The organism is Janthinobacterium sp. FT14W, from assembly GCF_009208755.1.
GTDB lineage: Bacteria > Pseudomonadota > Gammaproteobacteria > Burkholderiales > Burkholderiaceae_D > Janthinobacterium > Janthinobacterium violaceinigrum.
The window spans coordinates 115,344-170,700 of sequence record NZ_WFLL01000003.1; the positions used below are offsets into that span (position 1 = coordinate 115,344).

Consider the following 55,357-nt stretch of genomic DNA (forward strand, 5'->3'; position numbering starts at 1 on the left):
TCGTCATGCGTACCAGGCTGGCCGCATCGTGGGCGCCGGCGCGGCCCCAGTTGAAGGCCGCCTTGTTGAACGCCACCGAGACGTTATTCAAGTCGATGGCCTTCATGATGGCAGCTTCCGACAGCGGCACCTTGCCCTTTTGCCAGGCATAGCCGAGCATGAACATATTCGTCGCGATCGAGTCGCCCATCAGCGCCGTGGCGATCTGGCCCGCGTCGATGAAGTCCACGTGGTCGCTGCCGCAGGCCTTTTCGATTTCCATGCGCGCCGAGGCGCCGGGGAATTGCCAGTCCGGGTTCTTCACGAACGCGGCCGTCGACGAGCTGGTCGAGTTGATCATGGCCCAGCTGCGGCCCTCTCCCATGCGCGACAGGGCGTCGCGGCTGGCCGTGACGATCAGGTCGCAGCCGATCACGAGGTCGGCCGCGCCGGTACCCACGCGCGTCGAGTGGATATCGTCCTGGCGGTCCGCCAGGCGCACGTGCGACATCACGGGGCCGCCCTTCTGCGCCAGGCCGCTCATGTCGAGCACGGAACAGCCCTTGCCTTCCACGTGGGCCGCCATGGCCAGGATCTGGCCCACGGTGACCACGCCCGTGCCGCCGATACCGGTGACGAGAATGCCGAATGGTTCGGCCGTCGATGGGATGACGGGCGTCGGCAAGGCCGGCGCCGCCGGCGCGTCCTTGCCGGCAGCAGCCGCCTTCTTCGGCTTTTTCAGGCCGCCGCCTTCCACCGTCACGAAGCTGGGGCAGAAGCCCGTCGTGCACGAGAAATCCTTGTTGCAGGACGACTGGTTGATCTGGCGCTTGCGCCCCAGTTCCGTTTCCAGCGGTTCCACCGACAGGCAGTTCGACTGCACGGAACAGTCGCCGCAGCCTTCGCAGACGGCTTCGTTGATGACGGCGCGCTTGGCCGGGTCCGGGTATTCATTGCGTTTCCGGCGGCGGCGTTTTTCCGAAGCACAGGTCTGGTCGTAGATCATGGCCGATACGCCGGGCATGTCGCGCAGCTCGCGCTGCACGTCCATCAGTTCCGAACGGTGGCGCACGGTGACGCCTGGGGCCCAGGCGTAATCGTCCGGGTATTTTTCCGGTTCATCGGTGACGACGATGATGGGCCCCACGCCTTCGGCGGCGATCTGGCGCGAAATGATGGCCGGAGATAATGGGCCGTCGAATTCCTGGCCGCCCGTCATGGCCACCGCATCGTTGAACAAAATCTTGTAGGTGATGTTTACCTTGGCCGAAACGGCCGCGCGGATGGCCAGGATGCCCGAGTGGAAATACGTGCCGTCACCGAGGTTGGTAAACACGTGCTTCTCATTCGTGAACGGCGCCTGCCCCACCCAGGTGACGCCTTCGGCGCCCATGTGGGTAAACGTCGACGTTTCGCGGTCCATCCACAGCACCATGTAGTGGCAACCGATGCCGGCCAGCGCGCGCGAGCCTTCCGGCACCTTGGTGGAACTGTTGTGCGGGCAGCCCGAGCAGAAGAATGGCGTGCGGTCCTTTTGCGGGTCGGGTTTCACGCTGATGGCCTTGAGGACGTTTTCCTTCGCTTCCAGGTAGGCGATGCGCTCCTTCACGCGCTGCTCGACGGGATGACCCGCGTAGTAGCGCGAAATGCGGCTGGCAATGGCCCGCGCGATCATGGCCGGGTTCAGTTCATAGGTGGCCGGCAGCAGCCAGTCGCCGTGGCCCGTGCCCTTCTGGTTGCTCCATTCGCCCGTGTCGTCGAACTTGCCGACCACGCGCGGACGCTCGCCATCCTTCAGGTTGTACAGCTCTTCCTTGAGCGCGTATTCGAGAATCTGGCGCTTTTCTTCCACCACCAAAATCTCGTCGAGGCCCTTGGCAAATTCGTGCACGCCGTCCGCTTCCAGCGGCCACGTCATGCCGATCTTGTACAGGCGGATGCCGATGTCGGACGCCGTCTGTTCGTCGATGCCCAGGTCGGCCAGCGCCTGGCGCGTATCGAGGTAGGATTTGCCGGCCGTGATGATGCCGATGCGCGCCTTCGGGCTGTCCCAGATGATTTTATTGAGCTTGTTGGCACGCGCATACGCCAGCGCCGCGTACCATTTGTAGCTGTTCATGCGCACTTCCTGCTCCAGCACCGTGTCGGGCCAGCGGATGTTCAGGCCACCGGCCGGCATCTCGAAGTCGGTCGGCAGGGTGATCTGCACGCGGTCCGGGTCGAAATCGACGGCGGCGCCCGACTCGATGATGTCGGTCACGCATTTCATCGACACCCACAGGCCCGTGTAGCGGCTCATGGCCCAGGCGTGCAAGCCGTAGTCGATGTATTCCTGCACCGACGACGGGTACAGCACGGGGATGCCGCAGGCGTTCAGGATATGGTCGGACTGGTGCGCCGTGGACGAGGATTTGGCCGCGTGGTCGTCGCCGGCCAGCACCAGCACGCCGCCATGCTTGGCGGAACCGGCGTTATTGGCGTGTTTAAAAACGTCGCCGCAGCGGTCGACGCCGGGGCCCTTGCCGTACCACATGCCAAACACGCCGTCGTATTTCGCGTCTTCGAACAGATTCGTTTGCTGCGTGCCCCAGACGGCCGTGGCGGCCAGGTCTTCGTTCAGGCCAGGATGGAATTTGACGTGGTGTTCATCGAGGTATTTCTTGGCCTTGATCGCCGTCATGTCGACGGACGTCACAGGCGAACCGCGGTAACCGGTGATGTAGCCGGCCGTATTCAGGCCCGCCTTCAAATCGCGCTCGCGCTGCAGCATGGGCAGGCGGATCAGCGCCTGCGTGCCCGTCATGAAGGCGCGGCCGCGCTCCAGCGTATATTTGTCGTTCAGGGAAATTTCAGACGCGTGCGCGCCCGGCTCAAGACTCGAGCCCTTGATTGGTGCATTCATTACTTGTCTCCATTATTCTCTGTGCTACGCGTGCAAAGTCGGTTGAACTCACACGTACCGGCTGCGCTTTGTGAGCATGCCGGTGCGGAAAAATGACTTGTTTGTCGTAGACTACCACAGGAAGGCGCGCAGTTCTTTGCTGCGCTGCACTCCCGGGCCGGTGCTCTTTTTACTACTATTTGTTACAAAGCAACATTACGCCGCCTTCGTATCTTTCAGCACGCCGCGCTTGATCTGGTCCAGCTCGATCGATTCGAACAGGGCGCGGAAATTACCTTCGCCGAAGCCCTGGTCGCCCTTGCGCTGGATGATCTCGAAGAAGATCGGGCCGATCACCGTCTGCGTGAAAATCTGCAGCAGCAGTTCGCGTTCGTTTTCCGTGCTGTGGCCATCGATCAGGATGCGCAGGCGACGCAATTCTTCCAGCTGCTCGCCGTGGTTCGGCAGGCGGCGGTTGACCAGCTCATAGTAAGTTTCAATCGTGTCCTGGAAATCGATACCCGTATCGCGCATGCCTTGCACGGACGCATAGATATTCTCCGTACCCAGCGCGATGTGCTGGATGCCTTCGCCATGGTACTGGTCCAGGTATTCGGCGATCTGCGACTTGTCGTCCGACGATTCGTTGATGGGAATGCGGATCTTGCCGCACGGCGAAGTCATGGCCTTCGACTTGAGGCCCGTCAGCTTGCCTTCGATGTCGAAATAGCGCACTTCGCGGAAGTTGAACAGGCTTTCATAGAACGTCGCCCATTCCTTCATGCGGCCACGGTGGACATTGTGCGTCAGGTGGTCGATATACGTCAGGCCATGGCCGACGGGGTTGGCGACGGCGCCGGGAATGGCGACGAAATCGACGTCATAGATGCTGATGTCGCCGATGCCGCCCGGGGCGGCCGCGTCCGGCTTGCCCGCGCCCTTGCCGCGCCAGCGGTCGACGAAGTACAGCAGGGAATCGCCCACGCCCTTGATGGCGGGGATATTCAGCTCCATCGGGCCCGTTTTATTGTCGAAGCCCCAGGCGCCCAGTTCCAGCGCGCGGCGGTACACAAAGGCCGCGTCGTCGACGCGGATGGCGATGGCGCACACGGACGGGCCGTGATGGCGGGCAAAACGCTGCGCGAACGAATCTTGTTCGGCATTGATGATGAAATTGATGTCGCCCTGACGGTACAGGGTCACATCCTTGTGGCGGTGGCGCGCGATGGCCGTGAAGCCCATGTTCTCGAACAGCTTGCCCAATGCTTTTGGGTCTGGTGCTGCATACTCGACGAACTCGAAACCATCGGTACCCATCGGGTTTTCCCAAGGCTGAAATTGCATGATGTCTCCTCCAAGAAGTAGCGCACAGTATAGGCCCGGTCTGTGGGCATTAAATGCCAAAGATCTCCCGAACAATCATGATTTGCGCAATAATATTGCGTGAAAGTCGAACCACCGGAGGAAGCATGAGCAAAATTACGCTGGATAAAACGGATCGCAAGATCCTCGCCGTCCTGCAGGCCGATGGCCGCCTGTCGAATCAGGACGTGGCCGAACAGGTCAGCCTGTCGCCGTCGCCATGCTTGCGCCGTGTCAAACGGCTGGAAGAAGCGGGCGTGATCCGCCAGTACGTGGCCCTGCTGGACCCGGAAAAGATCGGCCTGGGCTTGCTGGCCTACGTCAACGTGCGGCTGGAAAAGCACAGCGACGCCACCGCCCACAGCACGGCGCGCGTATTGGCGCCCAATCTGGTGACGAATACCTCGCCGCGCGCCGACTTCGCCGTGGCCGTGGCGCAATGGCCGGAAGTGGTGGCCTGCTATGCGATGACGGGCGAAATGGATTATCTGTTGCGCGTGCACGTGGAAGACATGGAGCACTTTTCGCGCTTCATGATGGCGACCCTCCTGCGCCACCCGGCCGTGCTGGACGTGAAATCGAGCTTCGCCCTGCAGCGCATCAAGGATACGACGGCCTTGCCGCTGCTGTAATTACTCTGCTGGCGGCGGGGGTGCCGGCGGCGCTGGCTTCTTGCGTCCCGGCAAGCGCTCGAACAGCTTATAGGCGGCGCGCGCATTGGCCTTGAACGTGTAGTCGAACATGGCAAACTGCTCCTGCACGGCTTCCTGCAGCATGCTGCTGGGGTTCGGCGGCAATAGTTTCAGATAAGCATCGGCTTCGCCATAGTCGCGCTGGATTTCCATGCCCGCCTTCTTGGCGATATGCATCATCGTCTTGTTCGACGACAGGCAGTGCATGTACAGGGTATCGACATCGTTGTTACGGCAGTGGATCGCCGCCCGCTCGAACAGTTTCGAGCCCACGCCCATGCCGCGCATGGATTTCGACACGGACACGCCAAACTCGGCCACCTGCTCCTTGTCCGTCACCACGCTTTTCGCCGGCGACTTGTCCTTCGGCGCAAACGCCAGGTGTCCCACGCCCACCAGCTTGAACAGGCTGTTGTAGACGCCGTAGACCATGTCGCGCGAGAAATCCATCTTCTGTACGTACTGGGCCACCAGCTCATCGGGCAAGGCGCTGCCAAAGCGCAGCAGGCGGTCGCTTTTTTCCAGGGTCAGGAAATGCTTCATCATGCGGCGCCGGTCGCGCTCATGCAGTTGCTTGACCAGCACGGTCGGACGCCCGCCGCCGCTACGGCTGAGCCAGCGGCGAAACGGGTTTTGAAATAGCTTGGGTATGGTCACGTCGACTCCTGGAAGCGGTGCTGCGGCACGTCAGGCCGGCATTGTGCAGTGCAGCATTGTAACGTAGTTCCGCCGTTCAAGCCTGGGCCAGGAAGGCCTGCACGGCCGCTACCCGCGCCGCATGGATGACTTCGGGGATGCGCTTGGGCTCCGCGCAGCCTTGCGCCAGCGCGCCCGCATTCACGGCGCGCGCCGCGTCCAGCCCGCCCTGCAGCCGCGCCGCCTGAGGGAAATCGCCGGTGACCAGCCCGTCGCAGGCCACCGCCTGCAGCATCTGCGCAAAGCGCTGCGACTTGCGCAAGCCGTCGCAGCGTTCGCACAGGGCGACGATGGCTTCGGCGCCCAGCGCCAGCGCGCCATTGATATGCTCCCGTTCGCGGGCCGCCATGACGGCCAGCTCGCGGCACTCGTTGGGCACGCGCAGGCGTACGCTCAGTTGCTCAATGGCATCCTTGCTCATGCGCAGCATCAAGGCCGCGAAGCGCACGGGCAGCTCAAGGCCTTGCGCTGCCGCATGATCGATCACCTGCAGCAGGCGCTCGCTCAGCGCAATTTCCCCCATGATGCGCGCCAGGGCGCCGCATTCGTGCAGCACCATCAGCATGCGCGACGGATGGCTTTCCATCAGCCCCTTGGCCACTTCCTGCCACACGCGCTCGGCCACCAGCGCATCGACTTCGCCATCGACCACCATCTGGCGCATCAGCGCCATGGTGGCGGGCGCCACCGTAAAGGCGTCGAAGCGGGCGGCAAAGCGGGCCAGGCGCAGGATGCGCACGGGATCTTCGCCAAAGGCGCCGGAGACGTGGCGAAAGACTTTGTTGCGGATATCCGCAATGCCGCCGAACGGGTCCGTCAGGCTGCCATCCTCGGCCCGGGCGATGGCGTTGATGGTCAGATCGCGCCGCACCAGGTCGTCTTCCAGGGTGACGTCGGGCGCCGTGTGGAAGACAAAGCCCCGGTAGCCGGGCGCCGTCTTGCGCTCCGTGCGGGCCAAGGCGTATTCTTCCTGCGTCTTCGGGTGCAGGAAGACGGGGAAATCCTTGCCCACGGGACGGAAGCCCTGGCGCAGCATGTCTTCGGGCGTGGCGCCCACGACGACGTGGTCGTGGTCTTTCACGGGCAAGCCCAGCAGTTGGTCGCGCACCGCGCCACCGACCGTGTATATCTTCATCGTCAACGTCTCTTCAATCGGGCAATTCCGCGTCGTGCTTGGCAGCGACTTCCGTTTCCGCCAGCGCTTCCGCGATCCAGCGCGCGACGGCCGGGTGCGCCTGCACGCGCTCGCAATACGCGTTCAGGGCCGGCGCCAGGCTCACGCCATACGTGCGGAAACGCATGACGACGGGGGCGAAATAGGCATCGGCGATGGAAAAGTCGCCAAACAGGAACTGGTGGTGGCCAAAGCGCGACAGGCACTCTTCCCAGATTTCGCTGATGCGGCCGATATCGGCCTGGGCGGCGGCCGTGCGGCCCCGGCCCGGCAATTTTGCCTTGATATTCATCGACATATCCGTGCGCAAGCCGGCGAAACCCGAGTGCATTTCCGCGCAGACACAGCGTGCCATGGCGCGCGCGGCCACGTCCTGCGGCCACAGGTGCTTATCGGGAAACTGCTCGGCCAGGTATTCGCAGATGGCCAGGCTGTCCCAGATCGTCATCTCGCCCGCCAGCAGCACGGGCACGCGGCCGCAAGCCGAATATTCGGCGATTTTCGTCGCCGTGTCGCTTTGGTCGAGCAAGACGCGCACTTCATGGAAGGGGATGCCGAACGCCGTCATGGCCACCCACGGGCGCATCGACCACGACGAGTAATTCTTGTTGCCGATGATGAGGGTCAGGCCCGGCTCGCGCGCGGCGGCCAGGGTTTGCGTCAGGCTGGGATCGAGGATGGTCGTTTGCATGGTCGGCGAACTCTAGTTGGATGATGGCAAATCGGCGGAAACAGCGCTGTTTTTCGGTCCCACGGTGCCCAGGCGCGCTTTCAGCGACTGCGGGCTCTTCTCGAACAGGGCCGCGTAATAGGTGGCGTTGGCCATCACGTTTTTCACGTAGCCGCGCGTTTCCGTGTACGGGATCGTTTCGGCGAAGACGGCGCCTTCCAGCGGACGCGTCATGGTGGCGCGCCAGATGCGCAGGCGCCCCGGTCCCGCGTTGTAGGCGGCGCTGGCCAGCACTTGCGAACCGTCGAGGCCGCCGAGCACCATGTTCAGGTAGTTGGTGCCCAGCAAGACGTTGGTGCGCACGTCGCTCAGGGTTTCCGTGACGAAATCGGTAAGGCCGATCTTCTTGGCGACATAACGGGCCGTCGACGGCATCACCTGCATCAGGCCCGAGGCGCCCACATGCGACTGCGCATCCATGATGAAGCGCGATTCCTGGCGGATCAGCCCATAGACCCAGGCCTTGTCCAGGCCCAGCGTCTGCGTGGCCGGATGCATGACGTCGTCGTGCGGCGTCGGATAGCGCTGCGTGTAGTCCACTTCCAGGCGCGTGCGGTCCGAGGTGTTGACCATGCGGTCGAGCACATTGTTCTGGCGTGCAAATTCCGCGGCCGCCAGGTGCTGGCGGTCCGTCATCGAACGCAATTCCCAGTTCCACTCGCGCGTGCCTTCGAAGCGCAAGCGCATATTGAAAAATTTCAAGGCCCGCTGCAAGCCGGGATTGGCGGCCATGACGGCAATTTCCGCCGGCGTGACGGGCTGGCCCGGCGGCGGCAACACCAGATGATTGCCCAGCTCTTCATTGGCCAGCAAGCCGTAGAAATTCGATTGCTCGCTGATCGTGCGGTACAGGGCGTCCGCCTGCGCATTCGGGCGGCCCGGCGTTTCCGCCTGCTGCGCCCGCGCCAGCCAGTACACCCAGGTGGGGTCCGTGCGCAGGGACGCCGGCATGGCCAGGATGGCGGCCTTCACCAGCGGCCAGTTGCCTTCACGCAGGGCAATGCGCGCCTTCCACTGCATCTGCTCCTGGGTCAACGGCGCGCCATTAGTTTTTTGCCAATATTCGAATGCTTCCGGCGCCAGCGCATACGACGCTTGCAGGGCCAGGCTGGCCCAGCCGATGGCCTGTTCCTGCGCCGTCAGCTGCGAACTCGCCTTTTGCAGGGCCACCACGCCCAGTTTCAAGGTGCTTTTCGCCATGCGGCCCACGGCCACCAGGTACATTTCGTGGTCGGCGCGGCTGGCGCCCGGGCCCTTGGCCAGCACCAGCGCCGGCAAGTCGATGGCTTGCGCCATCTTCGCGTCGGAGGCGCCCAGCAGCAGCGCGATGCGGCGCGCGGGACCCGTGGCGTTGGTCTGGCCCGCCAGGCGGATCTGCGCCCACAGGTCGTTCGCGTCGAACTGGCCGTTTTGCGCCAATGCCGCGATCAGGCTGCCGCACGCTTCGCCATAGCCGGGCGGCGACACGAGCAGGTTGCGCGCCTCGGACGCCACGTTCTGGCCCTTGGCGGCGCGCGACATCAGCGCGTAGCACTTGAGCTGGGTGTCGTCGTCGAGGGCGAATTGCGGATATTGCTCATCAAACACGACCCAGTCACGCTTGCGGCCCAGCTCCAGCAGCCAGTCGTTGCGGAAACGGTCGGCGATGGCGCTGCCCTTGTAGCGGTTCAGGTAATCTCGAAATTGCGCCTCGGTCAACTGTTTGATGCGCGGTTTCAGCCGATAATAGTCAACATACGATGGAATCTGGTAATTCGTCAGGCGCCCCGCATAAAAGTCGGCTTTCTCGATGTCATCCTTGCGCGCGGCGTCGCGCAGCAGCAGGAAGGCATCGTCCTCGCTGCGCGTGTCGGGTGCGGCAGGCGTTACGGTGGCGGACACCTGGGCCAGGGCGGCCAGGGGGGACAAGGCCGATGCAACGCACAGCATCGTACCGGCAATCCATTTCAGTGGGGAAATCAATGTACGACTCTCAATCTTAACTTGATGGTGATATGAATAGCGACCCTAGAATAACATGCGATCCGGCCACACGGCCACCCATTGCGCCACAGGAAAAAGCCAGCTTGCGCAAAGCCTTGCTGGCGGCCCGCCGCGCCCTGCCCGAGGCCACGCGCGCGCAGTGGGATGCGGCCATCGCGCAGCGCCTGCTGGACTGGTGCGCGCAGGAAAACGTCGGGGAACTGGGCGTCTACTGGCCCCTGCACGGCGAGCCGGACCTGCACGGCGCGTATGCGCAACTGGCCGCGCGCGGCGTGCAACTAAGCTTGCCGGTGGTGCTGGAAAAGCACGCGCCGCTGGCGTTTTCTGCCTGGACGCCGGGCGCAGCGATGGTCAAGGATGGCATGGGCGTGGCCGTGCCCGCCCAGTTGCGCCTGTGCCCGGCGCCCGCCACCCTGCTGGTGCCTTGCCTGGGATTTAATGAGCAACGTTTCCGGCTCGGCTATGGCGGCGGCTATTACGACCGCACCCTGGCCGCCACGCCCCGTCCGCGCACCGTGGGCATCGCCTATGCCTGCCTGGCGGCATCTTTTCCCAAGGGCGAATACGACATCGCCCTCGATCACATCGTGACCGAGGGCGATCTGCTCTGAAAGCACCTAACATAACCTACTGCGCGTCGCGATTTGCGGCCTCCGATGCTCACTGTGCTATAGCACAGCTCCGCTTCTCGGCCACAACTCGCTGCCGCTCGCGACGGTTTTGTTAGGCGCTATAACTGCAAAGAATTACTTGACCAGGCGCTGCCACAGTGCGGTCGTGGGCGCCGCCTGGTTCATGCTATAGAAATGCAAGCCGGGCGCGCCGCCTTCCAGCAGGCGTTCGCACAAGCCCGTCACCACGTCCAGGCCGAAAGCCTTGATGGACGCGCTGTCGTCGCCAAAGCTGGCCAGTTTCAAACGCACCCAGCGTGGAATTTCGGCGCCGCACATGTCCGAAAAGCGCATCAGCTGCGTGTAGTTCGTGATCGGCATGATGCCGGCCACGATGGGCACGTTGATGCCCATCTTCTGCGTCTGCTCGACAAACTGGAAATACGCGTCGGCATTGTAGAAGTACTGGGTGATGGCGGCATCGGCGCCGGCCTGCACCTTGCGCGCGAACGCGTTCAGGTCGTCCTGCGGCGAACGGGCTTGCGGATGCACTTCCGGATAGGCGGCCACTTCGATATGGAAATGGTCGCCCGTCTCGGCGCGGATGAATTCCACCAGCTCGTTGGCATAGCGGAACTCGCCCGAGGCGCCATAGCCGCTCGGCAAGTCGCCGCGCAAGGCGACGATGCGGTTCACGCCAGCCGCCTTGAAGTCGGCCAGCACGGCGCGGATCGATTCGCGCGAACCGCCCACGCAAGACAGATGGGGCGCGGCTTCTTCGCCGGCCGCCAGGATCTCGCGCACGGTGTCGAGCGTGCCCTGCTGCGTGGTGCCGCCCGCGCCAAACGTCACCGAGAAATACTTCGGATGCAATTCGGACAACTTGACCCGCGTGGCGCGCAGCTTTTCCGCCCCTTCCGGGGTTTTCGGCGGGAAAAACTCAATACTGAAGTTATGGTTTGCCATCGTCATTACTCAAAAGTAAGGTCGACAAGGCCCAGGAAATGACGCTGTACAGCAATGCACCACCCACGGCCGACCAGAAACTGGCAACATGGAAACCAGTTATCACCTGCGCCACCAGCCAGAACATGAAACCGTTGATGATCAAAATGAACAGACCCAGCGACAAGAACGTCACGGGCAGGGTCAGCAGGATCAGCAGGGGGCGGATCAGCGCATTGACCAGTCCCAGCACGGCGGCGGCCAGCAGCGCGGTCCAGCCGCTGCTCATCGTCACCGAGTGCATCAGGTAGGGAACGGCAAACAGGGCTGCCGCATTGATAAACCAAATCAGTAGCAAGCGCATTTCTCTAGCCTGTCAAAAGCGATAATCGACCGGCGACGGCCGGACTTTTAAATTACACAAGTGAGCCTTGTTGCCTCGCGAACCGTAGCGAGCGGATGCGCGGCGTGGCCGAGAAGCGCAGCTCTACGAAGGTACAGCGAGCATCGCCGGCCGCGCCCCGCGCCGCGCAGTAGGTTCCCGAGGCAAGCAACCGATTAGTAGCGGTAGTGGTCGGGCTTGTATGGACCTTCCGTGCGCACGCCGATGTAGTCGGCTTGCTCTTGCGTCAGTTCCGTCAGCTGCGCATTCAACTTTTTGAGTTGCAGGCGGGCGACTTTTTCATCGAGGTGTTTCGGCAAGGTGTACACGCCGACCGGGTAGTTGGCCGTGTTGGCGTACAGTTCGATCTGCGCGATCGTCTGGTTGGCAAACGACGAGCTCATCACGTACGACGGGTGGCCCGTGCCGCAACCGAGGTTGACCAGGCGGCCTTCGGCCAGCAGGATGATGCGGCGGCCCGACGGGAAGATGATGTGGTCGACTTGCGGCTTGATGTTTTCCCACTCGTATTGTTTCAACGAAGCGACGTCGATTTCATTGTCGAAGTGACCAATGTTGCAGACGATGGCCTGGTCTTTCATGCGCGTCAGGTGATCGTGCGTCAGGATATGGTAGTTGCCCGTGCAGGTGACAAAGATGTCGCCGTGTTCGCATGCGTAATCCATCGTGACCACGCGGTAGCCTTCCATCGCCGCCTGCAGTGCGCAGATCGGATCGACTTCCGTCACCCACACTTGCGCCGACAGGGCGCGCATGGCTTGCGCCGAACCTTTGCCCACGTCGCCGTAACCGGCGATGACGGCCACTTTACCGGCGATCATCACGTCGGTGGCGCGCTTGATGCCGTCGACCAAGGATTCGCGGCAGCCGTACAGGTTGTCGAATTTCGATTTCGTCACGGAATCGTTCACGTTGATCGCAGGGAAAGCCAGCTTGCCTTCCTTGTGCATCTGGTACAGGCGGTGCACGCCGGTGGTGGTTTCTTCCGTCACGCCCAGGATTTCCGGCAGGCGCTTCGAATACCAGGTCGGGTCGGCCAGCAAGTGCTTCTTGATCGAGTTGAACAGGCAGATTTCTTCTTCCGAACCGGGGTTGGCCAGCACCGACAGGTCGGTTTCCGCGCGCACGCCCAGGTGCAGCAGCAGGGTGGCATCGCCGCCATCGTCGAGGATCATGTTCGAGTAGACAGCCTTGCCGTCCACGTTCGGCCATTCGAAGATGCGGTGCGTGTATTCCCAGTAGTCGTCCAGCGATTCGCCCTTGACGGCGAACACAGGGGTGCCGGCGGCAGCGATGGCGGCGGCGGCGTGGTCTTGCGTGGAGTAAATGTTGCACGATGCCCAACGCACTTGCGCGCCCAGTGCTTCCAGGGTCTGGATCAGCACGGCAGTCTGGATGGTCATGTGGATGGAACCGGTGATGCGCGCGCCTTTCAAAGGCTGCGCTGCCGCGAATTCTTCGCGGATGGCCATCAGGCCAGGCATTTCCGTTTCAGCAATCTTGATTTCTTTGTCGCCCCATGCGGCCAAGGTGATATCGGCGATGGTGTAGTCGTATTGCGATTTGAGTACGGCGTTCATCACGCCCTCCTTTCAGTTGTTGAAAAAGGTACGTGAGCGCGGTTGCAGGATATTCCGAGCCTGGCGAATTTCTTCGTCGCAACGCTCCTCGGACACGGGATTTTAACATTGCCAAGGCCGCCGCGCCAGCCTGTTTGTACGGCATTGCCACGCGACAACACATAAAAAAAGCGCCCGTGGCCAACAGGCCGGGACGCTTTTCTTGCAAATCCGACTAGATTACTTCAGGCCGGCGGCGTCGCGCAGCAGGGCGACCTTGTCCGTGCGTTCCCACGTGAATTCCGGCTCTTCGCGGCCGAAGTGGCCGTAGGCGGCGCTCTTCTGGTAGATCGGACGCAGCAGGTCCAGCATTTGCACGATGCCTTTTGGACGCAGGTCGAAGTGCGCCAGCACCAGCTTGGCGATTTCCGCGTCGGGAATCACGCCCGTGCCTTCCGTGTAGACGGTGATGTTGATCGGCTTGGCCACGCCGATGGCGTAGCTGACCTGCACCTGGCATTGGCGCGCCAGGCCGGCGGCGACGATGTTTTTCGCCACGTAGCGGGCCGCATACGCTGCCGAACGGTCGACTTTCGACGGGTCCTTGCCCGAGAACGCGCCACCGCCGTGCGGGGCTGCGCCACCGTAGGTGTCGACGATGATCTTGCGGCCGGTCAAGCCGCAATCGCCTTGCGGACCGCCGATGACGAAACGGCCCGTCGGGTTGACGAGGAATTTCGTGTCCGTCAGCCATTCGCGCGGCAGGATGGGCTTGATGATTTCTTCGATGACCGCTTCTTCGATCTGCGAGTGCGAGATTTCCGGCGCATGCTGGGTCGACAGCACGACCGTGTGCACGCCGACGGGGCGGCCATCGACGTAGCGCAGGGTCACTTGCGATTTCGCGTCCGGACGCAGCCATGGCAAACGGCCATCCTTGCGCAGCTGCGACTGGCGCTCGACCAGGCGGTGCGCGTAGTGGATGGCGGCGGGCATCAGCTCGGCCGTTTCATCGCAGGCATAACCGAACATCAAGCCCTGATCGCCAGCGCCTTGATCCAAGTCAATCCCCGCACCTTCATCGACGCCTTGCGCGATGTCCGGCGACTGCTTGTCGTAGGCCACCAGCACGGCGCAACCCTTGTAGTCGATGCCGTATTCCGTGTTGTCGTAACCGATGCGTTTGATGGTTTCGCGCGCAACTTGAATATAATCCACATTGGCGTGAGTGGTAATCTCGCCAGCCAGCACCACCAGGCCCGTGTTGCACAGGGTTTCGGCAGCCACGCGGGCGGCTGGATCCTGGGCCAGGATGGCGTCAAGGATGGCGTCGGAAATTTGATCGGCAACCTTGTCGGGATGGCCTTCCGAGACGGATTCGGAAGTGAAGAGATAGTCGTTTGACATTGCAAGCTCCTGTTTACTATGTGAATGTTCTGTCGCAGTAAAGAGGATTTGCCTGCGACGCTTTAGCGAGATTTATATTCCGCATCGCAAGTTGTCTATTAACTCAGCGGTTACTGCATACGTGGTATTTTACGCTTCTTAAAAAATTTTGGCACAGCAACACGCCATTCCTGGAAACCGCTTATTCATGTTAGTCCCAATTTTCCGCTTCTTATCCATCTTTCCCCTGCCCGTCCTGCATGGCCTGGGCGCTGCGCTTGGCTGGGTGATTTACGCCATTTCACCTTCCTACCGGCGCCGCATGCGCGAGAACATGCAGGGTGCGGGGTTTTCGCAACACTTGCACACGGCCGTGGCCGAAGCGGGCAAGAGCGTGCTGGAATTGCCCTTCATCTGGTGCGCGCCGGCCGAGCGCGTGGCGCGCCATGCGACGGTGGAAAACTGGGAGCTGGTGGAAAAAGCCCTGCAGCACGGCCGCGGCATCGTCTTCCTGACGCCGCACCTGGGCTGCTTTGAAATCGTCGCCCAGCAGATCGCGCTGCGCACGCCGCTCACCGTGATGTACCGCCCGCCCAAGCGCGCCGCGCTCAAGCCCTTGATCGAAGGGGCCCGCGCGCGCGAAAACCTGATGCTGGCGCCCGCCAATATGTCGGGCGTGCGCATCTTTGCCAAATGCCTGAAAAAAGGCCAGCCCATCGGCCTGCTGCCCGACCAGGTGCCGCAGGAGGGCGAAGGCGTGTGGGCCGATTTCTTCGGCCGCCCCGCCTACACCATGACCCTGCCGGCCAAGCTGGCGCAGATGGGCGGCGCCGAAGTCATCATCACTTACGCCGAGCGCCTGCCGGGCGGACGCGGCTACGTCGTGCACTTCGTGCCGTTTACCGAGTCGCTCGATAGTACCTCGGCGGAACAGGCGCGCACCATCAATGCGGCCATGGAACAGTTGATCGCGCGCAGCCCCGCGCAATATTTGTGGAGCTACAACCGCTACAAGGTGCCGCGCGGCGCGCCGCCGCCCGCGCCGGCGGCGGCCGAGGCAGCCAAGGAGCAGGCATGAGACTGCTGATCGCCTTCATGTGGCTGCTGCACTGGCTGCCCTTGCCCATCCTGGGCCGCTTCGGCGTGGCCGTCGGCAGCCTGTTGTTCATCGCCATGCCCACGCGGCGCAAGATTGCCCTGACGAATCTGCGCCTGTGCATGCCGCAATTGTCGGAAGCCGAGCGCGTGGCCCTGGCGCGCCAGCATTTCCAGGCGTATTCGCGCAGCGTGTGGGAGCGCAGCATCCTGTGGTGGTCGTCGGAAGAACGGCTGAACCGCCTGATCAAGAAGGTGCCCGCCTTCCCGGGCCAGCAGATCGCGGCCAAGCCCACCATCCTGCTGTGTCCGCACTTCGTCTGCCTCGACGTGGCCGGCGCCGCCACGGCCATGGAAATTTCCGCCTCGTCCATGTATGTGCAGCAAAAGAACGCAGCCTTCGACCAGGCCCTGCGCAACGGCCGTTCGCGCTTCAAGCCGCCCAAGCTGTTTACGCGCCAGGACGGCATCAAGACGATTTTGCGCGCCCTGCGCGACGGCCTGCCCTATTTCATGCTGCCGGACATGGATTTCGGCGAAAAGGATGCGGAATTCGTGCCCTTCTTCGGCGTACCCGCCGCCACCCTGACGGCCACGGCGCGCCTGGCGCTGGCCGCCAAGGCGCAGGTCATCCCCGTCATCGCCACCTTTCTGCCCAATTACCAGGGCTGGAAAGTGACCTATTACCCGGCGTGGGACGATTACCCGGGCGACGACATCACGGCCGCCACGCGCCGCATGAACGAATTCATCGAGGAACGCGTGCGCGAAGCGCCGGCCGAATATTTCTGGACGCATAAGCGCTTCAAGACGCGTCCCGAAGGCGAAGCCTCGTTCTATAACCAGCACAAGTGATACGGCAGACCATGAAAATCCACTTTACCAAAATGCATGGCGCCGGCAATGACTTCATCGTCATCGACGCCATCAACCAGGACATCGATTTCACGCCGGGCCAGTGGCAGCGCCTGGCCGACCGCCGTTTCGGCATCGGCGCCGACCAGATCCTCGTGGTGGAAAAGCCGCGCCTGCCCGGCTGCGACTTCCGCTACCGCATCTACAACAACGATGGGGGCGAAGTGGAGCAATGCGGCAACGGCGCGCGCGCCTTCGTCAAGTTCGTCAGCGAAAAAGGCTTGTCCGACAAGACCAGCATCCGCGTGGAAACCATGGCCGGCATCATCGCGCCCCGCCTGGAGATCGACGGCAGCATCACGGTCGACATGGGCGCGCCCGTGCTGGAACCCGCGCTGGTGCCGTTCGATGCGGCTGGCCTCGCTGGCGTAACGGAAGGCAAGGACACCGTGTGGCCGCTGGACCTGGCGCTGCCGGGACTGACGGCCCCCGTGCTGGTGTCGGTCGTGTCGATGGGCAACCCGCATGCCGTGCAAGTGGTCGACGATGTCGACGCGCAAGACCTGGAACAATCGGGCCCGCTGATCGAACACCACCCGCGCTTCCCCCGCCGGGTCAACGCGGGCTACATGCAGATCGTAGACCGCCAGCACGTGAAACTGCGCGTGTACGAGCGGGGCGCGGGCGAAACCCTGGCGTGCGGCACGGGCGCCTGCGCCGCCGCCGTGGCCGGCATCATGCGGGGCCGGCTCGATTCGCCCGTGCGCATCAGCGCGCGCGGCGGCGAACTGTCGATCGCCTGGCAAGGCCCGGGCCATCCCGTGCTGATGACGGGTCCGGCCGTCACCGTCTTCGAAGGCGCGATCGAGCTATAGGCAGCGCGGCAAGCCGTTCTACATCATGCCGCCAGGAACTGCTGTTCCTGCGCGACATCCAGCTCGGCCAGGTAGCACTTCAGCCGGTACAGGCGCTGCCGGTAATTGCCTTCCGGTCCCGTCACGCCGCAATCGACGCGCTCGAACAGGCGCACCACCTGATCGAGCAGCTGGCGCTCCTGCGCCGTGCGGATCAGCGCCAGGCGCCGCTTGCCGCGCCCATGCGTGGCGCTGATATCGATCAACAGACAATGTCCCTGGTCGGCCGCATGGATATCGAGCAGCAGCGCCTCGGCACGCGACAAATGAAAGCGGCGCGCCAGTTCCAGCCGCGCTGCCAGCAGGGGGTGGCTCTGGACCAGCTGGCGCAAGTGCCCGTCGGCATGCAGCGCGGCGCACTGGCCCCAGTCGCCGGATTCGCCCTGCGGCGCGATCTTCGCCAGCGCCGCCTCTGCTTCGCTGCTGCCCTGCGCCTGCGCCTGCAGCAGCCAATAGGCGGCCCGCACATCGCTGTTGACGCCGTCGCGGCGGTTGCGCCAGGCATGCATGCCGCACTCGAGCTGGGCCGGACCATGTCCCAGGTCGGCCGCGCGCTCCAGGCAGGAATGGGCTTCGACCACATTGCGCTGGGAAAATTCCGGTTTCGTATAAATACGCGACAGCACGAACCAGGCTTCGGCCAGTCCCTGCTCGCCCGCCTGCGTCAGCCAGCGCACGGCCCGCTTGAAATTGGCGGCGCCATGGCGCGTGGCCAGCCGCTGGCCATGGGCATCCATGCGCGCGTAGCCGAGTCCCAGCTCCAGCTGCGCCGTGCGGTCGCCGCCATGCGCGGCCAGCTCGCAGCACTGCCAGCCTTCCGCATCGCCGCCAGGCGCCAATGCCTGCGCGCAGCGCGACAGCAGCAGCACCTGCTGCGCGTCGAGGCTGATCGTGCGCGCAGCGGCCGCCGCCTGCCGCTGCAGCAGCTCGCGCGCCAGCGGCAAGGCTTGCGCCAGGAATCCCCCATGGTCGCCCTGGCTCCAGGCCTGCTCCAGCCCCGCGTACAGCGGCGCATCGCCATCGAAAGCTTGCTCGCCAGCAAGGTTGGCATCCGGCAGCGCGGCGGCGGACGCGCCTCCCTGCATGGACAACAACCATTGCGCATCGGGCAAGCCGGCGCGCACGGCGGCGTCCAGCGCCAGGCGCGCCTTGGCGCGCAAGGTTTCGCAACTGCTGGCGGCATTGCCCAGCACCAGTTGCGCCAGCACCAGCCCGGCCTGCACCAGGCCCGCATCGAACGCCTGCGCGTAATAGGGAATCAGCGCCTTGGCTGCCGGCTGCGCCACTTCGAAAGGCACGTGCGTGCCAATCAGCATGCACGCTTCCTCGCTATCCTCCTGGGCCGCCCGCGCCAGCCAGTGCAAGGCTGTCGGCAAGCTTTGCGGCACCCCCTGGCCGAACAGATACACGCGTCCCAACGCCAGCTGGCACGCCACGTCGCCTGCACGTGCACCCTTGATCAATCCTAATGTTTCGCGATTTGCCATCGATTCTCGATATTGAGTCAATGATTCTAATAATAGTGAGCCGTCTCCAGACCCATCAGTGCAGGCCGTCCCTTAGTGTAACGTCCTTGTGTCATAAATCCGCCAAAGCCGGCTGAAGAACTTGATTCAACGCAACAATGCCCAGGCCCGGACACGCCAAGATGACAGGGTGCAGCGACCATGGCGACGGGAGAATGCTTGCCATCAGTACAAGATCGGCAGAAACCGCGCGTTACAAAAATACAACAGGGCCATGGATTTATGACGCTTTTCACCAATCTTTTCACGCATATTTGACCAATCCCGCACGTCTTGCGCGCCGACGAATTAAGGTTGATTCATCGAAACGCGCCAGTTCGCGTATTTCAATCTGCTCGGATCTCGGACGGAACTCACTTTTAATAGGGAATAAGACATGAAAAAATCACTCGTTGCCCTCGCACTCTTCGGCGCCTTTGCCGCAACCGCACAAGCGCAGTCGTCCGTCCAAATCTACGGCACGATCGATGCAGGCCTGGCCAAAGCGACTGGTTCGACCACCGCCGTCACCAAGCGCGACAACAACAAACTGGGCTTCAAGGGCACGGAAGATCTGGGCAATGGCTTGAAAGCTATTTTCCAACTGGAAATTCGCTATGAATCCGACACCGGCACCGTAGAAAACACCTCGGGCGCCAATTCGCGTCCGCTGTTCCAGGGTCAAAGCCGCGTCGGCCTGCAAGGCGACTTCGGTACCGTACGCCTGGGCCGTGGCCTGACCGCTTTCCAGGAAACGAGCACCAGTTTCGAACCATGGTCGGGCATGCCTACGCCAGCCGGTTTCCAGACCGACCTGACCGTCGCCGGCTACACCAGCGATCCGCTGAGCGCGCCAGGCAACTCGCGTAACCGCTTCTCGAATGCCGTGTTCTACAACTCGCCAGTCATCAGCGGCTTCCAGTTCAACGCCACCGTGGCGGCCAAGGAAGCGAACAACAATGCCGCCGTCGCCGCCACCGTGCGCAACCTGACGACGAATGCCACCGGCAACTTCGCGCTGCCAGCCAACGTGGTGCCAGCATCGAACCCGTACTCGGTGTCGGCAACGTACAACAACGCCCAGTTCGCCGCCATGGCTGCCTACGAGCGTAACGGCGTGCAAGCCAAGCTGTGGTCGGTAGGCGCATCGTTCAATCCAATCTCGGAATTGAAACTGATGGCAACCTACCAGCACCAGGATGACGGCGATTTCAAAATCGTCAATACCGACACCAAGTCGTGGGTGCTGGGCGCCAACTATGACGTCGGCCCAGGCAAGTTCCGCGCAGGCTACGGCCAGAAAACGCCGGACGGCGTAGCCAAGACCAAGCAAGCATCGCTGGGCTACGACTACAATCTGTCGAAGCGTACCTACCTGTACGCAGATATTTCGAACAAGAAATCGGCCAGCGCCACCAACTACAACAACACCACCTCGGTCAACTACATCGGCCTGGGCGTACATCACAACTTCTAATGCCCCGCAGCTCACCCGCCACGGGTGATTGCTGAGCAAGGAATGCAAGGCGGCATGGGCAACCATGCCGCTTTTTTCATGCGCGCGCGGAAAATGCACGGGCGCCCTGCCCTTTGCGCCTATGCCGCCGCACTCTCGGTTAGAATGAAGCGTTCACCTTTCACTGACAGATATTCTCAATGACCGCCACACTCGATTCCAGCACCGTCGCCCAGTACCTGAGCGAGCATCCGACTTTCTTCGAAGAGCACACCGCGCTGCTCGGCGAGGTCAAGCTGAGCAGTCCGCTGACGGGACGCACCATCTCGCTGCAGGAACGGCAGATGGAAGTGATGCGCGACAAGTACAAGGCGCTGGAACTGCGCATGTCCAAGCTGAGCCGCCTGGCCGAGGAAAATGGCGACATCGCCAGCAAGTTCCACGGCTGGAACCAGGCCATGCTGCAAGTACGCAACGACGCAGACATGCCGCGCGTGCTGGTCGACGCCTTGCAAAGCAATTTCGACGTGCCTTATGTCAGCCTGCGCCTGTGGCAAGTGGTGCCGGAACAGGCGAATGGCTGGTTCACGGAAGATGTCACGGCCGACGTGCGCATGTTCGCCAACAGCCTGCAAGCGCCGTACTGCGGCAGCAACCGCGATTTCGAAGCCGTGCACTGGCTGCAGGCCGACAAGATCGAATCGACCGTGATGATCGCCCTGCGCGCGCCCGGCACCACGGGCACGTTCGGCTTGCTGGTGCTCGGCTCACCCGACAGCGAACGTTTCACGTCCAGCATGGGCACCGACTTCCTCGTGCATATCGGCGCCACGGCCAGCGCCGCCCTGGCTGCGCTGCGCGCCGGCGCGCCAGCCTGACAAGCATGGGCGAGACGCGCAGCAAGGCCGAATGGCTGGCCAGCTACCTGGCGCAGCTGGCCACGCAGCGCAAGCTGTCGCCGCACACGCTGGACGCCTACGGACGCGACTTGCGCGCCTTGCTGGAACTGAGCGGCAACACGCCCTGGACGGCCCTGGCGCACAATGAAGTGCGCCGCTACACGGCCAAGCTGCATGCCGGCGGCCTCGACCCGCGCTCGATCGCCCGCAAGCTGTCGTCCTGGCGGGGCTTTTTCAACTGGCTCAGCGGCGAGACCCAGCTCGATGCCAACCCCGTCGACGGCATCCGCGCACCCAAGCGGGCCAAGACCCTGCCCAGAGCCCTGTCGGTGGACGATGCCGTGCGCCTCGTGGCGCCCGCGCAACACCAGCAAGGTGCCGCCGAGCCGGAACAACTGTGCAACCGCGCCATGTTCGAGCTGCTGTATTCGAGCGGCTTGCGCGTCTCCGAACTGACCGGCCTGGACACCCATTACTGCAAGGCCGAGAACGGCCAGGACGCTTCGCTGGGCTGGCTGGACCTGGCCAGCTTTGAAGTCATCGTCACGGGCAAGGGCAGCAAGATGCGCAAGGTGCCCGTCGGCAAGGCGGCCCTCGTGGCCTTGACTGCCTGGCTGGCCGTGCGCCCGCCAGCGGCCGATGGCAGCGCCGCCCTGTTCCTCAGCACGCGCGGCACGCGCATCTCGCCCCGCGTGCTGCAGCTGCGCCTGAAGGCGCATGCGCTGGCCACGGAGATTCCCGCGAATGTGCACCCGCACGTGCTGCGCCACTCGTTCGCGTCGCACGTGCTGCAATCGTCGGGCGACTTGCGTGCCGTGCAGGAAATGCTCGGCCATTCCAGCATCACCTCGACCCAGGTCTACACGGCCCTCGACTTCCAGCATCTGGCGCACGTGTATGACCAGGCGCACCCGCGCGCCAAGCTCAAGTAAGCGCCCCCGGCCCCTTGCCAACCTGATCCATATCAAGCGACTCGGCGCCCATTTGCAAGATTTTGCAAAATTCCGGCATAATCGTCCGCATTCGTCCGCTTGCGCGGGGGCACCACCGATTACAGCATAGGCATCCTTCATGGCACTGATTCCCACCACCATCCTCACCGGCTTCCTGGGCGCAGGCAAAACCACCTTGCTCAACCGCATACTGCAGGAAGACCATGGCATGCGCATCGCCGTGATCGAAAACGAGTTTGGCCAGGAAAACATCGACAACGAGATCCTGGTGCAGGACAGCAACGAGCACATCATCGAGATGAACAACGGCTGCATCTGCTGCACGGTGCGCGGCGACCTGATCGTGGGCTTGACGGAACTGGCGCGCAAGCGCGACGCCGGCTTGCTGGCGTTCGACCGCGTCGTCATCGAAACGACGGGCCTGGCCAATCCCGGCCCCGTGGCGCAAACCTTCTTTGTCGACGAAGAAGTGGGCAGCCACTACATGCTCGACGCCATCCTCACGGTGGTCGATGCGCGCCATGCCATGAAGCAACTCGATGAATACGAAGAAGCCCAGCGGCAAGTGGGCTTTGCCGACAAGCTGCTGCTGTCGAAAACCGACCTCGTCAGTGAAGACGACGTGACCGCGCTGACGCGCCGCCTGAAGCGCATCAACCCGCGCGCACCCATCGCCAGGGTCGATTTCGGCCGCGCCCCGCTGGCCGAAGTGCTCGACATCCGCGGCTTCAACCTGAACGAAAAACTGGAACTGGACCCGGACTTCCTGGCCACGGAAACGGCCCACGTGCACGATCATGACCACGCGCACGAACATGATCATGAGCATGCGCATGCCGGCGAGAACGCACATCATCACGAGCACAGCGACGCCTGCGCCACCGACTGCGGCCATGCCGACCACCACCACGCGCAGCACAGCGACGATATCGCCGCCTTCGTTTTCAAGAGCACGCAACCGTTTGACAGCGCCAAGCTCGACGAGTTCCTCGGCGGCCTGGTGCAAGTGTACGGCCCGCGCATGCTGCGCTACAAGGGCGTGCTGCTGATGCAGGGCGCGGAACGCAAGGTGGTCTTCCAGGGCGTGCACCAGCTGATGGGCAGCGACCTGGGCGCCAAATGGGGCGAGAATGAAGTGCGTGGCAGCAAAATGGTGTTTATTGGCAAAAATCTACCAAAAGACATTTTTATTCGCGGACTCGAACAATGTTTGGTATAAACTAACCGGGTTTTGCAAAGTATCCGTTGCAAAGCAGAAACAAAAGGGAAAGTTAAGCACGCTTTCCCGCTGTCTGACACGCATCTTGCTGGTATAAACCAACAGGTGGCCGCCTCTGATCGGCAAGTCAACAAATCGGGATGGCAATATAAAGCAAAGCGTGCCAAAATCAGCGACGAAAACGGCCCATGTCGTTCGCCTGTCATGAAATGCTGGCAAACTGCCGCTGGCCGCATGCCAGGCATGCAACCGATCCACCCAACACGCCCGTTGACGCGCGCATAGCGCGACTGGCATAGAGCGGTAAAAAGTTATCAACACGGCAAATATAGCCGGCCGGTAGTCCTGGCCGCCGCCGGCAAGCCAAGGTCGCAAGCAGTACATCCGGACAGCAATGCCCAGCGGAACCTGTACAGTTGCTCGGCATCGCCGCATCAACTGATCAATTTGAAAACTCTGTCGTATCGAAGGTAAGCGAAGTTATGACCAAAACTAATAAATCGACCCCGGCCGCCAACCAAGACATCCCTCTCATCAGCGAAGACCAAATTCGCGCCATGAGCGAAGATGACTACATGAATCCGGCACAACTGGCATTCTTCAAGGCACGCCTGCAGCAGCTCGAAAAAGACTTGCTGAAAAACGCCGGCGAAACCACGGAACACTTGCGTGAAACCGTGCTGGTCCCGGACCCTGCCGACCGCGCCACCATCGAGGAAGAACATGCGCTGGAACTGCGCACGCGCGACCGCGAACGCAAATTGCTGAAGAAAGTGCAGCAATCGATCGCCAGCATCGACGCCGGCGACTACGGCTGGTGCGAAGAAACGGGCGAGCCTATCGGCATCCCCCGCCTGATCGCCCGTCCGACCGCCACCCTGTCGCTGGAAGCCCAGCAACGGCGCGAACTGAAGCAAAAACTGTACGGCGACTGATCGCCCTTCCCTCGCGCAGCCGCCCCGGCGACCCCGCGCTGACGAATCAAAAAAGCACACAACCTGCGTTGCGTGCTTTTTTTTCGTCCCGCGCCGACTACACTGAAGCAGGCACGGCAGCGGCAAGTCCCGCTTGCAATTGCCTTTTCCATCCCCACTTTTGAGCCATGGGCGCGCAAGCGCATGACGCTGCACGCATCGGCACGAATCTTTTGAGGTCACTATGGAACAATTTCACGGCACCACCATCCTCTGCGTCCGGCGCGGCAAGCAAGTCGCGCTGGGCGGCGACGGCCAGGTAACGTTGGGCAACATTGTCATGAAGGGCACGGCCCGCAAGGTGCGCAAGTTGTACCAGGGCAAGGTCCTGGTCGGCTTTGCCGGCGGCACCGCCGACGCCTTCACCCTGCTCGACCGTTTTGAAGGCAAGCTGGAAAAACACCAGGGCAACCTGCTGCGCGCCTCCGTCGAACTGGCCAAGGACTGGCGCACGGACCGCGTGCTGCGCCGCCTGGAAGCGATGCTGCTGGTGGCCGACAGCGAGTCGACCCTGGTCATCACGGGCAATGGCGACGTGCTGGAGCCGGAAGACGGCATCGGCGCCATCGGCTCGGGCGGCACCTATGCCCAGTCGGCCGCCAAGGCGCTGCAGGAAAACACGGACCTCTCGCCGGCCGAAGTGGTCAGGAAATCGCTGACCATCGCTGCGGAACTCTGCATCTACACGAATATGTCCCACATCATCGAGACCCTGGACTAAGAGTCCCCGAGAAAACGCCCATGGCTGCGTTGCCTGGCCTGGGCGTACAAAAAGGTACTGCCTGCGGCCAAGCGCCTTGCCCTGAACGTTTTTCGGGCACTCTACGCAAAAGAAAGATAGAAAGCCAACTATGATCATGAACATGACCCCGTCGGAAATCGTCACCGAACTCGACAAGCACGTGGTGGGCCAGGCCAAGGCCAAGCGCGCCGTCGCCATCGCCCTGCGCAACCGCTGGCGCCGCCAGCAGGTGGCCGAGCCCCTGCGCCATGAAATCACGCCCAAGAATATCCTCATGATCGGCCCCACGGGCGTCGGCAAGACGGAAATCGCGCGCCGCCTGGCCAAGCTGGCCGAGGCGCCCTTCATCAAGATCGAAGCGACCAAGTTCACGGAAGTGGGCTATGTGGGGCGCGACGTCGACACCATCATCCGCGACCTGATCGACATCGGCATCAAGCAGACGCGCGCACTGGAAATGAAGAAGGTGCGCGCCCGCGCCGAAGACGCGGCGGAAGACCGCATCATCGACATCCTCGTGCCGCCGGCACGCGACTTCGGCTTCACGCCGAATACGGCGGCGGCCGTGGACAGCGGCAGCGGCGACAGCACGCGCCAGACCTTCCGCAAGCGCTTGCGCCAGGGCGAGCTCGATGACAAGGAAATCGAGATCGAACTGGCCGAAGCGGGCCCGCAGATGGAAATCATGGCGCCGCCGGGCATGGAAGAAATGACGGAGCAGATCAAGTCCATGTTTTCGGGCGTGGGCGGGCAGCGCAAGAAGGCGCGCAAGGTCAAGATCCGCGAAGCCTTGAAACTGCTGGTCGAGGAAGAGGCGGCCAAGCTGGTCAACGAGGACGAGCTGAAACAGAAGGCCATCCAGAACGTCGAGCAGAACGGCATCGTCTTCCTCGATGAAATCGACAAGATCGCCTCGCGCTCGGAATCGGGCGGCGCCGACGTCTCGCGCGCGGGCGTGCAACGCGATCTGCTGCCGCTGGTCGAAGGCACGACCGTCAACACCAAGTACGGCATGATACGCACGGACCACATCCTGTTCATCGCCTCGGGCGCCTTCCACCTGTCGAAACCGTCGGACCTGATCCCGGAACTGCAGGGGCGCTTCCCCATCCGCGTGGAACTGGAATCGCTGTCGATTTCGGACTTCGAGCGCATCCTGACGAGCACCGACGCCTGCCTGACGATGCAGTACGAAGCCTTGCTGGCGACGGAAAACCTGAAGCTGCAATTTGCGCCGGAAGGCATCACGCGCCTGGCGGAAATCGCCTACTCGGTAAACGAGCGCACGGAAAACATCGGCGCGCGCCGCTTGCACACGGTGATGGAAAAACTGCTGGAAGAAGTGTCGTTTACGGCCAGCGAAGGCAGCAACAGCACGGAAAACGTGCTGGTGATCGATGCCGCCTACGTCAACGAACGCCTGGAAGCGCTGTCGGTCAACGAAGACCTGTCGCGCTACGTGCTGTAATCAGGGAGGGGACCGATGGCAAACAAGGCATTGGCGACGCGGCAGAAAATGCAGTTCCGCGTCGAACCCTCGCAAAAACCGCGCAACCCCGTCGCCACGGCCGCCCTGCAGCGCGCCGCCGGGGCGCACGTAAAAACCGTGTCAGGCCAGCGCCAGCAGGAAAAACGGCTGCTGGCGAAATTGCTGTTGAAAGTGGAAACAGATAAATAGGCCGCCCGCGGACACCCCGTTTCCGGGGCGTCCGCCATCAGGCCATCATTGCCGGCCGCCTGCCGTCAGAAACGGTAGGACGCGCCCAGCGAAAACATGTCGACCTTGGTCGTCTGCTTGCTGCTGTACTTGACCGGCACGCGGTCCCAGTCGAGGTGCAGCGACCAGTTCTGGTTCAGCGCGTACGCCGCGCCGATGCCGTAGGTCAGGCCGATCTTGTCCTTCTTGTCCGAACCGCCGCCCAGATAATCGACCTTGCCCTGCGTGTAGGCCGCACCGGCGCGGCCGCTCAGGGTAAAGGCGTCGAACTGGTAGCCGAGCACGCCCTGCATGCCAAGGCCCGTGAACTTGCCGCGGCCGGCGCGCTTGCCGGCGCCCGTGTCGAAGCCGGACTTCACTTCGCCCCCCATATACCCCACCAGCTCAATCGAAGGCAGGGCCACGCCGCCCTGAAACGGCAGCGCGTCGAAACTGTAACCCACGTAGGCCTTGCCGTTGCGCTTGCTGCTTTTGTCGCAGTCGCTTTGTCCCGGCACGCAGTCGAGGCCGGTACTGGCGCGAAAGCCGTAGCTGGCGCCCATGTAGACGGGGCCCGGCGCAGGATCGGCAGCCGAAGCATGCAAGGGAGCGATGGCGGCCAGCGCCAGCAGCGCTGCGGGGAAACGTAATTTGAAGGACATGAATAACCTCTACAAGTGGATGAGTGCCTGGTTGTAGCGCGCCGTGCGAGCCACAAGCGGGAGTGTCATCTCTTTTGCCGGAAAGTACTATCACCTTGTGCAAAGTGCCATTAAGGGCTACATTCGGTACCGTCAACCGCTACCAAACTTGTAAAAAAGGATATCTCGTGAGTTCACCCGAACTGGTTTTACGCGTGCTGCGCACGCAATTGCGCGCCGCCGGCATCACGTACAAGGTATTGGCCGAGCGCATCGCCATGAGCGAATCGAGCGTCAAGCGCATGTTTGGCCAGCACGACATGTCGCTGTCGCGCCTGGCCCTGATCTGCAAGGCCTCGGGCATCGCCATGGAAGACGTGCTGCGCGGCGCGGCCGACATCACGCCGCATGCCGACACGCTCACCCTGGTGCAGGAAAAGTCGCTGGTCGCGCATCCGCGCCTGCTGCTGGTGGCGATCTGCTGCCTGGGCCACTGGAGCCTGGAGCAGGTGGTGGAAACGTATGCGCTGACGCAGGCCGAATGCATCGGCTGCCTGGCCGAGCTGGACCGGCTGGGCTTGATCGAGCTCAAGCCGCTGAACCGCTACAGCCTGCGCGTCTCGAACGCCTTCCACTGGCTGGCCGACGGCCCGGTGCAGCAGTACTTCCGCGAACACGTGGTGGCCGATTATTTCAGCGGGCATTTCGACGGCGCCGGCGAAACCCTGATGTGCATCCCGGCGCGCCTGTCGCTGTCGAGCGCGCAGGAACTGGTGCAGAAAATCCGCCAGTTGGCCGAGGAACTGGCGCGCCTGCACCAGAACGACCGCCGCCTGGCGCCCGCCGAGCGCGACGGCTTTACCCTGCTGCTGGGCTTTCGCTCATGGGAATTTGCCGCCTTCACGGCCCTGCGCCGCAGCACGGCGTCCGCCGCCCCGGCGGCGCCCTACCAGACCGGTCCCAGGAACAGGTAGAAGGTGCTCTCGCCGCCCTTGGACGCGCCCGACGCCACGTACACGGGGCCGAAGCGGGTATCGACGGAGATGAAGGCGCTGCTGGCCTGCGTGAACTTGCTGCTCTTCCAGCGCTCGTTCTGGTCGAAGCCGCCACCCATTTCCAGCGAAAAGCCGGCCCGCACGGCGCCGCCGAGGGTGCTGGGCAGGGAACCGATGCGGCGCGCCATCACCACCCTTGCCAGCGCGATGCTGCGCCCGCTCACGGATTCAAAATCCGTGCCGGACAGGCGCAGGAAGCCGCCCAGGCTGAGCGGTGCCTCGCCCCGCTGCGCACGCGCCCATTCACCATACACATGGCCGGCCCAGTTGCCATAACCGAAAGCCTTCAATGCCGTCAGCGAAGAGCGGCCCAGCGCCGCTTCGCCCGAACCCGTAGTCGAGGCGCGCGTCCAGGTGGCGTCGAGCAGCGTGCCGCGCGTAGGGAAACCGGGCGAATCGAGCGTATCGACGCGGAACTGCACGTACTGCGTCGTGCCCAGCGCGCGCGACTCGGGAAGCGTGGGATCGGCCGGTATCGCCAGCTTGCCCTTGATCTCCGTGCGCGTGACACCGAACTGCAGATCGCCCCAGGTGCCGAACTCGCGTCCCAGTACCAGCGCCGCCGTCTGGCCGTTGTACGTCAGGCGGGCGCTGCGCCGGCCCTTGTCGAACAGGTCCGTCGCCGACGAGGCGTATTGCAGCTGTGGCGCGATATACCACGGATTGCCGGCGCCCAGCGGCTGCCAGAACTGCACACCATAGCCGCGCGCATTGCCGATCTGCGCCGTGCTGCGCAATTCGCCGCCCCAACTGTTCAGGTTCGAACGCACATGCAGCAGCTTCAGGGCGAAGCTGTTGCTGTCCCTGAAATCGCTGGACAGCTCCAGGCCCACGCGCAGGCGGCTGCTGGCCCACGGCGCTTCGACCGCCTTGATGGTGACGGCGCGCTGGTCGCCGGAATCGACCACTTCCGTCTCCACGCGCGCCACGTCGCCGCGGCCATACAGCCTGGCCGCCGCCTTCAGCACATCGTCCTGGCTGACGCTCTGCCCTTCCACCAGGCCCGATTGCGCCTGCAGGATGCGCGGATTGATATCGCCCTCGCTCTCCACGGCCAGGCGCGTGAGGGGCAGGGCCACGTCCAGCAAGGCGGGCGCCGCCAGGCGCAGCTGCTCGCGCGCCGCATACTGTTCCGGCGGCAGGGCCAGCGGCGCCAGGCGAGCGGCCAGCGCCTGCGCCGCCTGTTCGCCGGCGCGCATGGCGCGCGCATAGTTTTCAAAGTCGAGGAAACTGACGCCCGTCAGGTCCGGCGCCACCAGGATATCCTGCGGACGCAATTCCTTGAGCGAACGCTGCACGTTCTGCTCCGTGAGGATCTGCAGCATCTGCTGCGCCACGCCGATGGCGCTGCCCAGCTCTTTTTCCGGCGCCAGCGGCGTGCCCACGTTGACGGCGATGATGATGTCGGCCCCCATGGCGCGCGCCATGTCGACGGGCAGGTTGCGCACCAGGCCCCCATCGACCACCAGCCGGTTGTTGACGCGCACGGGGGCGAACACGCCCGGCACGGCCAGCGACGCGCGCATCGACAGGAACAGCGGCGTGTCGACCAGCTCCACCAGCTCGCCGTTGACCAGGTCGGAGGCCACCGAGCGGAAAGGCAGCGGCAGCTGGCTGGCGGGACGGTCGCGCATGCCGGCCGGCAGCAGCCGGTTCAGCGCCATTTCCAGCGCCGCATTGCTGGCCGCGGCGGGCGGCGTGGAAATGCCGTTGCGGCTGGTGCCGAATTCGATGCGCGACGGCAGCAGCAAGTCTTCCTCGCGGCGGCGGAACGCCAGTTCGTCGCGCGGCGGCCGGTCGGCCACCACGCGCGCCCAGTTGGTCTCGCGCGCCATGTTTTCCAGGTCCGCCACGGAAGCGCCGGCCGCATACGCGCCGCCCACCACGCCGCCCATGCTGGTGCCCACCACCATGTCGATCGGCACGTGCAGCTCCTTGAGCACTTTCAGCACGCCGATATGCGCCAGGCCGCGCGCGCCGCCGCCCGACAGCACCAGGGCGATGCGCGGACGCTGCGGCACGGGTGCGGGAACGGCCAGGGCGGGAGCGGAAGGAACGGAGACAGCGGGGACGTCAGCGGCGGCGCCAGCCTGCGGCAACGCGCACAGCGCCGCCACGCAGCCTGCTGCCAGGACGGCACGGATCGAAAACATGAGGACTCCTGTCGCGATGGCGGCACGGCGCCATCAGCATGATGGTAATGGGGTAACTCCGAAAATCAGCTCAATTCGACGGCGGCGGCAGGCTGCTGGTCACTGGCGGCGCCGGCATCATGGTGGCCGGACGCTGCTGCTCCATCGGCAGCGGCGGCGGCACCAGGTTCGTGGCCGGCGCAGGGGCCGGTGCCGGTACCGGTGCCGGCGTGGCGGACACTTGCGCCGGCAAGGCCAGCGCCTTGTCGTCGGCCACCAGGTCGATGCGCTTGCTCACGCCGCCATCGCGCAGCAGCACGTGGCGCGCATGCACTTCCTGCACCGTCACGCCGGGCACCACCTCGGCACCTTCCGGCAGGGCCACGGACGGCTTGCCATCGGTCGAGATGATGGCCACGCTGCCGCGGCCAGTGCTGGCGGCCACCACGCCCTTGAGCTGGTAGTTGCTGGCCGTGGCCACGCTGACCTGGCCGCCGAACAGCGAGGCGCCCGCCTCCACGCTGGCATCCTGCACCACCGGTATGGCGGGTGGATTGATGGGGCGCTGCGGCGCCTTGAACAGCTGCATGGCCCAGTAGGCCAGTGACACCGACAGCGCCACGACGGCGAGCAGACTTGTAATTTGGGGCAAACGCTTCATGGCTTCCTTGGATTCTTATCTTACGAGCTGATTGATTTCGATAATCGGCATCAGCACGGCCAGCACGATCAGCAGCACCACCACGCCCATCGCCAGGATCAGGGCCGGCTCCAGCAGGCCGGCAATGGTGAGCGTGCGGCGTTCCAGGTCCTGTTCCTGCGCGCTGGCGGCGCGTTCCAGCATGGCCGGCAGCTCGCCCGTGATTTCACCGGCGCGTATCATGTGGATCAGCATGGGCGGAAAATGCTTTTGCGCCGACAGTGCGCGCGCCAGGCTGACGCCCTCGCGCACGGCGCCGCTGGCTTCCTGCACCAGTTCCTGCATCGCCACGTTGGTGAGCGTGTCGCGGCTGGTGTCGAGCGCGCGCAGGATCGGCACGCCGGACCCCGTGGTGATGGCCAGGGTGCTGGCAAAGCGGGCCGTATTCAGGCTGCGCTCGAATTTCCCATACATGGGTGCCGTCAGCAGCCAGGTATGCCAGCGCCGTTTCAGGGCCGGCTGCTGCAGCGCGCGGCGCCAGGCAAACCAGGCGCCGGCCAGGAGCACGGCCACGACGAGGCCATAGTTGCGCACGAAGTCCGACAGCGCCAGCATGATCAGCGTCAGCATGGGCAGCTTTTGCTTGGTATTGGCGAACACGGAAACGATCTGCGGCACCACGTAGGTGAGCAGGAAGATCACGATGGAAAACGCCACCACCGTGACGATGGCCGGATAGGTAAAGGCCAGCTTGACCTTCTGCACCAGCGCATTGCGCCGCTCGATGTAGTCGGCCAGGCGCGACAGCACGCGCGACAAATGGCCGATCTGTTCGCCCGACGCCACCAGGGCCCGGTAAATTTCCGCGAAATCGCGCGGGTGGCGCGCCAGCACGTCGGAAAACGCGGCGCCGCCGATCACTTCGGAGCGGATCGAGGCGATCAGGTCGCGCAGGTAGGGCCGCTCGGCCTGTTCCAGCAGCGCGGAAAACGCCTGCTCCAGCGGCAGGCCCGCTTCCAGCAGGCTAGCCAGCTGGCGCGTAAACAGGGCCAGTTCGGTGCTGGACAGGCGCTCGCCGAAGCCGCGCCGCCTGGTCACGCCAGCGGCGTCGACCTGCGCGGCGATCGGCTCGACGGCCAGCGGCACCAGGCCCTGCACGCGCAGCTCGGCGCGCGCGGAACGGGGACTGTCGGCATTAAGCACCCCCTTGCGGGTGGCGCCTTGCGCGTCGACGGCTTCATAACGGAATGCGGGCATGGTGGCGGGCCTAGTCTTTGGTCACGCGCAGCAATTCTGCCTGCGTGGTGGTGCCGTCGCGCAGCCAGCGTTCGCCGTCCTCGCGCATGCCCGTCATGCCGTCCTGCAGGGCGACGGCGCGCACCTCCGCTTCCGAGGCGCGGTTGTGGATCTGCGCGCGGATCTGCTCCGTCGTGCGCAGCAGCTCGTACACGCCCACGCGGCCCTGGTAGCCCGTCTGGCCGCAATGCTCGCAGCCGACGGCCTGCCAGTACTGGCCATCGAAGGTTTTGCAGGAGCCGCACAATTTGCGCACCAGGCGCTGCGCCAGCACGCCCAGCAGCGACGACGACAGCAGGAAGGGCTCGATGCCCATGTCCAGCAGGCGCGTGACGGCCGCCGAGGCGTCGTTCGTGTGCAGGGTCGCCAGCACCAGGTGGCCCGTCAGCGACGCCTGCACGGCGATCTGCGCCGTTTCCAGGTCGCGGATCTCGCCGATCATGATCACATCGGGATCCTGCCGCAGGATCGCCCGCAGCGCCTTGGCAAAGGTCATGTCGATGCGCGGGTTGACTTGCGTCTGGCCCACGCCGGCCAGGTCGTACTCGATCGGGTCTTCCACCGTCAGGATATTCGTGGTCGTCGCGTTGAGCATCGACAGCGCCGCATACAGGGTGGTGGTCTTGCCCGAGCCGGTAGGCCCCGTGACGAGCACGATGCCGTGCGGCTGCGTGATCAGGCCATCGAACTGCTGCAGCATGGGCGCGCTCATGCCCAGGTGCTGCAGGTCGAGGCGGCCCGCTTCCTTGTCCAGCAAACGCAATACGGCCCGTTCGCCATGCCCGGTGGGCAGGGTCGAGACGCGCACGTCGACGGGCTTGCCGCCCACGCGCAGGGTGATGCGGCCGTCCTGCGGCAAGCGCTTCTCGGCGATGTCAAGCTGCGCCATGATCTTGATGCGCGAAATCAGCGAACCGTGAATGGCCTTCCTTGGGCGCACGACGTCGCGCAGGCTGCCGTCGATGCGGAAGCGCACGACGGACGTCTGCTCGAACGGCTCGATGTGGATATCGGACGCGCCTTCGCGCAGCGCCTGCGTCAGCAGGGCGTTGATCATGCGGATCACGGGCGCATCGTCGGACGACTCGAGCAAGTCCTCGATGGCCGGCACGTCCTGCAGCAGCTTGGTCAAGTCCAGGTCGGCGTCGAATTCATCGGCCATCTGCGACGCGTCGCCGCCGCCGCCCGCGTAGGCGCCGGCAATCGCCGCATCGAGGTCGCCGCGCGGCAGCACCGTCAACTGGATCTGGCCGAAACGGCGCGACACTTCGGCGATGGCCGCCGGCGCCGTCGATGCCGCCACCAGCACCTCGACGGGAGCGCCGTCCTGCGCGCCGGGCCGGGCCAGCAGGCCGAAATCGCGCGCGTAGGCGTAGGGAAGCAGATTGCTCATGGCTGTCCCATCACTTCTGCTGCTGCGGCAATTGCTGCTGGTATTGCTGCAGCAGCGGCTGCGGCGGCGTGGCCGCATTGGCCGGCGCGCCTGGCGGCGGCGTCGGCGCCGGCGGCACGGGACGCGTCACCATGCTGCCGCCCACCGGCTGGCCGTCCTGCAGGGCCGGCAGCACGGGCGTGCCCAGGTCCTTCAGCATCAGGTTGCCCGTGGCCGGCACGGCGGCCGTCTCGGCCGAACGCATGTAGTCGTAGCGGTCGGCCGCCAGGCTGCCGCTCTGCTCCTTGTTGCGCACGATGACGGGGCGCAGGAAGATCATCAGGTTGGTTTTCTTGCGCTCGCGCGTCTGGTACTTGAACAGGTTGCCGATCAGGGGGATATCGCCCAGGCCGCGCACTTTTTCCGCATTGTCGCCCGTGCTGTCCTCGATCAGGCCGCCCAGGACGATGATCTGGCCATCGTCGGCCAGCACATTGTTCTCGATCACGCGGTTGTTGATGGTGATGCCGCTGACGGCCGACGCCGTGGATTTGTCCACGCTCGATGTCTCGTGATAGATGCCCAGCTTGATCGTGCCGCCTTCGGAAATCTGCGGACGCACCTTCAGGGTCAGGCCCACTTCCTTGCGGTCGATGGTCTGGAACGGATTCGTGTTGGTACCGGCCGTGCTCGTGTACTGGCCCGTCAGGATAGGCACGTTCTGGCCCACCTTGATGGTCGCCAGTTCATTGTCCAGGGTGATCAGGTTCGGCGTCGACAGGATGTTGGCGTTGCCGTCCGATTCCAGCGCATGCGCCACGGCGCCCAGGCCCAGCGCGCCGTTGATCTGCTTGAAGATGCCGACCGTCAGGCCGCCCGTCGGCAAGACCTTGCCGCCGCCCGTGGCGATGGCGCCGATGTTGTTGGTGGTGCCCGAGGCGAACGACTGCAGCGCGCCCACGCGGTAGTTGCTGGTGCTGTCGCCCGACAGGCCCAGCCACTGCACGCCGAATTCGGACGCCTTGGACGACGTCACTTCGACGATCAGCGCCTCGATGTAGACCTGGGCGCGGCGCACGTCGAGCTGGTCGATCACGGCGCGCAGGTTGCGGTAGACGGCTTCGTTGCAGGTCAGTATCAGCGTATTCGTCGACGCGTCGGCCTGGATGAAACCGGCCGCACCGCCCGACGACAGCTGCTGCGGCCCGTTGTTCAGCGACGCGCCGCCCGTGCCGCCGCTTTGCGTATTGCCGCCCAGGCCAGTGCTGTTCATGCCGCTGTTGGTCTGGCTGATCTGGTTGTTCGTGCTCTGGTTGCTGCTGCCCTGCTGCGCCGAAGCGGCCGTGCCGTCCGACGTCACCACCGAGCGCAAGGTCTGCGCCAGCTTGGTGGCGTCCGCATTTTTCAGGTACACCACGTGCACGTTGCCCAGCTGCGTGGTGGGCTGGTCCAGCTTGGAAATGAGCGACTTGGCCAGGTTGGCGCGCGCCGCCGACGGGGCGCGCAGCACCAGCGAATTGGTGCGCGGGTCGGCCAGCACGGACACCTTGCCCGCGTCGCCCGTCGCGCCGGCGCCCGCATTCCCGCCTTCCATCAGCTTGTTGACCATCGAGGCCAGGTCGGAAGCGATCGCATAGCGCACGGGGATCACGTCCAGGTCCGTCGAGGCGGGGACGTCGAGCGCGGCGATGATCTTCGCCAGGCGCTTGAGGTTATCCGCGTAATCGGTGATCACCAGCGAGTTGTTGCCCGGGTTGGCGTTGATCGTGTTGTTCGGCGAGATCAGCGGGCGCAGCACGGCCAGCAGGTTGGCCGACGATTCGTAGTTCAGGTAAAACACCTGGGTGGCGATCTGGTCGCCCTTCACCTGGCTGCTGCCATTGCCCACCTGGGTGGGCACGGATTGCAGCTTGGCGTCCGCTTCCGGCACCACCTTCGCGTAGCCGTCGCCGGACACCACCGCGTAGCCCTGCAAGCGCAAGGCGGAAGCGAGCAGTCCGAAAGCCTGCGTCTTGCTGATCGATTTTTCCGACACCAGGGTGATCGTGCCCTTGACGCGGGGATCGATGACGAAATTGATGTTGGTGTAATGGCCCACCGCCTTGATCACCGATTCGATGTCGGCGCCGACGAAATTGAGCGCCGCTTCATCGCCGGGCGCGGCCCAGGCGGGTGCCGGCATGCCGGCCACGGAACAGCACAGCAAGGCGGCGGCCGATAGGCGGCGCAGCGAGAAGGAGAAAGTATGGGGGCTCACGGATGGTTTTTTCATTGTCTGAACTCTAAGGCGATGATGTTTTTTTCGCTATTGCTACGGCGCTGTCCCAGCAAATTCAACAAACTCGCCAAGGTCTCTTCATATCCTGCTGCGGCCTGGGCCTGGCCGGAAAACTGCATGCGCCCCTGTTGCAGGCTGCCGCTGCCGTCGAGCAGCAGCGGTCCCTTGATGGAGCGCAAGGTCAACGTCGCCTGCTGCCCCTGCCAATCGAAATCGAGCTCGTAGCTGCCCAGCGGACGCAAGGACGACAGGCGCGAGGCCATGTCCGTCATCTGCAAGGTGGTGCGGCCGACGGCGGAAAACTGCCGCTGCTCCAGGGCCAGCTCCAGGGTGCTCCACGACAGGCGCATGCTGCCCGTCGGCGCTACGGTATTCAAGGGCGCGCCCAGGCCGCCCAGGCCATCGGCCGGCAGCAGCAGGGCCGCCGGGCTGACTTGCCAGTGCGACCACGAACCGCGCAGGTTCACCGTCTGCGACAGCGCCTGCGGGTTCTGCAATTCCACGTCCGCCGATCCCCACAGCACCGAGGGCGAAATGCGCCAGCTGAAACGCCCCGGCAGCAGGGGCGTCACGGCGCCGTTCGCGCTGGCCGCCCCGCCGATAAAGGCCGAGCCGCGCCACAGGGTACCTTGCGCGTCGCCCAAGGTCAAACGTCCGCCCGTCTGCTTTTCCACGATGCCCGCAACCCAGCCGGCCGGGAAAAATACCAGCAGAGTGACGCAGACGCTGGCGACGATGGCCAGCAGCCAGCCAAGCAGGCGCATCATCGCGCCGCGCCCGGGCTCTGGTGCAGGGTCAGGCTGGCGTCGACCAGCCCCGCCTTGCCCTGCGCCGTGATCTTCGCTTCCTGCACCGCCACGCGGCCTTCGCGGCGCAAGCCGTCCAGCCACAGCATGACGCTGGCAAACGGCACGCCGTTCAGCTGCACGCGCGCATATTCTCCCGTCAGCGACAGCGATTGCGGCGCCAGGCCGCGCGCCTTCAGCGAGGCGTCGAGGCTGTCGCGGCTCATGGGGGCCACCTGCACGGGCACCTGGCGCGCCAAGTCACCCGCTTCACGCGCCAGCGCCTGCAGCTGGGCCGCGTTCTGGCGCAGCTCGGGCAAGCTCTTTTGCAGGGCGATGCGGCCCGACCAGGCCGGCTCGAAAAACACGGCATAGACGAGGGCCAGCCCCGCCACCACGCCGCCGATGGCCAGCAGCTTGCGCTCCTGCTGCGTGCGCTCAGTCCAGAACGCCTGCAGGTTCTGTTCCTGGCCCGTCAGCGCGGCGCGGATCTTGTTTACTGCTGCACTCATGCTTTTGCTCCCGTGGCCGGCGTGATTTTCCACACGCCCGGCGCCGTTTCATTCAAGGCCAGCTTGCGCGCGGCCAGGCCGTCGCGCACCTGCGCCTGGGCGCTGGCGTCGACCATGTCCGGCTTCAGCCTGACGATCAGGGCCCGCTCGCGGTATTCCAGCGACGCCACCACGCCGCGCCCGGCCAGGCCGCCCAGCGCCTCGCCCAGGGCCGCGCTCATGCTGGTGAAGTCATCCATGCTGGCTTGCCCGCCCTGCAGGCGGGCAGCGGCGATATTGCGCCGCATCTGCTCCGCTTCCAGGCCAAACACGGGCGCTTCGTTCGGATACGCGGCCTTGAAGGTTTGCTGCATCGAGGTGCGCACGGTGGCGGCCTCGCGCTTCAGGCGCATCCATTCGATATTCATGCCGGCCAGGTTGACGATCACGGCCAGCAGGGCCAGGCGCAGCGGCCAGCGCCAGCGGCGCCAGTCGGCGGCCGCGCCCGTCGCCGTGCCCAGCGCGGGGGCCAGGTCCAGCGCCGCCCCCCTGGCACCGGCGATCCAGTGCGCCCAGTGATCAGGCTCGACCGTCACGCCCTCCATGCCGGCGGCAAGTTGTTGATATTGCGCAAGCTCCGCCTGCACCACGTAAACTGTCAGGGGCACGTCGCCGGCAAACGCGCGCGTCGCCAGCAGCGCCTGCTGCGGCTGGGCCGGCAATACCAGGCCCAGGCCCTCCTGCGGTGCCTGGCGCAAGGCCAGTTCCAAACCGTCGCCGCTGGCCTGCAGGGCGGCCGTCACGCTGCCCGGCTGCAAGGGCAGGCACAGCTGCGACGGCAGCAGCGCCACCTTGCGCGCGCCCTGCGCCAGCAAGGCTTTTACCAACACCTCGGCCCAGGCGCGCTGCGCCACGGCCACCGTGCGCATGCCGTTGGCATCGGGCGCACCGGCGGCCAACAGGCAATCCTGGGCGTCGCCGAGAATATGTTCTTCCACCAGGCCCGGCAAGGCCGCGCGCAAACGGGCGCCGGCCAGCGGCGGCGTTTTCAGGCGCAGCAGGGTCACGTCGGCGGCCGCCAGCAACAGCACCACCTGCTTCGCACCGGCGATCAGCTGGCCCAGGCTGCCCAGCGGCGCGCTGCCTTGCTGCAACAGGGCGCCGCCGTCGCCGGCCAGCACGAAGGAGCAGGCAGGCGCGCTGTCGGTGGACGCCTTGGCCGGGTGACGGATATACAGTATTGTCAAAGTGACTCGCTTTCAGCTGTTAATTTTCGCGCAGCCACACCAGGCTGGTGGTGCGCTGCGGATCCGTTTTACGATTGACGAGCGCCACGGCATCGAGGGCGGCGCGGTCCAGCCGCACACGGATGACGGTGAGGAAGTAGCGGCTCTTCACGTCGAGTTCGATACCTTCAATCACTTGCTTCGCATCAATATTATTCTTGAAATTTGCCAAATCAACAAACTTTTTACGCGGATTGCTCAAAGTCAGGGCGCTGGCCTCGGACAGCGACAGCATCGTCACGGCCGCCAGCACTTCGGCCGGCGCCGTATTCACGTTCACTGGCGTCAATTCCGGCAGCACGATGACGAAGTCGCGCAGCTTCTCGATCATCTGCGGCGTATAGCCGGGCACGGCCAGCAAATCCTCCACTTGCGTAAACGCCACCGGCTCGCTGCTGCCGCCCGATGCCGGGCTGGCCTTCTTGCCATCGCTGCCGTTGTCGCTGCTGGTGGTGCGCGGTTTCGGCCGTGCGCGCAGCACGGCATCGGCCGTCGCCTGCGCCAGGCCGCTATCGAGCTGCAAGTTGGACAGCAGGCGCTGATAGGCCTGCACATTGCCCGTATTGACACCGCCCGTGGCATTGATCAGGTTGGCAATATTGAAGCGCGCCTGCGCGTCGAGCGCGCGGCCCGAGACGGTGGCGTCGAATTTTTCCGTGTCGACCTTTTCGCGGTCCACATAATCGTCGAGCCGCGCTTCCTCGATGGGCGTGGCCCACACGCCATCAAGCGCCGTCAGCGAAGGATTGTCCTGGCGCAGCCAGAAGCGGGCGAAGTCGACCATGCCGCGCATGGCCCACTGCGTCTGCAGGCGCAAACGCTGGTTTTCCATCGAGCGCACCTGCACCTGCTGCTGCCAGAAAAGGCTGGCGACGACGGTGATGGCCAGCGCCGTCAGCAGCAAGGCCGTGATGACGGCCACGCCGCGCTGGCGTGCCGGGCGGGAAAAACGCTTCATCCCGGCCCCAATAAGAAGACTTTGGACAGGCCCGCGTCCTGGCCCGGCATCTGCAGGGTCACTTCCAGGCCCGGCACTTGCGTGGAAATGCTGGCGCCCGCCGTCAGCACATTCCAGGCGCCATTGCTCCAGCCCCGCATGACCATGCTGTCGACGCCATGCATCAGGGCCACGTCGGCGCTGGAGGTATCGGTATCGTCGCGCGCCGCCTGCCACAGGGTGTCGAGCACGGCCAGGTCGCGCGTGCCGTTCGACTCGCGCCGCGTCAGCACGCCGCCGCGCAGGCGGTAAGTGACCACTTGCAACTGCTGCGGTTCCTGTTCCGACGCGGCCAGGCGCACCAGGGTCAGGCGGTCATTCTCCGCCGACAGGTTGGTGCGGCCATTCAGCAGGGTATTGTTCTGGCCGGCGCCGGCCAGGTGGTCGCAATCGCTTTGCATCTGGGCAAACGCCAGCTGCATGCCGCGCGCCTGCTCCAGCTGGCTGGTCAGCACTTCGCGCGAACGCATGATGCTGTCCAGGCCGCGCCAGCCCAGCACGGCGACCATGGCCAGGATGCCGATCGCCACGAGCAGCTCGATCAGCGTGAAACCGGCGGCGGAGAGCGTGCGGCGCGCCATCAGTCGTTAAAGGAAAGCAGGACCAGGCGCACGATGCGCCGGGCCGGGTACTGCGCGTCATACACGTTGACGCGCACTTGCCGGATGCGGGGATTCGGCGTGGCCACCACCTCTTCTTCGCAGATGAGTTTCAGATCGCCCTGCGGGCAGTCGACCGTGCGCTTGCCCGTCTGCGGGAAGGTTTTTGCCAGGCGCAGCCGCACCAGGTGGTTTTCCGCCGACCAGGTGGCCATCATGGCGCTGCGCAAGCCGTCGCTGTTCTGCGTCAGGCTGCCCACGGCGCGCAAGGACGCGCCCAGCGCCGTGCCGACGATGACCAGGGCGACGAGGACTTCGAGCAGAGTAAAGCCGCGCTGGCGGCGTTGTCGGGAGAGGGACATCATTGCTCGACCGTGAAATGGCCGATGCCGTCGGCGCGGATGGCCACGCTGCGCTCGCCGCTGGCCAGGGTCAGCACGAAGGGCTTGTCGACCGGTTCGCGGCCGAAGATGATGCGCAGGGGCTGGGCCACGCTGCTCGACGGCTGCACGCTGAGCAGCATGGGCGTATTGTTGAAGCTGCGCTCGCGCAGCAAATCGTCCTGCGTCACGGGCTGCCACAGCTTTTCATTGAGGACCAGGAAACGGTATTGATTTTCGTCCGCCTCGAAGGCCACCTGCCGGCTGCGCACGATGGCTTCATCGCGCGCCAGCTGCAGCAGCAGGGCGATGCGCTCGGCTTCCTTTTGCAGCGCCTGCTGGCCGTTCGGCATGGCGTTCAGCGAGACCAGGCCCAGGGTGACGCCGATAATGACCATCACCACCAGCAATTCGATCAGCGTGAAGCCGCGCTGGCGCAGCTGGCGGCCGGTGGTCATGGCAGACATGCAATGGGAAACTTACAGTTCCCAGGAACCGATATCGGCATCGTCGCCGCTACCGCCGGGCTGGCCGTCGGCGCCCAGCGAAATGATGTCGACTTCGCCTTTGATGCCCGGCGACAGGTACTGGTACGGGTTGCCCCATGGATCTTTCGGCATCTTTTCCAGGTAGCCGCCCGCCTTCCAGCCGTTCGCGGCCGGTCCCGTGGTCGGTTTTTCGATCAGCGCCTGCAAGCCCTGTTCCGTCGTCGGGTAGCGCTGGTTATCCAGGCGGTACAGTTTCAAGGCTTGCATCACGGTGGCAATGTCGACTTTCGCCGCCGCCACTTTCGACTCGCCCGTGCGGGCGATCAGCTTGGGCACCACCAGCGAAGCGAGGATGCCCATGATCACCACCACGACCATGATTTCGATCAAGGTGAAGCCGCGCGCGCGGCGCTGGCGATTCGGATGGTTTGCTGCGTTTTGCATAAGAAAGAGAGAAGAAGGTGAGTAATGAATGCAGAGTATAAAGCGGAAATATGACAAAGCCTGTCATATGGGGAAAAATTTGTGCGGCGGGTTTTCAGGGCGACAAGACCACTTCGCCGCAAACGGCGCAGCCGGGGTCGCGCGCGACGCGCATGCTGCTCCATTCCATGTGCAAACCGTCGAGCAGCAGCAGGCGCCCGGCCAGCGATTCCCCCGCGCCCATCACCAGTTTCAGCGCCTCGGCCGCCTGCATGGCGCCCACCACGCCCACCAGCGGCGCGAACACGCCCATGGTCGAGCACGCCTCATCCGTGAACTGCTGCTCCTGCGGAAACAGGCAGGAGTAGCACGGCTGGGTGCCCGTGCGCGGGTCGAACACGCTCACTTGCCCATCGAAGCGGATCACGGCGCCCGACACCAGCGGCACCTTGGCCGCCACGCAGGCGCGGTTGACGGCATGGCGCGTGGCGAAGTTGTCGGTACAGTCGAGCACCACCGTGCTGGAGCAGACCAGTTCGCTCAGGCGCGCACCGTCGAGGCGTTCCTGCAGGGCCACAATTTCAATGTCCGGATTGATGCCGATCAAGGTTTCACGCGCTGACAGCACTTTCGGCTGACCCACGCGGGCCGTCGTGTGGGCGATCTGGCGCTGCAGATTGGTCAGGTCGACCGTATCGTCATCGACCAGGGTCAGCTTGCCGACGCCGCTGGCGGCCAGGTACATGGCCGCGGGCGAACCGAGCCCGCCCGCGCCGATCACCAGCACATGCGCGTCCAGCAAGGCTTGCTGGCCTTCGATGCCGATCTCGTCCAGCAGGATGTGGCGCGAATAGCGCAGCAGCTGATTGTCATTCATGGCGGCGGCTACGGTTTCTGCACAGGAATTTTCTTGTCGTCCGCCTTGATGTCGGAAGCGATTTCCGGCTTGGCGCCGATCTTCTCCACCTTGGCATCGACCTTGGCCAGCTGCACCGGCAGACCCTGGAAGTGGTTCAAGGCTTGCTGCAGCTGGAAATCGTCCTTGGCGCCGTATTCGAGCGGCTTGCGCTTTTTCGCCGTGGCGATCAGGCGCTGCTCTTCTTCCAGCTGTTCGTGCATGCCTTCCATGGTCGGCTTGGCCGCTTCCGGCTTGCCATCGTTGCTGCTCAAGTGTTTTTCCAGGTCCGCCTCGCGGATGCGCAGGCTGTTCCAGCCATCGCCTTCGGCCGTTTCATCGACCAGCAAGTCGGGCACGATGCCGCGCGCCTGGATGGCCCGGCCTTTCGGCGTGTAGTAGCGGGCCGTGGTCAGCTTGACAGCCGTGTCGGCCGTGATCTGGCGCAAGGTTTGCACGGAACCCTTGCCGAAGGTCTGCGTGCCGATGACGGTGGCGCGCTGGTAATCCTGCAAGGCGCCGGCGACGATTTCCGACGCGGACGCGGAACCGGCATTGACCAGCACCACCAGCGGCACGCTTTTCAGCGCGGCCGGCAGCTTGGCCAGCGGGTCCGCCTTGGCGCCCGGCGCCGCATAGAATTCGCGGCGGCCATAAAACACCTGTTTCGATTCCGGCAACTGGCCCTTGGTGGAAACGATCACGGAATTACCCGGAAGAAATGCTGTCGCCACGCCGATGGCGCCCGGCACGACGCCGCCGGGATCGTTGCGCAAATCCAGCACCAGGCCCTTGAGCTTGGGGTCTTGCGCATACAGGGCGTTGATCTTTTTGACCATGTCCTCGACGGTCGGTTCCTGGAACTGGGCGATGCGCAGCCAGGCATAGCCGGGCGCGACCATCTTGGCCTTCACGCTTTGCACGCGGATTTCCTCGCGCACGATGGGGAAGACCAGCGGCTTGCTTTCGCCCTTGCGCGACATCGTCAGCACCAGCTTGCTGCCAGGCTGGCCGCGCATCTTCTTGATGACTTCTTCCAGCTGCAAGCCTTTCAGCGGAATGTTGTCGAGGCGGGTGATCAGGTCGCCCGCCAGGATGCCCGCCTTGGCGGCAGGGCTGTCCTCGATGGGCGAGACGACTTTCACGTAGCCGTCTTCCATGCTCACTTCGATGCCGATGCCGACAAACTTGCCCTGCACGCTTTCGCGCATTTCCTTGAAGGCATTTTTATCCAGGTAGACGGAATGCGGGTCCAGGGACGAGACCATGCCGGAAATGGCTTCCGTCAGAAGTTTCTTGTCTTCCACCTTCTCGACATAATCGGACTTGATCAGGCCGAAGACGTCGGACAGCTGGCGCAGCTCGTCGAGCGGCAGCGGGGCATTCGTGATTTTCTGCGCCACGGCCGGGAACTGCAGCGACATGCCGATGCCGGCCAATACGCCCAGACCGATCAGGCCGATACTTTTGACTTTGATACCCATGTATTCTTCGCAATCTACAAATTCGCTGCCGCAGCAATGGTGGGGACTTAGAACTTCACCCAGGTGGCGGGGTCGAAGGCGCGGCCCTGATGACGCAGTTCAAAGTATAGCCCTGATTCCTCGTTGCCGCCGCTGTTGCCCGCGCTGGCAATGGCGTCGCCGCCCTTGACGGCGTCGCCCACGCGCTTCAGCAAGGATTGGTTATTGCCATAAATACTCATGTACTGGCCGCCGTGATCGACGATGATCAGATTGCCGAAACCGCGCAGCCAGTCGGAAAACACGACCCTGCCGCCGGCGATGGCATGGATTTCGCTGCCTTCGCCCGTGCGGATGAACACGCCCTTCCAGCTGGGGCCATCGCCGCGCTTACTGCCGAAGCGGGCGGCGATCTTGCCCGCCACGGGCGCGCGCAGCTGCCCTTTCATGCTGGCAAAGGCGCCGGCCGGCGCGGCCGGGCCCAGGCTCGGACGTTCCGGCTCCGGTTCCGGCTTGGGTTCCGGCTTCGGCGTCACCTTGGCCACTTGCGGCGGCTCGTCGTCGTCGATCGGTTCCAGTTTCACGGGCGGCGGTGGCGGCGTCTGCGGCTTGATCTTGCCCGATTTATTCTGTTGCTCTTTCGCAAGACGTTCGCGTTCGGCCTGCGCCTGGGCGGCCTTGGCGCGCGCGGCCAGCAGGCGTTCGCGCTTTTCCGCCGCGATCTTGGCGTCGGCGGCCGCTTTCGCAGCGGCGCGCTGTTCCGCCAGCAATTGCTGGCGTTTCTTTTCGGCTGCTGCCGCGGCGGCCTGCTCTTCGATCAGTTTTGCCAGCTTGTCGACCAGGTTGCCCATGCGCTGTTCGTCGCGCTCGACATTGCCCACTTCCTTGCGCTGCGCCACCAGGCGCTGCGACAAGCTCGCCAGCAAGGCGGCGCGGCGCGCCTTCTCCTGCACCAGCAGGGCTTTCTGGTCGCGCTCTTCCTGCGCGATTTCTTCCAATTCATCCTTGGCGTTCTGCACGTCCGCCTGGTTTTTCTCCACCGCCAGCAAGTTGGCGCGCAAGGCGTCGAGCAGGCGCGCCTGCGCCTGCGACACATAGGCCATCAATTGCAAGTCGCGGTTGATGCGGTTGGGGTTGTCGCCCGACAAGAGCAGCTTGATGCGGTCTTCATTACCGGCAACATATTGTTCACGCAGCAATTTCGACAGCTGCGTCTTTTGCTTTTCGACGGTGGCCGTCAACTGCTGGTGTTCTTGCCCCAGCGCATTGAGTTTCACGCCCGTCTCGCTTTGCTCCTGCGCCAGGTCGCGCAAGGCGCGGTTGGCGTTGGAAATGGCCTCTTCCGACTCGGCCAGGGTATCGGCCGCATCATCCTTGGCGCTTTCCGTGCGGCTGATGTCGCGCTTGAGCGCCGTCAGCTTTTGTTGCAATCCAGCACGTTGCGCTTCCGCGGCCGCCTTCTGCTTGCTGCGTTCGGTGGGCTTGGCACCCTGTGCCGCACCGCTCGACATCAGCAGCGCTGCGCACAGCATGGCGCCGGCGCGCCACGCCGGCAGGGGTCGTTCAGCAGAGGGGGCGATTGCTGTGCCGCGGAAGAAAGACAACAAGTTACTTGGCCTTCCCTTGGTTCGCCACGGCCGCTTGCGCTGCCGCAATCGCTGCCGGGTCGCCCAGGTAGTAATGACGGATCGGTTTCAAGTCGGCGTCCAGTTCATACACGAGCGGCTGGCCGTTCGGAATGTTCAGGCCCACGATGTCGCTGTCGCTGATGCCATCGAGCATCTTGATCAGCGCGCGCAGGCTGTTGCCGTGGGCCGAAATGATGATCTTCTTGCCAGCGCGGATGGCCGGGGCGATTTCTTCATCCCAGGCCGGCATCACGCGCGCCACGGTGTCTTTCAGGCATTCCGTCAATGGAATCGACGCTTTCGGCAAGCCGGTATAGCGCGGATCATTGAACGAGGCGCGGTCGTCATCCTCTGCCAGCGGCGGCGGCGGCGTGTCGTAGCTGCGGCGCCATACCAGCACTTGCTCGTCGCCATACTTGGCGGCCGTCTCGCCCTTGTCCAGGCCTTGCAGGGCACCGTAGTGGCGTTCGTTCAAGCGCCAGTCGTTCTTGATTGGCAGATACATCATGTCCATCTCGTCGAGCGCCAGCCACAGGGTGCGGATGGCGCGCTTCAGGACCGAAGTGTAGGCCACGTCGAACGTAAAACCTTCCTGCTTGAGGATCTGGCCGGCGGCCTTGGCTTCGTTGACGCCCTTTTCCGTCAGGTCGACGTCGGTCCAGCCGGTGAAGCGGTTATCGAGGTTCCAGGTGGACTCGCCGTGACGCATGAAAACGATTTTGTACATAGTTCTATCTTCTCAAGGGGTTCAAATCAAAAAAGCAAAACGTAAAAAGACCTCGTCCAGCTTCTATTTTATAATGCGCGGATTGACTTAAACCATTGGACCCTACGTGAAATTCATTATCGACCACATTTTTCTGTTTGCCATCGTCATTATTTCCGGCGGCGCCCTCCTCTGGCCACTGCTGTCGATGCGCGGCAAGCGCGCGACCGTGCTGGAAGTCACGCAACTGATCAACCGTGGCAAGACCATCATCGTCGACGTGCGCAACGCGGAAGAATTCGCCACGGGCCACTTGCCTGACGCAAAAAATATTCCGCTGCCGGAACTGGCAAAACGCCTGGGCGAGCTGGAAAAATTCAAAACGCGCCCCATTGTAGTGGTTTGCCAGAAAGGTTCGCGTTCGGCAACCGCCGTCGGCCTGCTGGGCAAAGCCGGTTTCGCTGAGGCAACGAGCCTGGAAGGCGGCCTCGACGAATGGAAAAAGCAAGGTTTGCCATTGAAAACCTTGTCGCTGGCGAAATAAGCCGGCCTTAACTGAAGGAATCATCATGACCGTACCCGTTATTGTTTACAGCACCGCCGTGTGCCCGTACTGCGTGCGCGCCGAGCGCCTGTTGGAAGCCAAGGGCGTGACCGTGCAAAAGATCCGCGTCGACCTCGACCCGGAAGAGCGCATCAAGATGATGGAACGCACGGGCCGCCGCACGGTGCCGCAAATCTATGTGGGCGAAACCCACGTGGGCGGATTCGACGATTTGTATGCGCTCGATCAAGCCGGCAAGCTGGACCCCTTGTTAAATGGCACGGCAGCCTGATATAAAGCGGGTTCGAGAAATTGCTTGGTTTTTTGTCGTATTGTTTTGATACAATTGCCCTCGCACCTGATCTGGCCGCGCCTACCCGGCGCGGTTTGAATACCGCAAGCACCATATTTGAACGGTGTGCCGTTCTTGTCCTTTACAACGAAAGCGTTCCATGTCTGACGAAAATCTGCAACCAGTCTTCCAAATCCAACGCGTCTACCTGAAAGACATGTCGCTGGAACAACCAAATTCCCCAGCTATTTTCCTGGAACAAGAAGCACCAGCGATCGAAGTGGCTCTGGACGTGGGCGCTGCGCCTCTGGCCGACGGCATCTTCGAAGCCACCGTGACCATCACCGTGACCGCCAAAGTCGGCGAAAAAGTCGCTTTCCTGGTTGAAGGCAAGCAAGCTGGTATCTTCGAAGCACGCAACATTCCTGCCGATCAACTCGATCCGCTGCTGGGAATCGGCTGCCCGAACATCATCTACCCTTACCTGCGCGCCAACATCGCCGACGTGATCACCCGTGCCGGCTTCCCGCCAGTGCACCTGGCCGAGATCAACTTCGAAGTGTTCTACCAACAACGTCTGCAAGCTATTGCTGACGCCGCTGCAGCTGCCCCGGCAGCCGACGCGACGACGCACTAAGCTTCAGGCAAGACCCCGCCAGCCGTCAAGGCTGGCCTGACACGGCGGCCTGGCCGCCGTGTTTCGTTAAGGTTCAAAAATATCATGTTGAAAAGTGCGCTCTTGAGCAAGTTCCGCTGGATGGCCGGCGCCGCGCTGCTGCTGGCGACCGCCGCCAGCCATGCCGTCGATTTCAAAACGGTGGGCGCCGCTCCCGTGATCCTGTACGACGCACCCTCCGCCAAGGGCGGCAAGCTGTACGTGGCGCCACGCGGCATGCCGCTGGAAATCGTGCTCAGCTACGGCGAATGGGTCAAGGTCCGCGACGCCAGCGGCGAAATGGCCTGGACGGAAGCCAAGGGCCTGTCCGCCAAGCGCAACGTCGTGGCACGCGCCGCCAACCTCAAGGTTCGCGCCAGCCCCGACGACAACGCCTCCCCCATCCTCCTCGTCGACAAGGGCGTGCTGCTGGAAATGAGCGAGCAACCGAGCTCCGGCTGGGTCAAGGTGCGCCACAAGGATGGCCAGAGCGGCTACGTCAAGACCAGCGAAGTGTGGGGCTTGTAAGTACCAGCACCGCCAGATTCATCCGGGCAGCGGCCAGCCGCGCCGCGCCCCTCCCCTGCCAGACTGAGGTAGCATGCAAGTTTCCCCTGAAAATACTCCCGATACCGCCGCCAAGGCTGGCCCGCGCCCGATTACCGTGCTGGGCGCCGGCGCCTGGGGCACGGCCGTGGCCATGGCCCTGGCCGGCCGCCACGACGTGCTGCTGTGGGGCCGCAACGGCGACGCCATGGCCGCCATGGCCGCCAGCGGCGAAAACAGCTATCTGCCCGGTTTTGCCTTGCCGCCGCAACTGCGCATCGGCGCCGATTTCGACGCGGCCGTCGCGCATGCCGGCGGCGAACAGGGCCTCTTGATCGCCGCCTGCCCCGTGGCGGGCCTGCGGCCCATGCTGCAGCAGCTGAAAGACAAGACCATCGGCAACCTGGTGTGGCTCTGTAAAGGATTTGAGGGTGGCACGGGCATGCTGCCGCACCAGATCGTGCAGGAAGTGCTGGGCGACACGGTCGCCGGCGGCGCCCTGTCCGGCCCCTCGTTCGCCCAGGAAGTGGCGCGCGGCTTGCCGTGCGCGCTGACCATCGCCTCGCACAGTGCCGCCTTGCGCGGCGCCGTCGTCTCGGCCTTGCATGGCGGCACCATCCGCGTGTATGCGAGCGAGGACCTGGTGGGCGTGGAAGTGGGCGGCGCCGTCAAGAATGTGCTGGCGATCGCCACGGGCGTGGCCGACGGCCTGGGCCTGGGCCTGAATGCGCGCGCCGCGCTGATCACGCGGGGCCTGGCGGAAATCACGCGCCTGGGCACGGCCCTGGGTGGCCAGACGGAAACGTTCATGGGCTTGACGGGCATCGGCGATCTGATTTTGACCTGCACGGGCGACCTGTCGCGCAACCGCCGCGTCGGCCTGGGCCTGGCGCAAGGCAAGGCGCTGGCCACCATCGTGGCCGAACTCGGTCATGTGGCCGAAGGCGTGCCGTGCGCCAGGGCCGTGCGCGAACTGGCGCGCCGCATGGGCGTCGACATGCCGATCACCAATGCCGTGGCCGGCGTGCTGTTCGATGGCGATTTGCCGCAGGTGATGGTGCAGCAACTGCTGTCGCGCGATCCGCGCGATGAAGCCACCTGAAAGCGTGGCAAAGCGGGGCTTAACGGCCCGCCTTGTGCATGAGTATCGTCAGCAGCAATAAACTGTCTTCGCGCGCGGCCAAAGCATGCGCCTGGCCGCCGTGCAGATACAGCATCTGCCCCGGCCCCAGCAGCTGCTCGCGGCCATGCGCGTCGACCGCCACCTGGCCTTGCAAACACAGCAAGGTGATCTCGCCGAGCACGTGATGCTCGGGCATGGTCTTGCCCTTCGGCATGCACATGCGGATCAATTCCAGTTCATCCGTCTTGGCCAGCGCGATGGCGGAAAACTGCGACAGGTCGTCGCCGTCCCTGCGCCGCACATCGATCACCTGTCCTGAACTTGCGTGCTCCAGTGCCATCATGTGCTCCTTCCGCAATTACTCGGTGACTTCCTCCGGCTCTTTCGCGCCGCGCATCCACTCGACCAGCGGCCACGCATCCTTCAAGCCTTCCGCCAGGATCGGCAGCAGTTTCTCGGGTTCGTTCACGGGCAGCGGTATTTCGGTCCAGACAAAAAAGCTCTTCAGCTTGATGAATTCGATGTGTTCGGCATCCGCCTCGAAGCCCTTGGGCGGGCGCTGCAGCTTGCCCTCGTTCTGGATGCTGCCGAAGCGGGCCTTTAAACGCTTATTTTTCAGCACTTTGGAAAAACCTGGCGCGTCGTTGACCATGTGTTCGCGCAGCGCCTTCAGGCGGCCCGGGGGCGGCATGTATTCGCCGGCGCCGAACAGCAAATTACCCTGGCCATCGATCTGCAGATAATACGTGGGGCCGCCCGCCTTGCTGGGACGGCGCATGTCGTTCGGCGCGATGGCGGCGGAAAAACGCGTTTTATACGGGCTCTTGTCGTGGGCAAAGCGCACGTCGCGGTTGATGCGGAACATGGCCTTCTTCGGATTGCAGTATTTCACAGCCGGGTCGAACTTGCCCAGCTCGCCGATCAGCGACGTCACCAGCGCCAGGAATTCTTCGCGCAGGATGTCGTAGCGGGGCTTGTTCATGACAAACCAGGGACGGTTGTTGTTATCGCTCAGTTCACGTAAAAATTGGGTCAAATCACGCACATGCATGTGTCAGCTTCCGATCAGCAACTATTTGGAAAGCTCTTTCGGGAGGGGGCGCTTGCCCACCACCACGTCGAGCGCCGCTTCGCGATTCTTGCGCAGCACCGTCATTTTAGCTTTTCCGCCGGGCGGCAGTTGGGCGATCAGGTTGAGCATTGCCGTCGTGTCGTCCACGGGCTTGCCTTCCACCGTCAGCAGGATGTCGCCGGGCACGATGCCCGCCTTGTCCGCCGGGCCGTTGCGCACCACGCCGGCGATGATGGCGCCGCTGCTGCGCTGCAAGCCGAAGCTTTGCGCCAGCTCGGGCGTAATGTCCTGCATTTCCACGCCGATCCAGCCGCGCACCACGTGGCCATCCTTGATGATGGCTTCCATCACGGTTTTCGCCGTCGAGACGGGAATGGCGAAACCGATGCCGACGGAGCCGCCGCTTTGCGAGTAAATCGCCGTATTGATACCGATCAAGTTGCCGCGCGTATCGACCAGGGCGCCGCCCGAATTGCCGAAGTTGATCGCCGCATCCGTCTGGATGAAGTTTTCAAAACTGTTGATGTGCAGATTGTTGCGGCCCAAGGCGGAAATGATACCCATGGTCACCGTCTGGCCCACGCCGAACGGGTTGCCGATGGCCAGCACCACATCGCCCACGCGCGCCAGTTCCGACTGGCCCAGCACGATGACGGGCAGCTTGTCGAGGTTGATCTTGATCACGGCCAGGTCCGTTTCCGGATCCAGGCCCACCACCTTGGCGGGCGCCTTGCGGCCATCGGTGAGCACCACCTCGATTTCGTCGGCGCCTTCGACCACGTGGTTATTGGTCAGCACATAGCCTTCATGGCTGACGATGACGCCCGAACCGAGGCTGTTTTTCAAGTCGTCGTCATCGTCGGCGTCCGGGTCGCGGTCGCCGAAGAAACGTTTGAAGAAGGGATCGCGCGCCAGCGGATGGGCGCCGCGCTTGGGCACTTGCAGGGTGAGGATGTTGACGACGGCGGGCATGGCGCGCGCCGCCGCGTCGCGGTAGGAACCGGGCGCCAGGCTGCTCGACGCCGTTTCCACCACGGGCACCGGTTTCGCCGGAGAGCCCAGTTGCTGTACCCGGCTGGCCGGGCGCAGCGCGCCGTACACAAAGTACAGCGCCAACGCGATCGTCACGGTTTGCGCAAACAATAACCAGAATCGTCGCATAGCACTCCACCCAGGTCAGCCGGCCGGTGCCGGAACGACTTATTTTGCCAGATCGTTGCTATTCTGTCCGTTCTTCTGCAGAGAGTCGCGGATTTCACGCAGCAGGACGATGTCTTCCGGCGTGGCCGGTGGGGCTGCCGGCGCGACCGGTTCGCTGCGGCGGGCCTTGTTCATCAGGCGCACCATCTGGAAGATGATGAAAGCAAGAATGATGAAATTGAGCAAAATGGTGAGGAAATTACCATAGGCCAGCACGGCGCCCGCCTTTTTCGCTTCCACCAGGGTCAGGGTGGTAACCTGGCCATTCAGGGGCAGATAGTAATTGGCGAAATCGAGGCCGCCGAAAATGCGGCCGATGGGCGGCATGATCACGTCTTGCACCAGGGAATCGACAATCTTGCCGAAGGCGCCACCGATAATGACACCGACCGCCAGATCGACGACGTTACCCTTCATTGCAAATTCTTTAAATTCTTGCATCATTGCCATGAATTTCTCCTTCGGATATGTATAAAAAACATGCCGATCATACTATTGATTCCCGGTGCCACCAACTTGTGGTTGTCAGCAGGGCCAATTCCGGCACAGCCGCGCGCATCTAGTTCGAAAGAACTAGCCACCTCCTGCAAAAGTATATAAATTATGGTACAAGCAACGTTTTTGTTTTATTCGTTGTTTGCTTCACTTATAATTTGCGGTTGCCAGTAGCGGCTTTTTCGCTGCCGGATAATCAACAAGAAACTGGCACGGGCTGCGCCATTGGCCGAAGTTCCGCAGGGATGTTGCCACTTTACCGTACAAAGATGCGGGTTGCGGCAATCAGTGGGAAAGAGCTTCGGCGACGGTTTTTTCGCGGCCGCCACTCATAATAAAGATTCGCATTTTGACTGATTGGGGTTTGCATGAGTAACGAAAAGCAGGTCGATTCAGGCCGTCGCGGCTTGCTCGTCGCCACGTGCGCGGCGGGCAGTGTAGTTGGATTGGCAACCGCGGGAGCCTTGGTAAGCACCTTCCAGCCGTCGGAGCGCGCAAAAGCGGCCGGCGCGCCCGTCGAAGTAGACATCACCACCTTGCAACCCGGCGAAATGCGCACCGTCGAATGGCGCGGCAAGCCGGTCTGGATCATCAAGCGCACGCCGGAAATGATCGCGTCGCTGAAAAAAACCGACGACAAGGTCGCCGACGCCGATTCCAAACGTAACCCTGCCGAATTCACCCCCGAATACTGCATGAACGAGGCGCGCTCGATCAAGCCTGAAATCCTCGTCGCCGTCGGCATCTGCACCCACCTGGGCTGCTCCCCTTCCTCGAAATTTACCCCTGGCCCGCAACCGTCGCTGCCCGATGACTGGGAAGGCGGCTTCCTGTGCCCTTGCCACGGCTCCACCTTCGACATGGCGGGCCGCGTGTTCAAGAACAAGCCTGCGCCGGACAACCTGCAAGTGCCGCGCCATATGTATCTGAGCGACACCAAACTGCTGATAGGTAAAGACGAGAAAGGCGAGGCTTGATCATGGCTGCTTTCAAAGAAACGAAATTTCCTGCCGATGCACCTGTCGCCGAAAAAGCCCTGGGCTGGGTCGATGACCGCTTTCCCCTGACCAAGCTGTGGAACGATCAATGGGGCAAGTACTACGCCCCGAAAAACTTCAATTTCTGGTACATCTTCGGTTCGCTGGCCATGCTGGTGCTGGTGCTGCAGATCGTCACCGGCATCTTCCTGACCATGCACTACAAACCGGATGCGGCCCTCGCCTTCAATTCCGTCGAGTACATCATGCGCGAAGTGCCGTGGGGCTGGCTGGTGCGCTACATGCACTCGACGGGCGCCTCCGCCTTCTTCATCATCGTCTACCTGCACATGACGCGCGGCCTGCTGTACGGTTCGTACCGCAAGCCACGTGAACTGATCTGGCTGTTCGGTTTCGCCATCTTCCTGTGCCTGATGGCCGAAGCGTTCTTCGGCTACCTGCTGCCATGGGGCCAGATGTCGTACTGGGGCGCGCAAGTGATCGTCAACCTGTTTGGCGCCATCCCCCTGATCGGCCCGGACCTGTCGCTGTGGATACGCGGCGACTACGTCGTCTCCGACGCCACCCTGAACCGCTTCTTCGCCTTCCACGTGATCGCCATCCCGCTGGTACTGCTGGGCTTGGTTGCAGCGCACTTGATCGCCCTGCATGAAGTCGGCTCGAGCAACCCGGACGGCATCGAAGTGAAGGAAAACCTGGGCGCCGATGGCCACCCCGTCGACTCCATTCCATCGCATCCGTACTACACCGTGCACGACCTGTTCGGCGTGTCGATCTTCCTCGTCATCTTCAGCGCCGTCGTGTTCTTCGCGCCGGAAATGGGCGGTTACTTCCTGGAATACAACAACTTCCTGCCAGGCGACTCGCTGAAGACCCCGCTGCACATCGCGCCAACCTGGTACTTTACGCCGTTCTACTCGGTGCTGCGCGCCACCACGGCCGACTTCATGTACGTGCTGATGGCTGCCGTGGCCGCCTACGTGGTGTTCATCTGGCTCAAGTCGCGCCTGTCGACAACGGTCAAGTCCGCCATCGCCGTCATCGCCCTGGTCGCCATCGTCGGCATGCTGCCGCAGGTGCTGGACGCGAAATTCTGGGGCGTGGTGTTCTTCGGCGGTTCCGTGGTGATCCTGGCCTTCCTGCCATGGCTCGACCATTCGCCCGTGAAATCGATCCGCTACCGTCCGACCTGGCACAAATACATCTACGCCATCTTCGGCCTGTCGTTCCTGGTGCTGGGCTACCTCGGTACCCAGGCGCCAACGGATACGAAAACCATCGTGTCGCAAGTGTGCACCCTGATTTACTTCAGCTTTTTCCTGCTGATGCCATGGTGGAGTGCAATGGGCAAGTTCAAGACCGTGCCGTCGCGTGTGACGTTTCACCCGCACTAAGCCGCTCTCACGCCACGCTCAAAGGACATACATCATATGAAGATTGCAAAAAAACTGCTCGCCATCCTGGCCCTCGTGCCCGCCATGGCCCTCGCCAGCGAAGGCGGATTTCCGCTGGACAAGGCACCTGACCGCCAGACCAACATGGCAGCGCTGCAGCATGGCGCCAAATTGTTCGTCAATTATTGCTTGAATTGCCACGCCGCCGTGTCGATGCGCTACAACCGCCTGCGCGACCTGGGCTTGACGGAAGACCAGATCAAGCAGAATCTGTTGTTCTCAGGCGATAAAGTCGGTGACTTGATGACGACCAGCCTGGCGCCGCAGGACGCCAAGGCTTTCTTTGGCGTCGTACCGCCGGATTTGTCGGTAATTTCGCGCGCGAAATCATCTTCCGCTGGCACAGGCGGCGACTACCTGTATACTTACCTGCGTACGTTCTATAAAGACGACACTCGTCCGACCGGCTGGAACAACATGGTCGTGCCGAATGTTGCCATGCCGCATGTATTATGGGAATTGCAAGGTGTCCAGACTGCCAAGTTCGTGGAAGAGAATGATCCCCACGAAGCTGGCAAGAAGATCCACAAATTTGCCGGCTTCGAGCAGGTCAAGCCAGGTACATTGAACAAGATCGAGTATGACAATGCGGTAGCCGACCTGGTCGGCTACATGGAGTGGATGGCCGAACCGGCACAGCAGACACGCAAGCGCCTGGGCGTTTGGGTGCTGCTGTTCCTGTCGGTATTTGCTCTGCTGGCATGGCGCCTTAAC

55 protein-coding genes and 1 riboswitch (2 of these 56 only partly in view) are annotated in these 55,357 nt (G+C 63.4%); of the genes, 22 read left to right on the top strand and 33 right to left on the bottom strand.

All coding sequences use genetic code 11. The features are described 5' to 3' along the window. Together GCN74_RS04040 and hppD are read right to left on the bottom strand one after the other, a co-directional pair. Nucleotides 1–2,881 carry the 5' portion of an indolepyruvate ferredoxin oxidoreductase family protein gene (locus GCN74_RS04040; protein ID WP_152255439.1) on the bottom strand. It extends 716 nt beyond the left edge of the window, so 2,881 of the gene's 3,597 nt are visible here — the first part of the coding sequence; its start codon is at nt 2,879–2,881; its stop codon lies beyond the left edge, outside the window. Nucleotides 2,882–3,076: 195 nt separating this feature from the next. Further along, nucleotides 3,077–4,204, bottom strand: a complete 1,128-nt coding sequence (hppD, locus tag GCN74_RS04045; RefSeq protein WP_152255440.1) for a 4-hydroxyphenylpyruvate dioxygenase — start codon at nt 4,202–4,204, stop codon at nt 3,077–3,079. A 125-nt stretch (nt 4,205–4,329) separates the two neighbouring features. Between hppD and GCN74_RS04050 the strand changes: the two genes are divergently transcribed. Then, entirely contained in the window at nt 4,330–4,854 is a 525-nt protein-coding gene (locus tag GCN74_RS04050) for an Lrp/AsnC family transcriptional regulator (protein ID WP_034753092.1), read from the top strand. On the opposite strand, the gene GCN74_RS04055 is transcribed toward GCN74_RS04050, so the two are convergent. From GCN74_RS04055 to GCN74_RS04070, 4 genes are all read right to left on the bottom strand, one after another. Continuing rightward, the gene (locus tag GCN74_RS04055; RefSeq protein ID WP_413541524.1) at nt 4,855–5,565 is read right to left on the bottom strand and encodes an N-acetyltransferase family protein; all 711 of its coding nucleotides are present in this window, start codon (nt 5,563–5,565) and stop codon (nt 4,855–4,857) included. Between the two features lie 82 nt (nt 5,566–5,647). After that, the gene (locus GCN74_RS04060; RefSeq protein WP_152255442.1) at nt 5,648–6,745 is read right to left on the bottom strand and encodes a multifunctional CCA tRNA nucleotidyl transferase/2'3'-cyclic phosphodiesterase/2'nucleotidase/phosphatase; all 1,098 of its coding nucleotides are present in this window, start codon (nt 6,743–6,745) and stop codon (nt 5,648–5,650) included. A gap of 13 nt (nt 6,746–6,758) precedes the next feature. Then, on the bottom strand, nt 6,759–7,475 hold the full coding sequence (locus tag GCN74_RS04065; protein WP_152255443.1) for a glutathione S-transferase family protein: 717 nt from the start codon (nt 7,473–7,475) through the stop codon (nt 6,759–6,761). A gap of 12 nt (nt 7,476–7,487) precedes the next feature. After that, nucleotides 7,488–9,443, bottom strand: coding sequence for a lytic transglycosylase domain-containing protein (locus GCN74_RS04070; RefSeq protein WP_226938854.1), 1,956 nt, complete (start codon nt 9,441–9,443; stop codon nt 7,488–7,490). Between the two features lie 137 nt (nt 9,444–9,580). Between GCN74_RS04070 and GCN74_RS04075 the strand changes: the two genes are divergently transcribed. Further along, the gene (locus GCN74_RS04075) at nt 9,581–10,108 is read left to right on the top strand and encodes a 5-formyltetrahydrofolate cyclo-ligase (RefSeq protein ID WP_152255445.1); all 528 of its coding nucleotides are present in this window, start codon (nt 9,581–9,583) and stop codon (nt 10,106–10,108) included. Between the two features lie 135 nt (nt 10,109–10,243). On the opposite strand, the gene metF is transcribed toward GCN74_RS04075, so the two are convergent. The 4 genes from metF to metK all read right to left on the bottom strand — a co-directional run bounded on the left by metF (nt 10,244) and on the right by metK (nt 14,422). Beyond that, on the bottom strand, nt 10,244–11,074 hold the full coding sequence (gene metF / locus GCN74_RS04080; RefSeq protein WP_152255446.1) for a methylenetetrahydrofolate reductase [NAD(P)H]: 831 nt from the start codon (nt 11,072–11,074) through the stop codon (nt 10,244–10,246). Then, a complete protein-coding gene (locus GCN74_RS04085; protein ID WP_152255447.1) occupies nt 11,061–11,417 on the bottom strand; it encodes a phage holin family protein in 357 nt (118 codons plus the stop codon). The genes metF and GCN74_RS04085 overlap by 14 nt, the downstream gene beginning before the upstream one ends. 194 nt (nt 11,418–11,611) lie before the next feature. Further along, nucleotides 11,612–13,036, bottom strand: coding sequence for an adenosylhomocysteinase (ahcY, locus tag GCN74_RS04090; protein WP_152255448.1), 1,425 nt, complete (start codon nt 13,034–13,036; stop codon nt 11,612–11,614). A gap of 27 nt (nt 13,037–13,063) precedes the next feature. Beyond that, nucleotides 13,064–13,132, bottom strand: a riboswitch (S-adenosyl-L-homocysteine riboswitch). A 123-nt stretch (nt 13,133–13,255) separates the two neighbouring features. Then, nucleotides 13,256–14,422 (bottom strand): methionine adenosyltransferase, encoded by a 1,167-nt coding sequence (gene metK / locus GCN74_RS04095; protein WP_152255449.1) that lies wholly within the window; start codon nt 14,420–14,422, stop codon nt 13,256–13,258. Between the two features lie 187 nt (nt 14,423–14,609). Between metK and GCN74_RS04100 the strand changes: the two genes are divergently transcribed. The 3 genes from GCN74_RS04100 to dapF are packed head-to-tail and all read left to right on the top strand — an operon-like array spanning nt 14,610 to nt 17,226. Further along, nucleotides 14,610–15,479: a lysophospholipid acyltransferase family protein gene (locus GCN74_RS04100; RefSeq protein WP_152255450.1), complete on the top strand. Its 870-nt coding sequence runs from the start codon at nt 14,610–14,612 to the stop codon at nt 15,477–15,479. Beyond that, nucleotides 15,476–16,351, top strand: coding sequence for a lipid A biosynthesis acyltransferase (locus GCN74_RS04105; protein ID WP_152255451.1), 876 nt, complete (start codon nt 15,476–15,478; stop codon nt 16,349–16,351). Before GCN74_RS04100 ends, GCN74_RS04105 begins: the two co-directional genes overlap by 4 nt. Nucleotides 16,352–16,362: 11 nt before the next feature. Beyond that, nucleotides 16,363–17,226 (top strand): diaminopimelate epimerase, encoded by an 864-nt coding sequence (dapF, locus tag GCN74_RS04110; protein WP_152255452.1) that lies wholly within the window; start codon nt 16,363–16,365, stop codon nt 17,224–17,226. A 23-nt stretch (nt 17,227–17,249) separates the two neighbouring features. Here the strand turns inward: dapF and GCN74_RS04115 are convergent, their stop codons facing one another. After that, nucleotides 17,250–18,752, bottom strand: a complete 1,503-nt coding sequence (locus GCN74_RS04115) for a tetratricopeptide repeat protein (protein WP_152255453.1) — start codon at nt 18,750–18,752, stop codon at nt 17,250–17,252. 415 nt (nt 18,753–19,167) lie between these two features. Between GCN74_RS04115 and GCN74_RS04120 the strand changes: the two genes are divergently transcribed. The 8 genes from GCN74_RS04120 to GCN74_RS04155 all read left to right on the top strand — a co-directional run bounded on the left by GCN74_RS04120 (nt 19,168) and on the right by GCN74_RS04155 (nt 26,691). Then, complete coding sequence (locus GCN74_RS04120) at nt 19,168–20,247, top strand: porin (RefSeq protein ID WP_152255454.1); 1,080 nt, start codon at nt 19,168–19,170, stop codon at nt 20,245–20,247. A 179-nt stretch (nt 20,248–20,426) separates the two neighbouring features. Further along, entirely contained in the window at nt 20,427–21,104 is a 678-nt protein-coding gene (locus tag GCN74_RS04125; RefSeq protein WP_152255455.1) for a DUF484 family protein, read from the top strand. Nucleotides 21,105–21,109: 5 nt separating this feature from the next. Beyond that, complete coding sequence (locus GCN74_RS04130; protein ID WP_152255456.1) at nt 21,110–22,057, top strand: tyrosine recombinase XerC; 948 nt, start codon at nt 21,110–21,112, stop codon at nt 22,055–22,057. 139 nt (nt 22,058–22,196) lie between these two features. Then, nucleotides 22,197–23,297 (top strand): CobW family GTP-binding protein, encoded by a 1,101-nt coding sequence (locus GCN74_RS04135; RefSeq protein ID WP_152255457.1) that lies wholly within the window; start codon nt 22,197–22,199, stop codon nt 23,295–23,297. A gap of 482 nt (nt 23,298–23,779) precedes the next feature. Further along, nucleotides 23,780–24,232 carry an RNA polymerase-binding protein DksA gene (gene dksA, locus GCN74_RS04140; RefSeq protein ID WP_034753066.1) on the top strand — a complete coding sequence of 151 codons (453 nt, stop codon included), beginning with the start codon at nt 23,780–23,782 and terminating at the stop codon, nt 24,230–24,232. Between the two features lie 223 nt (nt 24,233–24,455). Then, a complete protein-coding gene (gene hslV, locus GCN74_RS04145) occupies nt 24,456–24,992 on the top strand; it encodes an ATP-dependent protease subunit HslV (RefSeq protein ID WP_076565072.1) in 537 nt (178 codons plus the stop codon). 136 nt (nt 24,993–25,128) lie between these two features. Beyond that, nucleotides 25,129–26,481: an ATP-dependent protease ATPase subunit HslU gene (hslU, locus tag GCN74_RS04150; protein WP_152255458.1), complete on the top strand. Its 1,353-nt coding sequence runs from the start codon at nt 25,129–25,131 to the stop codon at nt 26,479–26,481. Nucleotides 26,482–26,496: 15 nt separating this feature from the next. Next, nucleotides 26,497–26,691, top strand: a complete 195-nt coding sequence (locus GCN74_RS04155) for a hypothetical protein (protein ID WP_034753063.1) — start codon at nt 26,497–26,499, stop codon at nt 26,689–26,691. 65 nt (nt 26,692–26,756) lie between these two features. Here the strand turns inward: GCN74_RS04155 and GCN74_RS04160 are convergent, their stop codons facing one another. Beyond that, nucleotides 26,757–27,371, bottom strand: a complete 615-nt coding sequence (locus GCN74_RS04160; RefSeq protein ID WP_152255459.1) for an outer membrane protein — start codon at nt 27,369–27,371, stop codon at nt 26,757–26,759. Nucleotides 27,372–27,538: 167 nt separating this feature from the next. Here GCN74_RS04160 and GCN74_RS04165 point away from each other — a divergent pair, with 167 nt between their 5' ends. Beyond that, nucleotides 27,539–28,324: a helix-turn-helix domain-containing protein gene (locus GCN74_RS04165; protein WP_226938855.1), complete on the top strand. Its 786-nt coding sequence runs from the start codon at nt 27,539–27,541 to the stop codon at nt 28,322–28,324. On the opposite strand, the gene GCN74_RS04170 is transcribed toward GCN74_RS04165, so the two are convergent. From GCN74_RS04170 to gpmA, 17 genes are all read right to left on the bottom strand, one after another. Then, nucleotides 28,297–30,558, bottom strand: a complete 2,262-nt coding sequence (locus GCN74_RS04170; protein ID WP_152255460.1) for a patatin-like phospholipase family protein — start codon at nt 30,556–30,558, stop codon at nt 28,297–28,299. The two genes, GCN74_RS04165 and GCN74_RS04170, sit on opposite strands and share 28 nt — an antisense overlap. A gap of 70 nt (nt 30,559–30,628) precedes the next feature. Next, nucleotides 30,629–31,198, bottom strand: a complete 570-nt coding sequence (locus GCN74_RS04175) for a type II secretion system protein N (RefSeq protein ID WP_152255461.1) — start codon at nt 31,196–31,198, stop codon at nt 30,629–30,631. A gap of 15 nt (nt 31,199–31,213) precedes the next feature. Continuing rightward, on the bottom strand, nt 31,214–32,434 hold the full coding sequence (gene gspF / locus GCN74_RS04180) for a type II secretion system inner membrane protein GspF (protein WP_152255462.1): 1,221 nt from the start codon (nt 32,432–32,434) through the stop codon (nt 31,214–31,216). A gap of 10 nt (nt 32,435–32,444) precedes the next feature. Continuing rightward, nucleotides 32,445–33,866: a type II secretion system ATPase GspE gene (gspE, locus tag GCN74_RS04185; RefSeq protein ID WP_152255463.1), complete on the bottom strand. Its 1,422-nt coding sequence runs from the start codon at nt 33,864–33,866 to the stop codon at nt 32,445–32,447. A gap of 10 nt (nt 33,867–33,876) precedes the next feature. Further along, nucleotides 33,877–36,117, bottom strand: coding sequence for a type II secretion system secretin GspD (gene gspD, locus GCN74_RS04190; protein WP_152255464.1), 2,241 nt, complete (start codon nt 36,115–36,117; stop codon nt 33,877–33,879). Next, the gene (locus GCN74_RS04195; protein ID WP_152255465.1) at nt 36,114–36,890 is read right to left on the bottom strand and encodes a type II secretion system protein N; all 777 of its coding nucleotides are present in this window, start codon (nt 36,888–36,890) and stop codon (nt 36,114–36,116) included. Before GCN74_RS04195 ends, gspD begins: the two co-directional genes overlap by 4 nt. Then, nucleotides 36,887–37,420: a type II secretion system protein GspM gene (gene gspM / locus GCN74_RS04200; protein WP_152255466.1), complete on the bottom strand. Its 534-nt coding sequence runs from the start codon at nt 37,418–37,420 to the stop codon at nt 36,887–36,889. Before gspM ends, GCN74_RS04195 begins: the two co-directional genes overlap by 4 nt. After that, the gene (gene gspL / locus GCN74_RS04205) at nt 37,417–38,646 is read right to left on the bottom strand and encodes a type II secretion system protein GspL (protein ID WP_226938856.1); all 1,230 of its coding nucleotides are present in this window, start codon (nt 38,644–38,646) and stop codon (nt 37,417–37,419) included. Before gspL ends, gspM begins: the two co-directional genes overlap by 4 nt. Before the next feature lie 19 nt (nt 38,647–38,665). After that, the gene (gene gspK / locus GCN74_RS04210) at nt 38,666–39,643 is read right to left on the bottom strand and encodes a type II secretion system minor pseudopilin GspK (protein WP_152255467.1); all 978 of its coding nucleotides are present in this window, start codon (nt 39,641–39,643) and stop codon (nt 38,666–38,668) included. Next, nucleotides 39,640–40,263, bottom strand: coding sequence for a type II secretion system protein J (locus GCN74_RS04215; protein WP_152255468.1), 624 nt, complete (start codon nt 40,261–40,263; stop codon nt 39,640–39,642). Before GCN74_RS04215 ends, gspK begins: the two co-directional genes overlap by 4 nt. After that, nucleotides 40,263–40,643, bottom strand: a complete 381-nt coding sequence (gene gspI / locus GCN74_RS04220; protein WP_226938857.1) for a type II secretion system minor pseudopilin GspI — start codon at nt 40,641–40,643, stop codon at nt 40,263–40,265. The genes GCN74_RS04215 and gspI overlap by 1 nt, the downstream gene beginning before the upstream one ends. After that, the gene (gene gspH / locus GCN74_RS04225) at nt 40,643–41,128 is read right to left on the bottom strand and encodes a type II secretion system minor pseudopilin GspH (RefSeq protein WP_152255470.1); all 486 of its coding nucleotides are present in this window, start codon (nt 41,126–41,128) and stop codon (nt 40,643–40,645) included. The genes gspI and gspH overlap by 1 nt, the downstream gene beginning before the upstream one ends. A gap of 12 nt (nt 41,129–41,140) precedes the next feature. Then, nucleotides 41,141–41,593 (bottom strand): type II secretion system major pseudopilin GspG, encoded by a 453-nt coding sequence (gspG, locus tag GCN74_RS04230; protein ID WP_152255471.1) that lies wholly within the window; start codon nt 41,591–41,593, stop codon nt 41,141–41,143. 94 nt (nt 41,594–41,687) lie between these two features. Next, on the bottom strand, nt 41,688–42,449 hold the full coding sequence (locus tag GCN74_RS04235; RefSeq protein WP_152255472.1) for a HesA/MoeB/ThiF family protein: 762 nt from the start codon (nt 42,447–42,449) through the stop codon (nt 41,688–41,690). An 8-nt stretch (nt 42,450–42,457) separates the two neighbouring features. Beyond that, nucleotides 42,458–43,951, bottom strand: a complete 1,494-nt coding sequence (locus GCN74_RS04240) for a S41 family peptidase (RefSeq protein WP_152255473.1) — start codon at nt 43,949–43,951, stop codon at nt 42,458–42,460. A gap of 47 nt (nt 43,952–43,998) precedes the next feature. Next, complete coding sequence (locus GCN74_RS04245; RefSeq protein WP_152255530.1) at nt 43,999–45,462, bottom strand: murein hydrolase activator EnvC family protein; 1,464 nt, start codon at nt 45,460–45,462, stop codon at nt 43,999–44,001. 76 nt (nt 45,463–45,538) lie between these two features. Continuing rightward, nucleotides 45,539–46,285, bottom strand: a complete 747-nt coding sequence (gene gpmA / locus GCN74_RS04250) for a 2,3-diphosphoglycerate-dependent phosphoglycerate mutase (RefSeq protein ID WP_152255474.1) — start codon at nt 46,283–46,285, stop codon at nt 45,539–45,541. Between the two features lie 106 nt (nt 46,286–46,391). On the opposite strand from gpmA, the gene GCN74_RS04255 reads away from it, so the two are divergent. From GCN74_RS04255 to GCN74_RS04275, 5 genes are all read left to right on the top strand, one after another. Then, on the top strand, nt 46,392–46,808 hold the full coding sequence (locus GCN74_RS04255) for a rhodanese-like domain-containing protein (RefSeq protein WP_152255475.1): 417 nt from the start codon (nt 46,392–46,394) through the stop codon (nt 46,806–46,808). Nucleotides 46,809–46,833: 25 nt separating this feature from the next. Next, nucleotides 46,834–47,100: a glutaredoxin 3 gene (grxC, locus tag GCN74_RS04260; protein WP_096233262.1), complete on the top strand. Its 267-nt coding sequence runs from the start codon at nt 46,834–46,836 to the stop codon at nt 47,098–47,100. 160 nt (nt 47,101–47,260) lie between these two features. After that, on the top strand, nt 47,261–47,737 hold the full coding sequence (gene secB, locus GCN74_RS04265; protein WP_077398684.1) for a protein-export chaperone SecB: 477 nt from the start codon (nt 47,261–47,263) through the stop codon (nt 47,735–47,737). Nucleotides 47,738–47,821: 84 nt separating this feature from the next. Continuing rightward, nucleotides 47,822–48,283, top strand: a complete 462-nt coding sequence (locus GCN74_RS04270) for an SH3 domain-containing protein (protein WP_152255476.1) — start codon at nt 47,822–47,824, stop codon at nt 48,281–48,283. Between the two features lie 73 nt (nt 48,284–48,356). Next, nucleotides 48,357–49,403 (top strand): NAD(P)H-dependent glycerol-3-phosphate dehydrogenase, encoded by a 1,047-nt coding sequence (locus GCN74_RS04275; protein WP_152255477.1) that lies wholly within the window; start codon nt 48,357–48,359, stop codon nt 49,401–49,403. A gap of 19 nt (nt 49,404–49,422) precedes the next feature. Here GCN74_RS04275 and GCN74_RS04280 read toward each other — a convergent pair whose 3' ends face one another. Genes GCN74_RS04280 through mscL form a run of 4 tightly spaced genes read right to left on the bottom strand, consistent with a single transcriptional unit; the run spans nt 49,423 to nt 52,146 of the window. Further along, the gene (locus tag GCN74_RS04280; RefSeq protein WP_226938858.1) at nt 49,423–49,767 is read right to left on the bottom strand and encodes a cupin domain-containing protein; all 345 of its coding nucleotides are present in this window, start codon (nt 49,765–49,767) and stop codon (nt 49,423–49,425) included. Nucleotides 49,768–49,782: 15 nt separating this feature from the next. After that, nucleotides 49,783–50,475: a DUF2461 domain-containing protein gene (locus GCN74_RS04285; RefSeq protein ID WP_152255478.1), complete on the bottom strand. Its 693-nt coding sequence runs from the start codon at nt 50,473–50,475 to the stop codon at nt 49,783–49,785. A gap of 21 nt (nt 50,476–50,496) precedes the next feature. Further along, a complete protein-coding gene (locus GCN74_RS04290) occupies nt 50,497–51,657 on the bottom strand; it encodes a Do family serine endopeptidase (RefSeq protein ID WP_193316958.1) in 1,161 nt (386 codons plus the stop codon). Nucleotides 51,658–51,696: 39 nt separating this feature from the next. Continuing rightward, nucleotides 51,697–52,146: a large conductance mechanosensitive channel protein MscL gene (gene mscL, locus GCN74_RS04295; RefSeq protein WP_152255479.1), complete on the bottom strand. Its 450-nt coding sequence runs from the start codon at nt 52,144–52,146 to the stop codon at nt 51,697–51,699. 413 nt (nt 52,147–52,559) lie between these two features. Here mscL and petA point away from each other — a divergent pair, with 413 nt between their 5' ends. The 3 genes in view from petA to GCN74_RS04310 are tightly spaced (at most 36 nt apart) and all read left to right on the top strand, a layout consistent with a single transcriptional unit that may run on beyond the window. Continuing rightward, on the top strand, nt 52,560–53,168 hold the full coding sequence (gene petA, locus GCN74_RS04300) for a ubiquinol-cytochrome c reductase iron-sulfur subunit (RefSeq protein ID WP_152255480.1): 609 nt from the start codon (nt 52,560–52,562) through the stop codon (nt 53,166–53,168). A 2-nt stretch (nt 53,169–53,170) separates the two neighbouring features. Beyond that, entirely contained in the window at nt 53,171–54,583 is a 1,413-nt protein-coding gene (locus GCN74_RS04305) for a cytochrome b (protein ID WP_152255481.1), read from the top strand. A gap of 36 nt (nt 54,584–54,619) precedes the next feature. After that, nucleotides 54,620–55,357 carry the 5' portion of a cytochrome c1 gene (locus GCN74_RS04310; RefSeq protein ID WP_152255482.1) on the top strand. The gene runs 27 nt beyond the window's last position, so 738 of the gene's 765 nt are visible here — the first part of the coding sequence; it begins with the start codon at nt 54,620–54,622; its stop codon lies beyond the right edge, outside the window.

Excerpts from the sequence above, each read along its gene's own strand:
- GCN74_RS04195 (WP_152255465.1), bottom strand. The coding sequence starts at position 36,890 with ATGATGCGCCTGCTTGGCTGGCTGCTGGCCATCGTCGCCAGCGTCTGC.
- GCN74_RS04105 (WP_152255451.1), top strand. The coding sequence starts at position 15,476 with ATGAGACTGCTGATCGCCTTCATGTGGCTGCTGCACTGGCTGCCCTTG.
- mscL (WP_152255479.1), bottom strand. The coding sequence starts at position 52,146 with ATGGCAATGATGCAAGAATTTAAAGAATTTGCAATGAAGGGTAACGTC.
- metF (WP_152255446.1), bottom strand. The coding sequence starts at position 11,074 with ATGGCAAACCATAACTTCAGTATTGAGTTTTTCCCGCCGAAAACCCCG.
- gspM (WP_152255466.1), bottom strand. The coding sequence starts at position 37,420 with ATGAGTGCAGCAGTAAACAAGATCCGCGCCGCGCTGACGGGCCAGGAA.
- GCN74_RS04215 (WP_152255468.1), bottom strand. The coding sequence starts at position 40,263 with ATGGCGCGCCGCACGCTCTCCGCCGCCGGTTTCACGCTGATCGAGCTG.
- GCN74_RS04050 (WP_034753092.1), top strand. The coding sequence starts at position 4,330 with ATGAGCAAAATTACGCTGGATAAAACGGATCGCAAGATCCTCGCCGTC.
- gspD (WP_152255464.1), bottom strand. The coding sequence starts at position 36,117 with ATGAAAAAACCATCCGTGAGCCCCCATACTTTCTCCTTCTCGCTGCGC.
- GCN74_RS04155 (WP_034753063.1), top strand. The coding sequence starts at position 26,497 with ATGGCAAACAAGGCATTGGCGACGCGGCAGAAAATGCAGTTCCGCGTC.
- gspI (WP_226938857.1), bottom strand. The coding sequence starts at position 40,643 with ATGTCCCTCTCCCGACAACGCCGCCAGCGCGGCTTTACTCTGCTCGAA.
- GCN74_RS04120 (WP_152255454.1), top strand. The coding sequence starts at position 19,168 with ATGAAAAAATCACTCGTTGCCCTCGCACTCTTCGGCGCCTTTGCCGCA.
- ahcY (WP_152255448.1), bottom strand. The coding sequence starts at position 13,036 with ATGAACGCCGTACTCAAATCGCAATACGACTACACCATCGCCGATATC.
- GCN74_RS04285 (WP_152255478.1), bottom strand. The coding sequence starts at position 50,475 with ATGCATGTGCGTGATTTGACCCAATTTTTACGTGAACTGAGCGATAAC.
- gspH (WP_152255470.1), bottom strand. The coding sequence starts at position 41,128 with ATGTCTGCCATGACCACCGGCCGCCAGCTGCGCCAGCGCGGCTTCACG.
- GCN74_RS04130 (WP_152255456.1), top strand. The coding sequence starts at position 21,110 with ATGGGCGAGACGCGCAGCAAGGCCGAATGGCTGGCCAGCTACCTGGCG.
- GCN74_RS04085 (WP_152255447.1), bottom strand. The coding sequence starts at position 11,417 with ATGCGCTTGCTACTGATTTGGTTTATCAATGCGGCAGCCCTGTTTGCC.
- hslU (WP_152255458.1), top strand. The coding sequence starts at position 25,129 with ATGAACATGACCCCGTCGGAAATCGTCACCGAACTCGACAAGCACGTG.
- GCN74_RS04160 (WP_152255459.1), bottom strand. The coding sequence starts at position 27,371 with ATGTCCTTCAAATTACGTTTCCCCGCAGCGCTGCTGGCGCTGGCCGCC.
- GCN74_RS04125 (WP_152255455.1), top strand. The coding sequence starts at position 20,427 with ATGACCGCCACACTCGATTCCAGCACCGTCGCCCAGTACCTGAGCGAG.
- gpmA (WP_152255474.1), bottom strand. The coding sequence starts at position 46,285 with ATGTACAAAATCGTTTTCATGCGTCACGGCGAGTCCACCTGGAACCTC.
- grxC (WP_096233262.1), top strand. The coding sequence starts at position 46,834 with ATGACCGTACCCGTTATTGTTTACAGCACCGCCGTGTGCCCGTACTGC.
- GCN74_RS04115 (WP_152255453.1), bottom strand. The coding sequence starts at position 18,752 with ATGGCAAATCGCGAAACATTAGGATTGATCAAGGGTGCACGTGCAGGC.
- GCN74_RS04245 (WP_152255530.1), bottom strand. The coding sequence starts at position 45,462 with ATGCTGTGCGCAGCGCTGCTGATGTCGAGCGGTGCGGCACAGGGTGCC.
- GCN74_RS04290 (WP_193316958.1), bottom strand. The coding sequence starts at position 51,657 with ATGCGACGATTCTGGTTATTGTTTGCGCAAACCGTGACGATCGCGTTG.
- GCN74_RS04175 (WP_152255461.1), bottom strand. The coding sequence starts at position 31,198 with ATGAAGCGTTTGCCCCAAATTACAAGTCTGCTCGCCGTCGTGGCGCTG.
- GCN74_RS04240 (WP_152255473.1), bottom strand. The coding sequence starts at position 43,951 with ATGGGTATCAAAGTCAAAAGTATCGGCCTGATCGGTCTGGGCGTATTG.
- GCN74_RS04275 (WP_152255477.1), top strand. The coding sequence starts at position 48,357 with ATGCAAGTTTCCCCTGAAAATACTCCCGATACCGCCGCCAAGGCTGGC.
- GCN74_RS04065 (WP_152255443.1), bottom strand. The coding sequence starts at position 7,475 with ATGCAAACGACCATCCTCGATCCCAGCCTGACGCAAACCCTGGCCGCC.
- gspE (WP_152255463.1), bottom strand. The coding sequence starts at position 33,866 with ATGAGCAATCTGCTTCCCTACGCCTACGCGCGCGATTTCGGCCTGCTG.
- GCN74_RS04170 (WP_152255460.1), bottom strand. The coding sequence starts at position 30,558 with ATGTTTTCGATCCGTGCCGTCCTGGCAGCAGGCTGCGTGGCGGCGCTG.
- GCN74_RS04280 (WP_226938858.1), bottom strand. The coding sequence starts at position 49,767 with ATGATGGCACTGGAGCACGCAAGTTCAGGACAGGTGATCGATGTGCGG.
- GCN74_RS04305 (WP_152255481.1), top strand. The coding sequence starts at position 53,171 with ATGGCTGCTTTCAAAGAAACGAAATTTCCTGCCGATGCACCTGTCGCC.
- dapF (WP_152255452.1), top strand. The coding sequence starts at position 16,363 with ATGAAAATCCACTTTACCAAAATGCATGGCGCCGGCAATGACTTCATC.
- gspK (WP_152255467.1), bottom strand. The coding sequence starts at position 39,643 with ATGAAGCGTTTTTCCCGCCCGGCACGCCAGCGCGGCGTGGCCGTCATC.
- dksA (WP_034753066.1), top strand. The coding sequence starts at position 23,780 with ATGACCAAAACTAATAAATCGACCCCGGCCGCCAACCAAGACATCCCT.
- petA (WP_152255480.1), top strand. The coding sequence starts at position 52,560 with ATGAGTAACGAAAAGCAGGTCGATTCAGGCCGTCGCGGCTTGCTCGTC.
- hslV (WP_076565072.1), top strand. The coding sequence starts at position 24,456 with ATGGAACAATTTCACGGCACCACCATCCTCTGCGTCCGGCGCGGCAAG.
- gspF (WP_152255462.1), bottom strand. The coding sequence starts at position 32,434 with ATGCCCGCATTCCGTTATGAAGCCGTCGACGCGCAAGGCGCCACCCGC.
- metK (WP_152255449.1), bottom strand. The coding sequence starts at position 14,422 with ATGTCAAACGACTATCTCTTCACTTCCGAATCCGTCTCGGAAGGCCAT.
- GCN74_RS04270 (WP_152255476.1), top strand. The coding sequence starts at position 47,822 with ATGTTGAAAAGTGCGCTCTTGAGCAAGTTCCGCTGGATGGCCGGCGCC.
- hppD (WP_152255440.1), bottom strand. The coding sequence starts at position 4,204 with ATGCAATTTCAGCCTTGGGAAAACCCGATGGGTACCGATGGTTTCGAG.
- GCN74_RS04135 (WP_152255457.1), top strand. The coding sequence starts at position 22,197 with ATGGCACTGATTCCCACCACCATCCTCACCGGCTTCCTGGGCGCAGGC.
- secB (WP_077398684.1), top strand. The coding sequence starts at position 47,261 with ATGTCTGACGAAAATCTGCAACCAGTCTTCCAAATCCAACGCGTCTAC.
- gspG (WP_152255471.1), bottom strand. The coding sequence starts at position 41,593 with ATGCAAAACGCAGCAAACCATCCGAATCGCCAGCGCCGCGCGCGCGGC.
- GCN74_RS04235 (WP_152255472.1), bottom strand. The coding sequence starts at position 42,449 with ATGAATGACAATCAGCTGCTGCGCTATTCGCGCCACATCCTGCTGGAC.
- GCN74_RS04060 (WP_152255442.1), bottom strand. The coding sequence starts at position 6,745 with ATGAAGATATACACGGTCGGTGGCGCGGTGCGCGACCAACTGCTGGGC.
- GCN74_RS04070 (WP_226938854.1), bottom strand. The coding sequence starts at position 9,443 with ATGCTGTGCGTTGCATCGGCCTTGTCCCCCCTGGCCGCCCTGGCCCAG.
- GCN74_RS04100 (WP_152255450.1), top strand. The coding sequence starts at position 14,610 with ATGTTAGTCCCAATTTTCCGCTTCTTATCCATCTTTCCCCTGCCCGTC.